46 protein-coding genes, 2 pseudogenes and 2 riboswitches (1 of these 50 running past the window's edge) are annotated in these 57671 nt (G+C 66.6%); of the genes and pseudogenes, 37 read left to right on the forward strand and 11 right to left on the reverse strand.

Annotated elements, in window-relative coordinates:
* The 10 genes and pseudogenes from AC3WON_RS18875 to AC3WON_RS18920 form a co-directional block, all read left to right on the forward strand.
* A pseudogene (locus AC3WON_RS18875) lies at nucleotides 1-96 on the forward strand (ABC transporter ATP-binding protein); the annotation flags it as partial.
* 74 nt (nucleotides 97-170) lie between these two features.
* Nucleotides 171-1379 (forward strand): ABC transporter substrate-binding protein, encoded by a 1209-nt coding sequence (locus AC3WON_RS18880; protein WP_492320132.1) that lies wholly within the window; start codon nucleotides 171-173, stop codon nucleotides 1377-1379.
* 151 nt (nucleotides 1380-1530) lie between these two features.
* On the forward strand, nucleotides 1531-2415 hold the full coding sequence (locus tag AC3WON_RS18885) for a branched-chain amino acid ABC transporter permease (protein WP_414224838.1): 885 nt from the start codon (nucleotides 1531-1533) through the stop codon (nucleotides 2413-2415).
* Nucleotides 2415-3470: a branched-chain amino acid ABC transporter permease gene (locus AC3WON_RS18890; protein WP_492320131.1), complete on the forward strand. Its 1056-nt coding sequence runs from the start codon at nucleotides 2415-2417 to the stop codon at nucleotides 3468-3470. Before AC3WON_RS18885 ends, AC3WON_RS18890 begins: the two co-directional genes overlap by 1 nt.
* 403 nt (nucleotides 3471-3873) lie before the next feature.
* The gene (locus AC3WON_RS18895) at nucleotides 3874-4338 is read left to right on the forward strand and encodes a hypothetical protein (RefSeq protein WP_492352481.1); all 465 of its coding nucleotides are present in this window, start codon (nucleotides 3874-3876) and stop codon (nucleotides 4336-4338) included.
* 81 nt (nucleotides 4339-4419) lie between these two features.
* Complete coding sequence (locus AC3WON_RS18900) at nucleotides 4420-5181, forward strand: sulfite exporter TauE/SafE family protein (protein WP_492320129.1); 762 nt, start codon at nucleotides 4420-4422, stop codon at nucleotides 5179-5181.
* Nucleotides 5182-5471: 290 nt separating this feature from the next.
* Nucleotides 5472-6623: an ABC transporter substrate-binding protein gene (locus tag AC3WON_RS18905; RefSeq protein ID WP_010811281.1), complete on the forward strand. Its 1152-nt coding sequence runs from the start codon at nucleotides 5472-5474 to the stop codon at nucleotides 6621-6623.
* 560 nt (nucleotides 6624-7183) lie between these two features.
* Nucleotides 7184-8236 (forward strand): branched-chain amino acid ABC transporter permease, encoded by a 1053-nt coding sequence (locus AC3WON_RS18910; RefSeq protein WP_058698082.1) that lies wholly within the window; start codon nucleotides 7184-7186, stop codon nucleotides 8234-8236.
* Nucleotides 8237-8239: 3 nt separating this feature from the next.
* Nucleotides 8240-10081, forward strand: a complete 1842-nt coding sequence (locus AC3WON_RS18915) for a branched-chain amino acid ABC transporter ATP-binding protein/permease (protein WP_492352482.1) — start codon at nucleotides 8240-8242, stop codon at nucleotides 10079-10081.
* 9 nt (nucleotides 10082-10090) lie between these two features.
* On the forward strand, nucleotides 10091-10834 hold the full coding sequence (locus tag AC3WON_RS18920; protein WP_492352483.1) for an ABC transporter ATP-binding protein: 744 nt from the start codon (nucleotides 10091-10093) through the stop codon (nucleotides 10832-10834).
* A 264-nt stretch (nucleotides 10835-11098) separates the two neighbouring features.
* Here the strand turns inward: AC3WON_RS18920 and AC3WON_RS18925 are convergent, their stop codons facing one another.
* Nucleotides 11099-12034: a LysR substrate-binding domain-containing protein gene (locus AC3WON_RS18925; RefSeq protein ID WP_492320126.1), complete on the reverse strand. Its 936-nt coding sequence runs from the start codon at nucleotides 12032-12034 to the stop codon at nucleotides 11099-11101.
* Between the two features lie 153 nt (nucleotides 12035-12187).
* Between AC3WON_RS18925 and AC3WON_RS18930 the strand changes: the two genes are divergently transcribed.
* The 24 genes from AC3WON_RS18930 (at nucleotide 12188) to AC3WON_RS19045 (ending at nucleotide 42834) form a co-directional block, all read left to right on the forward strand.
* Nucleotides 12188-13183, forward strand: a complete 996-nt coding sequence (locus AC3WON_RS18930) for a tripartite tricarboxylate transporter substrate binding protein BugE (RefSeq protein ID WP_492320125.1) — start codon at nucleotides 12188-12190, stop codon at nucleotides 13181-13183.
* Between the two features lie 3 nt (nucleotides 13184-13186).
* Nucleotides 13187-14059, forward strand: coding sequence for an N-formylglutamate amidohydrolase (locus AC3WON_RS18935; RefSeq protein WP_492320124.1), 873 nt, complete (start codon nucleotides 13187-13189; stop codon nucleotides 14057-14059).
* A 211-nt stretch (nucleotides 14060-14270) separates the two neighbouring features.
* The gene (gene mnmG, locus AC3WON_RS18940; protein ID WP_492352484.1) at nucleotides 14271-16229 is read left to right on the forward strand and encodes a tRNA uridine-5-carboxymethylaminomethyl(34) synthesis enzyme MnmG; all 1959 of its coding nucleotides are present in this window, start codon (nucleotides 14271-14273) and stop codon (nucleotides 16227-16229) included.
* 21 nt (nucleotides 16230-16250) lie between these two features.
* Nucleotides 16251-16952: a 16S rRNA (guanine(527)-N(7))-methyltransferase RsmG gene (gene rsmG, locus AC3WON_RS18945; RefSeq protein WP_492320122.1), complete on the forward strand. Its 702-nt coding sequence runs from the start codon at nucleotides 16251-16253 to the stop codon at nucleotides 16950-16952.
* 84 nt (nucleotides 16953-17036) lie between these two features.
* A complete protein-coding gene (locus tag AC3WON_RS18950) occupies nucleotides 17037-17810 on the forward strand; it encodes a ParA family protein (RefSeq protein WP_010811272.1) in 774 nt (257 codons plus the stop codon).
* Nucleotides 17811-17824: 14 nt separating this feature from the next.
* Nucleotides 17825-18727: a ParB/RepB/Spo0J family partition protein gene (locus AC3WON_RS18955; protein ID WP_492320121.1), complete on the forward strand. Its 903-nt coding sequence runs from the start codon at nucleotides 17825-17827 to the stop codon at nucleotides 18725-18727.
* 356 nt (nucleotides 18728-19083) lie between these two features.
* Complete coding sequence (locus tag AC3WON_RS18960; protein ID WP_492320120.1) at nucleotides 19084-19587, forward strand: ATP synthase subunit I; 504 nt, start codon at nucleotides 19084-19086, stop codon at nucleotides 19585-19587.
* A 231-nt stretch (nucleotides 19588-19818) separates the two neighbouring features.
* Entirely contained in the window at nucleotides 19819-20685 is an 867-nt protein-coding gene (gene atpB / locus AC3WON_RS18965) for a F0F1 ATP synthase subunit A (protein ID WP_492320119.1), read from the forward strand.
* Between the two features lie 61 nt (nucleotides 20686-20746).
* A complete protein-coding gene (atpE, locus tag AC3WON_RS18970) occupies nucleotides 20747-21013 on the forward strand; it encodes a F0F1 ATP synthase subunit C (RefSeq protein ID WP_010811268.1) in 267 nt (88 codons plus the stop codon).
* 99 nt (nucleotides 21014-21112) lie between these two features.
* A complete protein-coding gene (locus AC3WON_RS18975) occupies nucleotides 21113-21583 on the forward strand; it encodes a F0F1 ATP synthase subunit B (protein ID WP_010811267.1) in 471 nt (156 codons plus the stop codon).
* Between the two features lie 2 nt (nucleotides 21584-21585).
* Nucleotides 21586-22128, forward strand: a complete 543-nt coding sequence (locus AC3WON_RS18980) for a F0F1 ATP synthase subunit delta (protein WP_010811266.1) — start codon at nucleotides 21586-21588, stop codon at nucleotides 22126-22128.
* 39 nt (nucleotides 22129-22167) lie between these two features.
* The gene (gene atpA / locus AC3WON_RS18985) at nucleotides 22168-23709 is read left to right on the forward strand and encodes a F0F1 ATP synthase subunit alpha (protein ID WP_010811265.1); all 1542 of its coding nucleotides are present in this window, start codon (nucleotides 22168-22170) and stop codon (nucleotides 23707-23709) included.
* Between the two features lie 74 nt (nucleotides 23710-23783).
* Nucleotides 23784-24659 (forward strand): F0F1 ATP synthase subunit gamma, encoded by an 876-nt coding sequence (atpG, locus tag AC3WON_RS18990; protein ID WP_010811264.1) that lies wholly within the window; start codon nucleotides 23784-23786, stop codon nucleotides 24657-24659.
* A 33-nt stretch (nucleotides 24660-24692) separates the two neighbouring features.
* Nucleotides 24693-26096, forward strand: a complete 1404-nt coding sequence (gene atpD, locus AC3WON_RS18995) for a F0F1 ATP synthase subunit beta (protein ID WP_010811263.1) — start codon at nucleotides 24693-24695, stop codon at nucleotides 26094-26096.
* A 95-nt stretch (nucleotides 26097-26191) separates the two neighbouring features.
* Nucleotides 26192-26608 (forward strand): F0F1 ATP synthase subunit epsilon, encoded by a 417-nt coding sequence (locus AC3WON_RS19000; protein WP_010811262.1) that lies wholly within the window; start codon nucleotides 26192-26194, stop codon nucleotides 26606-26608.
* Nucleotides 26609-27308: 700 nt separating this feature from the next.
* Nucleotides 27309-27749, forward strand: a complete 441-nt coding sequence (locus AC3WON_RS19005; protein WP_492352485.1) for a CoA-binding protein — start codon at nucleotides 27309-27311, stop codon at nucleotides 27747-27749.
* A 50-nt stretch (nucleotides 27750-27799) separates the two neighbouring features.
* Entirely contained in the window at nucleotides 27800-28750 is a 951-nt protein-coding gene (locus AC3WON_RS19010; RefSeq protein WP_492352486.1) for an alpha/beta hydrolase, read from the forward strand.
* Nucleotides 28751-28802: 52 nt separating this feature from the next.
* Complete coding sequence (gene hemE / locus AC3WON_RS19015; RefSeq protein ID WP_492320115.1) at nucleotides 28803-29894, forward strand: uroporphyrinogen decarboxylase; 1092 nt, start codon at nucleotides 28803-28805, stop codon at nucleotides 29892-29894.
* 524 nt (nucleotides 29895-30418) lie between these two features.
* The gene (locus AC3WON_RS19020) at nucleotides 30419-32740 is read left to right on the forward strand and encodes a primosomal protein N' (RefSeq protein WP_492352487.1); all 2322 of its coding nucleotides are present in this window, start codon (nucleotides 30419-30421) and stop codon (nucleotides 32738-32740) included.
* 194 nt (nucleotides 32741-32934) lie between these two features.
* The gene (putA, locus tag AC3WON_RS19025; protein ID WP_492320113.1) at nucleotides 32935-36900 is read left to right on the forward strand and encodes a trifunctional transcriptional regulator/proline dehydrogenase/L-glutamate gamma-semialdehyde dehydrogenase; all 3966 of its coding nucleotides are present in this window, start codon (nucleotides 32935-32937) and stop codon (nucleotides 36898-36900) included.
* A 155-nt stretch (nucleotides 36901-37055) separates the two neighbouring features.
* Nucleotides 37056-38207 (forward strand): branched-chain amino acid ABC transporter substrate-binding protein, encoded by a 1152-nt coding sequence (locus tag AC3WON_RS19030; protein WP_010812179.1) that lies wholly within the window; start codon nucleotides 37056-37058, stop codon nucleotides 38205-38207.
* Between the two features lie 154 nt (nucleotides 38208-38361).
* Nucleotides 38362-40326 carry a hypothetical protein gene (locus AC3WON_RS19035; RefSeq protein WP_492352488.1) on the forward strand — a complete coding sequence of 655 codons (1965 nt, stop codon included), beginning with the start codon at nucleotides 38362-38364 and terminating at the stop codon, nucleotides 40324-40326.
* Nucleotides 40327-40492: 166 nt separating this feature from the next.
* Nucleotides 40493-41719, forward strand: coding sequence for a cation:proton antiporter (locus tag AC3WON_RS19040; RefSeq protein ID WP_492352489.1), 1227 nt, complete (start codon nucleotides 40493-40495; stop codon nucleotides 41717-41719).
* Nucleotides 41719-42834, forward strand: coding sequence for a YbdK family carboxylate-amine ligase (locus AC3WON_RS19045; protein WP_492320111.1), 1116 nt, complete (start codon nucleotides 41719-41721; stop codon nucleotides 42832-42834). The genes AC3WON_RS19040 and AC3WON_RS19045 overlap by 1 nt, the downstream gene beginning before the upstream one ends.
* Nucleotides 42835-42858: 24 nt before the next feature.
* On the opposite strand, the gene AC3WON_RS19050 is transcribed toward AC3WON_RS19045, so the two are convergent.
* The 9 genes from AC3WON_RS19050 to AC3WON_RS19090 all read right to left on the reverse strand — a co-directional run bounded on the left by AC3WON_RS19050 (nucleotide 42859) and on the right by AC3WON_RS19090 (nucleotide 52462).
* Nucleotides 42859-43362 carry a glycine zipper domain-containing protein gene (locus tag AC3WON_RS19050; protein ID WP_492320110.1) on the reverse strand — a complete coding sequence of 168 codons (504 nt, stop codon included), beginning with the start codon at nucleotides 43360-43362 and terminating at the stop codon, nucleotides 42859-42861.
* A 135-nt stretch (nucleotides 43363-43497) separates the two neighbouring features.
* The gene (locus AC3WON_RS19055; RefSeq protein WP_492352490.1) at nucleotides 43498-44361 is read right to left on the reverse strand and encodes an alpha/beta hydrolase; all 864 of its coding nucleotides are present in this window, start codon (nucleotides 44359-44361) and stop codon (nucleotides 43498-43500) included.
* A gap of 10 nt (nucleotides 44362-44371) precedes the next feature.
* Nucleotides 44372-44845 carry an OsmC family protein gene (locus AC3WON_RS19060; protein WP_492320108.1) on the reverse strand — a complete coding sequence of 158 codons (474 nt, stop codon included), beginning with the start codon at nucleotides 44843-44845 and terminating at the stop codon, nucleotides 44372-44374.
* Nucleotides 44846-44872: 27 nt separating this feature from the next.
* Nucleotides 44873-45610, reverse strand: coding sequence for an MBL fold metallo-hydrolase (locus tag AC3WON_RS19065; RefSeq protein WP_316151865.1), 738 nt, complete (start codon nucleotides 45608-45610; stop codon nucleotides 44873-44875).
* A gap of 64 nt (nucleotides 45611-45674) precedes the next feature.
* A complete protein-coding gene (locus AC3WON_RS19070; RefSeq protein WP_492320107.1) occupies nucleotides 45675-47051 on the reverse strand; it encodes an L-serine ammonia-lyase in 1377 nt (458 codons plus the stop codon).
* Nucleotides 47052-47195: 144 nt separating this feature from the next.
* The gene (gene gcvP, locus AC3WON_RS19075) at nucleotides 47196-50126 is read right to left on the reverse strand and encodes an aminomethyl-transferring glycine dehydrogenase (RefSeq protein WP_492320106.1); all 2931 of its coding nucleotides are present in this window, start codon (nucleotides 50124-50126) and stop codon (nucleotides 47196-47198) included.
* Between the two features lie 100 nt (nucleotides 50127-50226).
* Nucleotides 50227-50607, reverse strand: coding sequence for a glycine cleavage system protein GcvH (gene gcvH / locus AC3WON_RS19080; RefSeq protein WP_010812169.1), 381 nt, complete (start codon nucleotides 50605-50607; stop codon nucleotides 50227-50229).
* 89 nt (nucleotides 50608-50696) lie between these two features.
* Nucleotides 50697-51824, reverse strand: a complete 1128-nt coding sequence (gcvT, locus tag AC3WON_RS19085) for a glycine cleavage system aminomethyltransferase GcvT (protein WP_492352491.1) — start codon at nucleotides 51822-51824, stop codon at nucleotides 50697-50699.
* A gap of 98 nt (nucleotides 51825-51922) precedes the next feature.
* Nucleotides 51923-52048: riboswitch (glycine riboswitch) on the reverse strand.
* A gap of 21 nt (nucleotides 52049-52069) precedes the next feature.
* A riboswitch (glycine riboswitch) is annotated at nucleotides 52070-52157 on the reverse strand.
* A gap of 77 nt (nucleotides 52158-52234) precedes the next feature.
* Entirely contained in the window at nucleotides 52235-52462 is a 228-nt protein-coding gene (locus AC3WON_RS19090; RefSeq protein WP_010812167.1) for a YMGG-like glycine zipper-containing protein, read from the reverse strand.
* Nucleotides 52463-52744: 282 nt separating this feature from the next.
* Here AC3WON_RS19090 and AC3WON_RS19095 point away from each other — a divergent pair, with 282 nt between their 5' ends.
* Both AC3WON_RS19095 and AC3WON_RS19100 read left to right on the forward strand, forming a co-directional pair.
* Nucleotides 52745-54841 (forward strand): UvrD-helicase domain-containing protein, encoded by a 2097-nt coding sequence (locus AC3WON_RS19095; protein ID WP_492320104.1) that lies wholly within the window; start codon nucleotides 52745-52747, stop codon nucleotides 54839-54841.
* Nucleotides 54842-54921: 80 nt separating this feature from the next.
* Nucleotides 54922-55092, forward strand: a pseudogene (locus tag AC3WON_RS19100) (ATP-binding protein); the annotation flags it as partial.
* Here the strand turns inward: AC3WON_RS19100 and AC3WON_RS19105 are convergent.
* A complete protein-coding gene (locus AC3WON_RS19105; protein ID WP_492352492.1) occupies nucleotides 55078-56214 on the reverse strand; it encodes an ABC transporter substrate-binding protein in 1137 nt (378 codons plus the stop codon). The pseudogene AC3WON_RS19100 and the gene AC3WON_RS19105 sit on opposite strands and share 15 nt — an antisense overlap.
* Before the next feature lie 174 nt (nucleotides 56215-56388).
* Between AC3WON_RS19105 and hemN the strand changes: the two genes are divergently transcribed.
* On the forward strand, nucleotides 56389-57671 hold the 5' portion of the coding sequence (gene hemN / locus AC3WON_RS19110) for an oxygen-independent coproporphyrinogen III oxidase (protein WP_492352493.1). It continues 202 nt past the right edge of the window; the window shows 1283 of its 1485 coding nt (coding positions 1-1283); it begins with the start codon at nucleotides 56389-56391; its stop codon lies off the right edge, out of view.

Raw genomic sequence — 57671 nt, forward strand, 5'->3', positions numbered from 1 at the left:
TTCTACGTGATGGAGCATGGCAGCATCGTCGAACGCTTCGCAGCCAATGAGCTGGAGGCCAAGATGCCGGTGCTGCACGAACTGCTCGGGGTCTGATCCGCACGGATCATGGGTTGATGTTTGGCAGGAACGGGTGGCGCGCACGCCGCCGCAAATCAGGAGACATAGACATGAAAAAGACTCGGCTCGCGGCCGCGATGGCGGCCATTGCCATGGGTGCGGTTTCCTTCAGCGCCGTTGCCCAGGTGTCCGGCGACACTGTGAAGATCGGCTATATCACCGACATGTCGGGCCTGTACGCCGACATCGACGGCCCCGGCGGCCTGGAAGCCATCAAGATGGCGGTCGAGGACCGCGGCGGCAAGGTGCTGGGCAAGCCGATCGAGATCGTCTCCGCCGACCACCAGAACAAGGCCGACATCGCCGCCTCGAAGGCACGCGAATGGATGGACCAGCAGGGCCTGGACATGCTGCTGGGCGGCACCAACTCCGGCACCGCGCTGGCCATGAACAAGGTGGCCTCGGAGAAGAAGCGCGTCTACATCAACATCGGCGCCGGCACCGCGCGCCTGACCAACGAAGAGTGCTCGCCGTACACGGTGCACTACGCCTATGACACGGTGGCGCTGGCCAAGGGTACCGGCAGCGCGGTGGTCAAGCAGGGCGGCAAGTCGTGGTTCTTCCTGACCGCCGACTACGCCTTCGGCCATTCTCTGGAAAGCGACACCGCGGCCGTGGTCAAGGCCAACGGCGGCACGGTGGCGGGCCAGGTGCGCCATCCGCTGTCGGCATCGGACTTCTCGTCGTTCCTGCTGCAGGCGCAGTCGTCCAAGGCGCAGATCCTGGGCCTGGCCAACGCCGGCGGCGACACCATCAACTCGATCAAGGCGGCCAAGGAATTCGGCATCACCAAGTCGATGAAGATCGCCGGCCTGCTGATGTTCATCAACGATGTGCACAGCCTCGGGCTGAAGAACACCGAAGGCCTGCTGATGACCGACAGCTGGTACTGGGACATGAACGACGACACCCGCAAGTTCGCCAACCGCTTCTTCGGCAAGATGAAGAAGATGCCGAGCAGCCTGCAGGCGGCGGACTACTCGGCGGCCAGCACCTACCTGAAGGCGGTGGAAGCAGCGAAGACCGACGATCCGGACAAGGTCATGGCCGAGTTGAAGAAGATGAAGATCAACGACTTCTACACCAAGGGCTATATCCGCCAGGACGGTCGTGGCATCCACGACATGTACCTGATGCAGGTGAAGACCGCGGCAGAGTCGAAGAAGCCGTGGGACTACCTGAAGGTGGTCGCGACCATCCCGGGCGACCAGGCCTTCACCACGGTGGCCGAGTCGAAGTGCGCAATGCTGAAGAAGTAAGCTGATGTGAGATCCGCCGGCGGCGCGCCACCTGCGTGCCGCCGGCATCGGACGCGGTTCTTTGCTGCGGTGTTCGCCGCAGCGTTCGCATTACCTGGCACCAACCGCAGCAATCCCCGTCATACAACGGCGGTATCAACGGCACTCCGCGATGGACATCTTCGGAATCCCCTTGCCGGCCATGCTTTCCCAGCTATTGCTGGGGCTGGTCAACGGCGCCTTCTATGCGATGCTGAGCCTGGGCCTGGCGGTTATCTTCGGCCTGCTCAACGTCATCAATTTCGCGCACGGCGCGCTCTTTATGCTCGGTGCGGTGCTGGCCTGGATGGGCATGGAGTACGCCGGGCTGAACTACTGGATCATGCTGCTGCTGTCGCCGCTGGTCGTTGCCGCGCTGGGCGTGGTGATCGAGAAGACCATGCTGCGCTGGATCTACAAGCTTGACCATATCTACGGCCTGCTGCTGACGCTGGGCATCACGCTGGTGATCGAGGGCATCTTCCGCTCGATCTACGGCGTCTCCGGGCTGCCGTACTCGACGCCGGATGCGCTGCAGGGCGCGACCGACCTGGGCTTCATGATCCTGCCCAACTACCGCGCGTGGGTCGTGGTGGCGTCGCTGGTGGTGTGCTTTGCCACCTGGTACGTGATCGAGAAGACCAAGCTGGGCGCCTACCTGCGCGCCGGCACCGAGAACCCCAAGATGGTCGAGGCCTTCGGCGTCAACGTGCCGCTGATGGTGACGCTGACCTACGGCTTCGGCGTGGCGCTGGCCGCGTTTGCCGGGGTGCTGGCCGCGCCGGTGATCCAGATCTCGCCGCTGATGGGGCAGAACCTGATCATCATCGTGTTCGCGGTGGTGGTGATCGGCGGCATGGGTTCGATCATGGGTTCGATCCTGACCGGCCTGGGGCTGGGCGTGATCGAGGGCCTGACCAAGGTGTTCTATCCTGAAGCATCGTCGACCGTGGTGTTCTTCATCATGGTGATCGTGCTGTTGCTGCGCCCGGCCGGGCTGTTCGGGAAGGAGAAGTGATGAGCGTACCCTCCACATCATCGACGCCATCCACGGTGGCGGCCAACGCGGGCAACGCAGGAAAGGGACAAGGCGTGCAGAAGAAACTGTTGTACGGATTGCTGCTGCTGGCACTGGTGGCCGCGCCGCTGGCCGGCGCGTATCCGGTGTTCGTGCTCAAGGTGCTGTGCTTCGCGTTGTTTGCGTGCGCCTTCAACCTGCTGATCGGCTATACCGGGCTGCTGTCGTTCGGCCATGCGGCCTTCTTCGGCGGCGCTGGCTATGCCGCCGGCCATGCCATGAAGGTCTGGGGCGTGACCCCGGAAATCGGCCTGATCCTGGGCACCGGTGCGGGCGCGCTGATCGGCTACGTGGTGGGCTCGCTGGCCATCCGCCGGCAGGGCATCTACTTCTCGATGATCACGCTGGCGCTGGCGCAGATGCTGTTCTTTATCTGCCTGCAGGCGCCGTTCACCGGTGGCGAGGACGGCTTGCAGGGCATCCCGCGCGGCAAGCTGTTCGGGGTGCTGCCGCTGTCGGACGACCTGACGCTGTACTACGTGGCGCTGGCGATCATTGTGGCCGCCTTTGCGCTGATTGTGCGCACGGTGCATTCGCCGTTCGGCCAGATCCTGAAGGCGATCAAGGAGAACGAGCCGCGCGCGGTCTCGCTGGGCTATGACGTCGACCGCTTCAAGCTGACCGCCTTCGTGCTGTCGGCGGCGCTGTCGGGGCTGGCCGGCTCGATCAAGGCGCTGGTGCTGGGCTTCGGGACGCTGACCGACGTGCACTGGTCGATGTCGGGCTCGGTCATCCTGATGACGCTGGTCGGCGGCCTGGGCACATTGTCGGGCCCGATTGTCGGTGCCTTCGTGGTGGTCGCGCTGGAGAACAAGCTCGGCGACATCGGCAACTTCCTGGCGTCGGTCACCGGCATCTCCTGGTTCGGCACGCTGGGCGAGTCGGTGACGATGGTGACCGGCGTGATCTTCGTGATCTGCGTGCTGACTTTCCGCCGTGGCATCATGGGCGAGCTGCTGGCGCGCTTCGGGGGCCACTCGGGCAAGCGGGAGTAACCCGGCACGAGTGACCGCGGGTCGACATGCCCGATTCTGGGGCTAGGGTTTTTTCTAGCTTGTCCTCGATGCACCGCTTCGTTACATTCCATATACGGTTTTCGCAGGTTAAATGGAGGCGGAAGCGAGGAGACGACAGGCGCGCACCCGGTGTCGGGTAGCAGCGTTATAAATAAAGGGCGTTGCCGGGTGATCCTCGGCAACGCTTTTTTCATTTGGGCCTCCCAATCGCTCCTGTGGCGCTTTCGCCCCATCATGGGGCATCCAGGCTGCACCGGCATCACCTGGCTACCCGCCACATGCGACAATGCGGGCGCTCTCATTGCCCGCCATGCCTGCCGCACCTGATTCCCCCCACTCCCCAGCCGTTCCGGATCTTCCCGACACACCTGCGCCGCAGGGCTTGGTACGCCTCGGGCTGGGCGCCGATGCAGTGACGCTGGAAGCCTGGCTGGCTACGGTGCAGCCACTGCCGGTGCCCGCCGCGCGCGCGCGCCGGCTGATGCTGGACGAGCTGCTGGCCCAGTCCGGGCGCGGCATCTGCCTCCTGGTGAACGACGCGCAGGCACCGCACGATCTGCTGGCGTGCCTGCCGGTGGCGCTGCTCCCGAGCCTGGAGCTTGTCGGGCTGGCTGCCTGCGGCATCGAGTGGTGGGTACGGCCCGGGCTGGACGGCGGGGCCCGCCGCGCCTGCCTTGAGGCCTGCTGCGCCATGCTGGCCGACTGGGGCCGCGCGCACGGTATCCGCCATGCGCTGCTGGCGCCGGGGCTGGTGGCAGGGCAAGGCGGCGCGCCGCCGGGCTTCAGCCCGCATGGCAACGGCATGTGGCACCGCAGCCTGGTGCCTGCGGCCAAGGCGCTGGGCTGAACTGATACCGCCTGGCAGCGCGCCGGCCCGCCCGCACCGATCTCCTCCGATCCTTTCCTTTTCGCTTCCCTGCTTCCTGCAATGACGGAATTCGCATTCCTGGCGGTTGCCGCCTTTCTTGCCGGCCTGATCGACGCGGTCGCCGGCGGCGGCGGCCTGGTACAAATCCCGGCGATGTTCTCGGCCTATCCCAATGTCGCGCCGGCCACGCTGCTGGGTACCAACAAGATGGGCTCGATCGCGGGCACCGCCAACGCGGCGCTGCGCTACGGCCGCAGCGTGCGCATCTACTGGGGCGCGACCGCGCCCGCGGTGGTGGCGGCCCTTATCTTCTCGATGGCCGGTGCCTGGGCGCTGACCAAGATTCCGGCCGAGCCGCTGCGCAAGGCGCTGCCGTTCGTGCTGGTGGTGTTGCTGGTCTACACCGTGGCCAAGAAGGACCTGGGTACGGAACACGCGCCGACGCTGTCGGGGTCGCGCGAGCGCATCGCGGCGCTGCTGGCCGGCGCCGCCATCGGCTTCTATGACGGCGTGTTCGGTCCGGGCACCGGCAGCTTCCTGATGATCGCGTTCGTGCGGGTGTTCGGCTATGACTTCCTGCACGCGGCGGCCTCGACCAAGGTGGTCAACCTTGCCACCAACCTGGCGGCGCTGCTGTTGCTGGCCAGCAAGGGCCATATCTGGTGGCAGCTGGGCCTGGTGATGGCGGTGGCCAACATCGCCGGCAGCCAGGTAGGCAGCAAGCTGGCCCTGCGCCACGGCAGCGCCTTCGTGCGCAAGGTGTTTATCGTGGTGGTGAGCGCGCTGATCCTGAAGACCGCCTGGGACGCGTTCCTGCGCTGACGGCGAAGCCGGGCGGCGCTTGCGATGCGGGTTAATCCTCCCTTTTCGCGCCAAGTCGCTGTGCTAGACTCGATCCGAATTCCCGACCGCGCGGTCGGTGAATGGCCGGAGCGCGCCGATCCGGGGGAGTGGTGCGGACGGGGAAACTGGGGAGCGGCCTGGCGTCGTTCCTGGCTGTAGCGCAGGTGCCGGCGATGTGCCTGCGTCAGACCCGAGGGGTCGACAAAAACGGGCATCCGCCGGTGGACGCCGGACGGATGCCTTTCCGTTTCAGGAACCGAGGAGACAAGATGGATTTCAAGCGCGCCAGCCTGCTGGCAATCGCTGCGGCGAGCCTGGTTGCCGGTGCAGCCCAGGCACAGGTCAAGGTCGGGGTGACGGTGTCGGCCACGGGTCCGGCGGCATCGCTGGGTATTCCGGAGAAGAACACCTTCACGCTGATGCCCAAGGAAATCGCGGGCAAGAAGATCGAGTACATCGTGCTGGACGATGCCTCCGACACCACCACCGCGGTCAAGAACACCCGCAAGCTGATCAGCGAAGACAAGGTCGACGTGGTGGTGGGTTCCACCGTGACGCCGAACTCGCTGGCGATGGTAGACGTGGTGGCCGAGAACGATACGCCGATGATCACCATGGCCGCCTCGGCGCGCATCATCGAGCCGATGGATGCCAAGCGCGCCTGGGTCTTCAAGACGCCGCAGAATGACTCGCACATGGCGACCGCCATTGCCGAGCACATGACCAACAACAACGTGAAGACGGTGGCATTCATCGGCTTCGCGGATGCCTATGGCGACAGCTGGGCGCAGGAGTTCGCCAAGGTGGCGGAGCTGCGCAAGATCAAGGTGGTCGCCAACGAGCGCTTTGCCCGTACCGATACCTCGGTCACCGGCCAGGTGCTGAAGATGATGAGCGCCAATGCCGACGCCGTGCTGATCGCAGGCTCGGGTACGCCCGCGGCGCTGCCGGCCAAGACGCTCAAGGAGCGTGGTTTCAAGGGCAAGATCTACCAGACCCACGGCGTGGCCAATGCCGACTTCCTGCGCGTGTGCGGCAAGGATTGCGAAGGCACGTTCCTGCCGGCCGGGCCGCTGCTGGTGGCTGAGCAATTGCCGGACAGCAATCCGGTGAAGAAGCCGGCCATGTCCTACAAGACTTCTTACGAGAAGGCCTTCGGCGGCCAGGTCTCGACCTTCGGCGGTCATGCCTGGGATGCGGGGCTGATCCTGCAGCATGCCATCCCTGAGGCGCTGAAGAAGGGCCAGCCGGGTACCAAGGAATTTCGCAAGGCGCTGCGGGATGCGATGGAGCAGACCAAGAACCTGCCGGTTTCGCATGGGATCATGAACATGAGCGCTACCGACCACCTTGGCTTTGATCAGCGGGCGCGGGTGATGGTGCAGATTGTTGATGGGAAGTGGAAGTTGCTGACTAAGTGAAGGTTGGGGGCGGCGTGGCGCCATGCGGTTGGGTGTCGCGCTTGCCAAGCGCTGCTGTTTCGCCGGCGTAGCCGGCGAGGCACTTTTTGTCCGAGCGACAAAAAGTAACCAAAAAGCGCGTCGCCTATGCGGCTTGCAATCAATTCCACGGCGTTGGTGGTTCGAGCGGTGGTGCTTGCCGTTTGGGCGTGGGTGCCCGTTCGACCCTGCTACGCCACGTGAGTGTGTGCCAGTGCCTGCGTTAGCCCACTATTGAACGATCCCCATGCAGGGCGTAGGCCGCCTGCTGCCGACAGCATCGCGGGGACGCCTACGGCTGCTACGCAGGCCCAAAATGCGCTGACGGTCATTGGGCGCTGCGCGAAGCGCCACGCCTGCCAAGAGAGCGACATCCAACCGCATAGCAACAATGCGAAACGCCTCCATACAGACCACTCGTTAGGGCTTGCCTGTATTTCTACATTAGGCAATCCGTTTACTATTGCGTAAATCCCAAAGCGCACAGCACCCTGTCGGCCCCCATATGATGCAGGCAGGTATTTCCAAAAGACGGGGAGACAATGGACTTATCAATCGCTGCCATCCTGGCCCAGGACGGCATCACCTCGGGCGCGATCTACGCGCTGCTGGCACTGGCCCTGGTGCTGGTGTTCTCGGTGACCCGGGTCATCTTCATCCCGCAAGGGGAGTTTGTTGCCTACGGCGCGCTGACGCTGGCGGCGATGCAGGCCGGTCACGCGCCGCAGACCAGCTGGCTGCTGCTGGCGATGGGGGCGCTGACCTTCGTCTATGAAACCGTCACGGTGCTGCGCAGCGCCGAGTTGCGCCGCACGCTGGGCCAGCGGCTGGCGGTGCTGGCCGGCAAATACCTGGTGTTCCCGCTCGCGGTGCACTGGCTGGCGCAGCAGTATGGCGCGCAGCCGCTGCCGATGCTGGCGCAGATCGCGCTGACGCTGCTGATCATCATCCCGCTGGGGCCGATGCTGTACCGGCTGGCCTACCAGCCGCTGGCCGAGGCCAGCACGCTGGTGCTGCTGATCGTCTCGGTCGGCGTGCACTTTGCGCTGGTGGGGCTGGGCCTGGTGATGTTCGGCGCGGAGGGCTCGCGCACCAATGCGTTCTCGGATGCGCGCTTCGACGTGGGCGCGCTCAGCATCTCGGGCCAGAGCCTGTGGATCGTGGGCGTGTCGGCGCTGCTGATCGGGGCGCTGTACTTCTATTTCGAGCGCACGCTGCAGGGCAAGGCGCTGCGCGCGACCGCGGTGAACCGGCTGGGCGCGCGCCTGGTCGGCATCGGCACCACGCAGGCGGGGCGCCTGTCGTTCACGCTGGCCGCGGCGATGGGCGCGCTGTGCGGCATCCTGATCGCGCCGCTGACCACCGTGTACTACGAGTCGGGCTTCCTGGTGGGCCTGAAGGGCTTTGTCGGCGCCATCGTCGGCGGGCTGGTGAGCTACCCCGTGGCGGCGCTCGGTGCGCTGCTGGTGGGCCTGCTTGAATCCTATTCGTCCTTCTGGGCCAGCGCGTTCAAGGAGGTCATCGTCTTCACACTGATCATTCCGGTGCTGCTGTGGCGCTCGCTGACGAGCAAGCATGTCGAGGAGGAGGAATAAGCCATGACCATGCTGACCGACAAGCAGGCGCGGGTGGCCAGTGCCGAGGCAGGCAGCCGTGCGCGGCTGAACCGCAACCGGGTCCTGGTGCTGGCTTTCATTGTGGTGCTGGTGTTGCTGCCGGCGCTGCCGACGCCGGAGTTCTGGATCACGCTGGGCAACTACATCGGCCTGTACAGCATCGTGGCGATCGGGCTGGTGCTGCTGACCGGGGTGGGCGGCATGACCTCGTTCGGCCAGGCCGCGTTCGTGGGGCTGGGCGCGTACAGCACGGCCTACCTGACCACGCAGTTCGGGCTGTCGCCCTGGTTCGGGCTGATGGTGGGGCTGGTGATCACGATGGCATCGGCCTATGTGATCGGGCTGATCACGATGCGCATGTCCGGTCACTACCTGCCGCTGGCGACCATTGCCTGGGGCCTGTCGCTGTTCTTCCTGTTCGGCAACCTGGAGTTCCTGGGCAAGTATGACGGCCTGAACGGGATCCCGGTGCTGTCGTTCTTCGGCATCGAGCTGCAGTCGGGCCGCTCGATGTTCTACCTGATCTGGGCGGTGGTGCTGCTGGCCGTGCTGGCGATGCAGAACCTGCTGAACTCGCGCCCGGGCCGCGCCATCCGCGCGCTCAAGGGCGGCGGCGTGATGGCCGAGGCCATGGGCGTGAACACCGCGTGGATGAAGGTGGTGATCTTCGTGGTGGCGGCGGTCCTGGCGTGCGTGTCGGGCTTCCTGTACGCGCACCTGCAGCGCGCGGTGAACCCGACGCCGTTCGGCCTGAACTACGGCATCGAGTACCTGTTCATGGCCGTGGTCGGCGGCGTGGGCCATGTGTGGGGCGCGGTGCTGGGCGCGGGCATCCTGACCATCCTGAAGGATGTGCTGCAGGGCGTGCTGCCCAAGCTGCTCGGTGCCAACGGCAACTTCGAGATCATCGTCTTCGGCGTGCTGCTGGTATTGCTGCTGCAATACGCGCGCGATGGCATCTGGCCGTTCCTGCGGCGTCTGGTGCCTTCGGGGCCGCCGGTGCTGGCGCCGGCGCAGGCCGAGGCCCTGGCCGTGCGCCAGAAGCCTGAGGCCGGCGACCTGATCCTGGATGTGCGCGCTGCGCGCAAGGAGTTCGGCGGGCTGGTGGCGGTGAACGATGTCAGCTTCCACGTGCGCGCGGGCGAGATCATCGGGCTGATCGGTCCCAATGGCGCGGGCAAGTCCACCACCTTCAACCTGGTGACGGGCGTGCTGCCGGTCACGCGCGGGGAGGTGCGTTACCGCGGTGAAGTGATCTCGGGCCTGCCGTCGCGCGAGATCGTCAAGCGCGGCATCGGCCGCACCTTCCAGCACGTGCACCTGCTGCCGACCATGACGGTGCTGGAGAACGTGGCCATCGGCGCGCACCTGCGCGGTGATTTCCGCGCCCAGGGCGGCGTCTCTGCCGCGATCCTGCGCATGAACAAGGCCGAGGAAGAGAAGCTGCTGTTCGAAGCGAAGCGCCAGCTTGAACGCGTGGGCCTGGCCGATTGCATGTACATGGAAGCCGGCAGCCTCGCGCTGGGCCAGCAGCGGATTCTTGAAATCGCGCGTGCGCTTTGCTGCGACCCCGCGCTGCTGTTGCTCGACGAGCCGGCAGCGGGCCTGCGCTACAAGGAGAAGCAGGCCCTGGCCGAACTGCTACGCAAGCTCAAGGGTGAGGGCATGAGCGTGCTGCTGGTCGAGCACGACATGGATTTCGTGATGAACCTGACCGACCGGCTGGTGGTGATGGAATTCGGCACGCGCATTGCCGAGGGCGTGCCCGAGGAAGTGCAGAAGAACCCCGCGGTGCTGGAAGCCTATCTGGGTGGCGTGGAGTAAGGACCGGACATGAGCCTGATTCTCGAAGTGAAGGACCTCCACGTCCGCTACGGCAAGGTGGAAGCGGTGCACGGCGCCAACCTGAAGGTGGAGGCCGGCAAGATCGTCACGGTGATCGGCCCCAACGGTGCCGGCAAGTCGACCATGCTCAATGCGATCATGGGTGCGCTGCCGGTGACGGGGTCGTCGAGCGGCTCGGTCAGCTACCTCGGCCACGACATGGCCGGCATCCCGGTGGAGGGGCGCGTTGCGCGCGGCATGTGCCTGGTGCCGGAGAAGCGCGAGCTGTTTGCGTCGATGACGGTGGAGGACAACCTGCAGCTGGGCGCCTTCCGCCGCAAGCGCGCCGGCGAGAAGAACTACCTGGACCAGATGGACGTGGTCTATGACCTGTTCCCGCGCCTGCGCGAGCGCGCACGCCAGGACGCCGGCACGCTCTCCGGGGGCGAGCGCCAGATGCTGGCGGTGGGGCGCGCGCTGATGGCCAAGCCGCAGTTGCTGATGCTGGACGAGCCCAGCCTTGGCCTGGCGCCGCTGATCGTAAAGGAGATCTTCCACATCATCAGCAACCTGCGCCAGACCGGCGTGGCTACGCTGCTGATCGAGCAGAACGCGCGCGCCGCGTTGCAGGTGGCGGACTACGGCTATGTGATCGAAACCGGCGATATGGCGATGGAAGGGCTGGCCGACGAGCTGGCTGCGAACCCGAAGGTGATCGAAACCTATCTTGGATTGGCAAAAAAGGCGGCTTGATCTGCCCGGTTTTCGCCAGAGGAATGAGGGCCTGCGGAAGCAGGCCCGCCCCTTCTCTATTGGTGGTGTGAATAACTTTGGGGATAACCCAATTCAGAGGCGCTTCGGACTGATGTCGCTACCGGCGCGCTGATGTAGGCACGCCAATATCCATTGGAACGATTTCTGGTAATCAAATTTACCAAATACTATCTATCTAGATAATAATTTGAGGAAATTTATCTGCAGGATGAATGCATTTCTACAGGATTTTTGTTCTGTAATTCATCCAGTGAATAAAGTGTCGATGCCGCTGCCTGTATCCTTCGCTGCGGTCTCCAGCAGCCAATCACGGAAGCATGTCAGCGCCGGATGATCGCGCCGTTCCTTCGGCGCACACAGGAAATAGCCCCGTTGCAGCGTAATTGGCAGGTCAAACGGCGCCGTTACGCGTCCGGCGGCAATTTCGTCGCGCACCAGGCAGCGCTGCAGCACGGCGACGCCAATGTCGGCGCGCACCGCCTGGATCAGGATCGAGACCTGGTCGAACGCTGTGGATAACCTTGGCGCAGCGTTGGGTACGCCGGCGGCCTGCAGCCAGTTTTGCCAGTTCGCCGGCGCGGTGGTGTGGTAGAGCAGAGGCTCGTCCAGCAGCTCCGCGGGAGACTGCCAGTGGCCGGCCTCGCGCCGTGCCCGGGCGCGGTCCGGATGGCAGACCGGCACCATTTCACGTCCCACCACATAGTCGGCCTGCAGGCCGGGCCACTTGCCGGCTTCACCCGCCAGGATGGCGGCGTCGGGGGAGGGGCCGGAGAGATCCTCGTCGCGCTGGTACGGGACGAAGTCCAGCCGGATTTCCGGATGGCGGCGATGGAAGTCCGGCAGGCGCGGCACCAGCCAGACGCTGGCCAGCGTGGGCACGACGGACAGCGTCAGGTGGTGCCGGCGGTCACCGGCGCGCAGGGCGGCGCTGGCATGCTCGATCGTGGCCAGCGGCTCGGCCACGGCCTCAAGCAATTTCCGGCCGGCATCGGTCAGTACCAGCCGGTGGGCATTGCGCTGTAGCAGCGGCTGCCCGAAATGCGCTTCCAGCCGCGCGATGGCACGGCTGATGGCACCCTGGGTCACGCACAGTTCGTCCGCCGCACGCGTAAAGCTGCCCAGCCGTGCCGCGGTGGCAAAGGCGTGCAACTCGGACATCGATGGGGAATGCAGCCGCATGGCGGGGGAGGGGAGTAAGGGCGGGACGGCTGCCGGAGCGACCGCTGCAGGATGATCTTTGGTAATGCAAACGTGCAATATAGTCGTTTGTGCCCGCCCGGTAAACGGCTGACACTCGTCCGGTTCATGCACAAAACCAACAGGAGAAACCCCATGATCCGAGCCAGGATGTCCCGCCGCCAGCTGCTGCTGTCCGGTACCGCCGCCGCTGCCACGCTGGCCTTTGCCGGCAACGCGTTCGCGCAAGCCAATTACCCGACGCGCCCGATCCGCCTGATCGTGCCGTTCGCTGCGGGCGGCTCCACCGACCTGTCGGCGCGCCTGGTGGCAGAGTTTGCCGGCCGCGAGCTGGGCCAGTCGATCGTGGTCGAGAACAAGGGCGGCGCCGGCGGCTCGCTGGGCATGGAGCAGGTGGCCAACGCCGCGCCCGATGGCTACACCATCGGCATGGCCACGGTCAGCACGCACGGCTCCAACCCCGCCGTATTCCCGAAACTCAAGTACGACCCGATCAAGGACTTTGCCCCGATCACCAACGTGGTGTCGATGCCGAGCGTATTCACGGTGCATCCGAGCGTGCCGGCGAAAACCATGCAGGAATTCATTGCCTTAGCCAAGGCCAATCCGGGCAAGTATTCGGTTGCCTCGCCGGGCACAGGGACCCTCGGCCACGTAAATCTTGAGAACTTCCAGATGCTGGCGAAGATCGAGTTGCTGCACGTGCCGTACAAGGGTGCCGGCCTTGGGCTCAATGATGCGGTGGCAGGGCAGGTCAATGCGATCTCGGACAACCTGGCCTCGGCGCTGCCTCATGTGAAGTCGGGCCGCCTGCGCGCGCTGGCGGTGCTGGGCGCCACGCGCTCGCCGCAGTTGCCAAACGTGCCCACCTATGCGGAATTGGGCTACAAGGAGATGGGCGACGGCGGCTGGTTCGGCATCGTCGCGCCCGCGGGCACGCCGCCCGCCATCGTGGCAAGGCTGAACCAGGCCATCCTCAAGGCCATGCAGAACCCTGAATTCAAGCGCAAGGTGGAGGAGTCCGGCGGCACGTTGGTGCCGACCACGCCGGAGCAGTTCAAGGCCCAGATCCAGCAGGCCATTGCGCGCTATGCCCGCGTCGCCAAGGCCGCCAACATCCAACTGGACTGACGCATGGCTGAAGCGAATCACCTGGCCGCCGCACTGCCGCCGGTCATCGTGCGCTTGCCGGAAGGGGAGGCGCTACCGCTGGTGTGTGACTCGCCGCACAGCGGCACCGCGTACCCGGCCGACTTCGGCGCGGCGATTCCTGCCGCGCGTCTGCGCGGGGGGGAGGACACGCACGTCGATGCCCTGTGGGAGGCCGTGCCCGCAGCAGGCGGTACGCTGCTGGCGGCCACCTTCCCGCGGGTCTATATCGACCCGAACCGGATGCCCGACGACATCGATCCGGCCCAGCTCGACGGCACTTGGCCGACGGCACTGGCCCCGGGGCCGAAGACGCAGCTGGGCTACGGCCTGATCTGGAGCCGGGTCGACGCCAGCACGCCGATCTATGACCGCCGCCTGTCCGTGGCGGAAGTGCAGGCCCGTATCGACCGCTACTACCGGCCGTACCATGCGGCGTTGGCCGAGGCCGTGGAGGGTGCTCACCAGCGCTTTGGCGCGCTCTGGCACCTGAACCTGCACTCCATGCCCAATAACGCCTACGAGCGGCTCAAGATCGCTAGCCCGCACCCGCTGGCGGACTTTGTGCTCGGCGACCGGGACGGCACCACCTGCGAGCCGGGGCTGGTCGACCTGGTCGCAAGGGAACTGCGCGGCATGGGTTACACGGTGGCGCGCAACGACCCGTACAAGGGCGTGCAGCTGATCGCGCAGATCGGCCGGCCGGCCGAGCGGCGCAATAGCCTGCAGATCGAGATCCGGCGGCCGCTGTATATGGACGAGGTGAGCCGCGAGCGCAATGCCGGGTTCGCCACCTTGCAGCGCAATCTTGGCAAGCTGACCGGGCAGGTTGCGGGGTATATCCGCGCGCAGCTCTGAGACGCTTGTTCCACGTGAAACATCCGGCCGGGCCATGTGCTCGGCCTTTTTGTTTCACGTGGAACATAACGTCGCTTTCGAGCGACTCGCCGGGTATCGCCAACGCCATGTTTCACGTGAAACATGGTTACCGCCGGAAAGCGGCTAGTCGATTGCCGCTATAATTTCGCATTCCCGTATTTTCCCGCCAGCCTCCCGGAGGAGGTGTACCATGCTTTACCCAAAAGAATTCGATGTCATCGTCGTCGGCGGTGGTCATGCCGGCACTGAAGCTGCACTCGCCGCGGCCCGTATGGGCTGCCAGACGCTGCTGCTGACTCACAACATCGAGACGCTGGGTCAGATGAGCTGCAACCCGTCCATCGGGGGCATCGGCAAGGGGCACCTGGTCAAGGAAGTGGACGCCATGGGTGGTGCCATGGCCGCCGCCACGGACGAGTCCGGCATCCAGTTCCGCATCCTCAACTCCAGCAAGGGCCCGGCGGTGCGCGCAACGCGCGCCCAGGCGGACCGCGTGCTGTACCGTAAGGCCATCCGTACAAGACTGGAGAACCAGCCGAACCTGATGCTGTTCCAGCAGGCCGTAGACGACCTGATGGTGGAGGGCGACCGCGTCGTCGGCGCCATGACGCAGGTGGGCATCGCCTTCCGCGCCCGCGCGGTGGTGCTGACTGCCGGCACCTTCCTGGACGGCAAGATCCACGTCGGGCTGGACAACTACACCGGCGGCCGCGCCGGCGACCCGGCAGCGGTGTCGCTGTCGGCGCGCCTGAAGGACCTGAAGCTGCCGCAAGGCCGCCTGAAGACCGGCACGCCGCCACGCATCGACGGCCGCACCATCGACTTCTCGGTGATGGAGGAGCAGCCCGGCGACCTGGACCCGGTACCGGTGTTCTCCTTCCTGGGCCGTCCGGAGCAGCACCCGCAACAGCTGCCGTGCTGGATCACCCATACCAACAGCCGCACCCACGACATCATCCGTGGCGGGCTGGACCGCTCGCCGATGTACACCGGCGTGATCGAAGGGGTAGGGCCGCGCTACTGCCCCAGCATCGAGGACAAGATCCATCGCTTTGCCAGCAAGGAAAGCCACCAGATCTTCCTGGAGCCCGAAGGCCTGACCACCAACGAGTTCTATCCCAACGGGATCTCGACCAGCCTGCCATTCGACGTGCAGCTGGAGCTGGTGCATTCGATCCGCGGCATGGAGAACGCGCATATCCTGCGCCCCGGCTATGCGATCGAGTATGACTACTTCGATCCGCGCGGGCTGAAGGCATCGCTGGAGAGCAAGGCCATCTGCGGCCTGTTCTTTGCGGGCCAGATCAACGGCACCACCGGCTATGAAGAGGCTGCCGCGCAGGGCCTGCTGGCCGGCATCAACGCTGGCTGCTATGTGCGCGAACGCGATGCGTGGACGCCGCGCCGAGACCAGGCCTACCTCGGTGTGCTGGTCGACGACCTGATTACCCGCGGTGTGACCGAGCCGTACCGCATGTTCACCAGCCGCGCGGAATTCCGCCTGAGCCTGCGGGAAGACAACGCCGATATGCGCCTGACCGAGGTCGGCCGTGAACTGGGCGTGGTCGACGATGCACGCTGGGATGCCTTCAACCGCAAGCGCGACGCTGTTTCACGTGAAACAGAGCGCCTGAAGAGCACATGGGTGAACCCGGCCATGCTTCCGGTCGAAGACGCCGTGCCGCTGCTGGGCAAGCCGATCGAGCGCGAATACAGCCTGGCCGACCTGCTGCGCCGGCCAGAAGTCCGCTATGAAGCACTGATGGCGCTGCAGGGTGGCCGCCATGCCCCGGAAACGCCGTTGGACGCCGAGCCGATGCTGGCAGAGCAGATCCGCGAGCAGATCGAGATCGGCATCAAGTACCACGGCTATATCGCCCGCCAGGCGGCGGAGGTCGACAAGCTGGAAGCCAACGAGTCGACGCGCCTGCCGGAAGGGCTGGACTACACCGAAGTGCGTGGCCTGGGCTTCGAGGTCAGCCAGAAGCTGAACCAGCATCGTCCGGAAACGCTGGGCCAGGCCTCGCGCATTTCCGGCGTGACGCCGGCCGCGATCTCGCTGCTGCTGGTGCACCTGAAGAAGAAGGGGCTGGGGCGCACGCGCGCTGAGTCGGCCGCGCCTTCCGGCAACTCTGAAGAGGCTGCCTGAGTGCCCGGTCCGCGACACACCATGACCGACGACGCCACGCAGCGTCGTCGCCTTGAAGCCGGTCTGGCCGAGATCGGGCTGGCGCTGGCGCCGGCCCGGATCGACACCTTGTTTGCCTACCTGGCGCTGCTGCGCAAGTGGAACGGCGTCTACAACCTGACCGCAATCCGCCACCCCGATGAGATGCTTACGCATCACATGCTGGACTCGCTCGCCGCTGTGCCGGCACTGGCCAAAGCCGCGCGCGCCGCAGAGGTAGGCACGCCGGCGCGGGGCAGGGTATTGGACGTGGGCTCGGGCGGCGGCATGCCCGGCCTGCCGCTGGCCATCGCCTGTCCCGACGTGTCGGTGCTGATGGTGGACATCGTGCAGAAGAAGACCGCCTTCCTGACCCAGTGCCGTGCGCAACTCGGGCTTTCCAATGCCGCGGCGCATTGGGGGCCGGTGGAGAAGCTCGACGATGCCAGCGGCTTTGCTGTGATCACCTCGCGCGCGTTTGCGGAACTGACTGATTTCGTGAACCTGTCGGGCCAGCTCCTTGCACCGCACGGCAAGCTGATCGCCATGAAGGGGCTTTATCCACAGGCCGAGCTGGACCGCATGGAAGCTGCCGGGCTGATGGCGCAATGGCAGGTCGATGCGGTGCCCCGCATCACCGTGCCCGGGCTGGATGCCGAGCGCCACCTGGTGGTGCTGTCGCGGCGCGCAAGCGCCCACGCATGACGTACGCCGCGGCGCTGCGTGCAGCGCCGCGAACTGCCAGCCCCGCGCTGGCCGGATGAATTGAAGCAGGAGCCTCAGTAGCTTATGGCCAAGGTATTCGTGATCGCAAACCAGAAGGGCGGGGTAGGCAAGACCACCACCACGGTGAACCTCGCCGCCGGCCTGGCCGCGCAGGACCAGCGCGTGCTGCTGGTCGACCTGGACCCGCAGGGCAATGCCTCGATGGGTTCGGGCATTGACAAGCAGGCGCTGGAGCACAGCGTGTACCAGGTGCTGGTCGGCCTGGCCAGCATCAAGCAGGCGCGCCAGCGTTCCGAGACCGGCAGGTACGATGTGCTGCCCGCCAACCGCGAACTGGCCGGCGCGGAAGTGGAACTGGTCGAGCTGGACCAGCGCGAGCGCCGCCTCAGGCAGGCCATCGCAGAGGTCAATGACGAATATGACTTCGTGCTGATCGACTGCCCGCCGTCGCTGTCGCTGCTGACGCTGAACGGCCTGTGCGCCGCGCATGGCGTGATCGTGCCGATGCAGTGCGAGTATTTCGCGCTGGAAGGGCTGTCGGACCTGGTCAACACCATCAAGCAGGTGCATGCCAACCTGAACCGCGACCTGCAGGTGATCGGCCTGCTGCGCGTCATGTTCGATCCGCGCGTCACGCTGCAGCAGCAGGTGTCGGCGCAGCTGGAATCGCACTTCGGTGAAAAGGTCTTCAAGACCCTGATCCCGCGCAATGTGCGGCTGGCCGAGGCACCGTCCTATGGCATGCCGGGCGTCGCGTTCGATCCGTCATCGAAGGGCGCCAAGGCGTACCTGGATTTCGGCGCCGAGATGATCGCGCGCGTCAGGCAGCTGGGCTGAAGGAGAGGGCAAGCATGAGCACTGCAAAGAAAAAGGGCCTGGGCCGCGGCCTTGAAGCGTTGCTGGGCGGGCCGGCCGAAATCGTTGAATCGGTGAAGCAGGAGGGTGCGCCCACCGTGCTGCGCCTGAACCAGTTGCAGCCGGGCAAGTACCAGCCGCGCACGCGCATGGATGAAGGCGCGCTGCAGGAACTGGCCGCCAGCATCCGCGCGCAGGGCCTGATGCAGCCGATCCTGGTGCGCCGCGTGGCCGAGCCGGACCGCTATGAAATCATCGCGGGCGAGCGGCGCTTCCGCGCATCCAAGCTCGCGGGCCTGGACAAGGTGCCGGTGCTGGTGAAGGACGTGGCCGATGAAGCCGCGGCCGCGATGGCGCTGATCGAGAACATCCAGCGCGAAGACCTGAATCCGCTGGAAGAAGCGCAGGGCATCATGCGGCTGATCCGCGAGTTCAGTTTCACGCATGAGCAGGCGGCCGAGTCGGTCGGCCGTTCGCGCAGCGCGGTGTCGAACCTGCTGCGCCTGCTGAACCTGGCCGCGCCGGTGCAGACCATGCTGATGGCGGGCGACCTCGACATGGGCCACGCGCGCGCGCTGCTGGCGGTGGACGGCGCCAACCAGATCACGCTGGCCAACCAGATCGTGAACAAGCGGCTGTCGGTGCGCGAGACCGAAAAGCTGGTGGCGTCCACGCTCAAGCCGTTCGACCTGAAGTCGCTCAAGCAGAAGGGCGCCAACAACGTGCGCGACGTGGCACGGCTGGAAGAAGAACTGTCCGATGCGCTGGGCCTCGATGTGCAGATCAAGCTGGGCGCGCGCGGCAAGGGCCAGCTCACCATCCACTTCAGCGACAACGACGCGCTTGAAGGCGTGCTCGTGCGGCTGCGCGAATCGACTGAAAAGCAGAAGGTCGCCTGAGGCAGGATGCCAAGGCGCGCGTAACTTCGCGTGCGCAATTCGGTGCGATTAACGGCCATTGCGGCGATGACTGTTGCGTGTACGCTGCAGTGTCCGCTCCCGGGACCGGTATACGTACGGCGTACCCGGTAATCCCTCATCATGCGCAGGGTTCGCTGCGCAATCCAATTACGTCAAACATTATTGCTGCGCAATTTTTGTGAAGCCATCATGGCTTCGTGATGGCAACCGTTGTGCGCAACGCGCTGCAAGCTAAATGTAAGCAGATTGACGCGAATCAGTAGTTCCCCTTAAAATCGTGCGGTTTGAATTCTGGTCGGGCCGAAAAGTTCCGGCCTGGAATAAGGCGAGCAGTAGTGGTTCAAGACCGTCAGCAGCGAGGCGCCGGGTCCCGTCAGGAAGATGACTGGGACGACTGGAAAGAAGGCGCAGACCGTGAGGAAGAGGCTGTCGATCCGCTGTCGCACGCCGAGGCGGTGACGCTGTTTGGTGAGCGCGCGTTGCGCCCTTCGCGCATGACCCCGGGCAAGGTTGTCCTGGCGCAGGTGATGGTCACCCTGCTGTCGGCGCTGTGCTGGGCGCTGTTCGCGAACGAGGCCGGCCCGTATGGCTGGTCGGCGCTGTTCGGCGGCATGGTGTGCTTCGTGCCGAGCGGGTTCTTCGCGTTCCGCCTGTGGCTGGCGCGCGACCGGGCTTCGGTCGGCGGACTGGTCCTGGGCGAGGCGATCAAGGTCTTTGGCACGGCAGCTCTGCTGGTGCTGGTGGTGGTGCTGTACCGGGATCTGCGTTGGGTGCCGATGCTGGTCACGTTCCTGCTGGCGCTAAAGACATATTTGGTGGTGGCTCTGGTGATCCGCTAGGCCAGCCGCTCGAAGACGGTGCTTCATCCGGAAGTGGGGCACCAAGACGGAATATCAAGATTTGCCGTGCCGGTTTCACAGTGGTGACACCGGACACGGCCAAGGTTGGACCCCGCTTGCATTGCGGTGACCGGCGAATCTGCCGAAGGCAATGCAAGTTGCGTACCGGGCGTTGGCCAGACAGTGGCGGCGCGCGGCCCGAAGATTTCGCAATATACCGTTCGTATCGACATGTCTGATGCTACCCAAGGCGCCGAACACGCGCTGACACCCTCCGGCTATATCGCCGAACACTTGCAGAACTTGAACTCGGTCGGCGGCAAGCAAGCGTCGGTGGTCGATTTCTCCGTGCTCAACTACGACACGGTGTTCTGGTCCGTGCTGTGCGGCGCCATCGCCGTGCTGTTCCTGTACGCTGCCGCGCGCCGCGTCACCGCCGGCGTGCCGGGCCGCTTCCAGGCCTTCGTCGAGATGATCGTCGAGATGGTCGACGACCAGGCCAAGGGCATCATCCACGGCGACCGTTCGTGGATCGCGCCGCTGGCGCTGATGGTGTTCTGCTGGATCACCATGATGAACGCGATCGACCTGATCCCGGTGGACTGGGTCAATGGCCTGAATCAAGTCCTCGGCATCTTCCACCTGCACATCCCCCACCACCGCGCAGTGGCCACGGCCGACCTGAACGGCACGCTGGGCATGTCGTGCTCGGTGCTGGTGCTGATGATCTACTACAGCTTCAAGATCAAGGGCACGGGCGGCTTCATGCACGAACTGTTCTCGGCCCCGTTCGGCGCCAAGTGGTACCTGGCCCCGTTCAACCTGGTCCTGAACCTGATCGAATTCCTGGCCAAGGCCGTTTCGCTCGGCATGCGATTGTTCGGCAACATGTACGCCGGCGAACTCGTGTTCCTGCTGATCGCGCTGCTGGGTTCGATCTGGACGTTCGGCGCCGACCTGTCCGCGCTGGGCTTTGTCGGCCACGTGCTGGCCGGCGCGGTATGGGCGATCTTCCACATCCTGATCGTCCTGCTCCAGGCCTTCATCTTCATGATGCTGACGCTGGTGTACATCGGCCAGGCTCACGATCACCACTGATTTTCGGTTTTTGGTTTTTTGGTTTTTTGGTTCTAAGTCTCTCTAAATTAAAGGAGTCGTCATGCAAGAATTTCTCGCCAACATCCAGGGTCTGACCGCCATCGGTATCGGCATCATCATCGGCCTGGGCGCTATCGGCGCCTGCCTGGGTATCGCCCTGATGGGTGGCAAGTACATCGAAGCCTGCGCACGTCAGCCCGAGCTGATGAACCCGCTGCAAACCAAGATGTTCCTGCTGGCTGGCCTGATCGACGCGGCATTCCTGATCGGCGTGGGCGTTGCAATGCTGTTCGCCTTCGCCAACCCGCTGCTGGCTGTCATCAAGTAATTCTTTTCGGTCTGCATGATGCTGACGGGCGGCGCGGGCCACCAGCCTGGCCGCCTTTTGTGCATTTATCTGTAGTTTGATTACCGAAAGGAACACACCATGAATCTGAACGCAACGTTTTTTGCGCAGATGGTCGTGTTCTTCATCCTGTGGTGGGTTGTTGCCAAATTCATTTGGCCGCCGCTGGTGAAGGCGCTCGACGAACGCGCAAAGAAGATCGCCGATGGCCTCGCCGCTGCCGAGAAGGGCAAGGCCGAGCTCGAACTCGCCAACAAGCGTGTGGACCAGGCTATGGCCGAAGCCCGCACCGAGGGTGCACAACGCGTCGCTGACGCCGAGAAGCGCGCCCAGCTGACGGCAGACGAGATCAAGCAAAACGCCCAGGCAGAAGCCGCACGCATCATTGCCCAGGCCAAGGCCGAAGCAGAACAGCAGGTTACCCGCGCACGCGAAGCACTGCGTGACCAGGTTGCCGTGCTGGCCGTCAAGGGTGCCGAGCAGATCCTCAAGCGTGAAGTGAACGCGCAGGTCCACACCGACCTGCTCAATCAACTCAAGGCTGAGCTCTAATCATGGCTGAAACCGCAACCATTGCCCGTCCCTACGCTGAGGCGCTGTTCCGCGTCGCCAGTGAATCGAGCGCAGGCAACCTGGGTGCATGGTCCGAGCTGGTGTCGGAGATGGGGCAGGTTGCTGCCAATCCCGACATGAAGGCGGTAGCCGGCGATCCGAACGTTCCCGGCGACAAGCTGGCCGAACTGTTCCTGTCGGTGCTGAAGTCCCCGCTGAATGACGAGGCTCGCCGCTTCGTCAAGCTGCTGGTGGATAACGGCCGCCTGACGGTGATGCCGGAAATCGCCGAGCAGTTCCATGTGCTCAAGAACGCCCGCGAAGGGTCGTCGGATGTCGAGATCACCAGCGCATTCCCGCTGGAAGGTTCGCAGTTGAACGACCTGGTCGCTGCACTCGAACGCAAGTTCGGCCGCAAGCTGTACGCGCAGGTGGCGGTGGACCCGTCCCTGATCGGCGGCGTGAGCGTCAAGGTCGGCGACGAAGTGCTCGACACCTCCGTGCGTTCGCGCCTGGCTGCCATGCAAGCCACGCTGACCGCCTGACCGCACCGGCCGACGGATTGAAGAATTAGGAGCATTGTGATGCAACTGAACCCCTCAGAAATCAGCGAGCTGATCAAGTCCCGCATCTCGGGCCTTGGCGCTGAAGCTGAAGTGCGCAATACCGGCACGGTGATCTCCGTGACCGATGGCATCTGCCGCGTGCATGGCCTGTCCGGCGTGATGCAGGGCGAGATGCTGGAATTTCCCGGCAACACCTTCGGCCTCGCGCTGAACCTCGAGCGCGACTCGGTCGGCGCCGTGGTGCTGGGTGAGTACGAACATATTTCCGAAGGCGACACGGTGAAGTGCACCGGCCGCATTCTGGAAGTGCCGGTGGGCAAGGAACTGCTGGGCCGCGTGGTCAACACGCTGGGCCAGCCGATCGACGGCAAGGGCCCGATCAACGCCAAGGAAACGGACGTGATCGAGAAGGTCGCCCCGGGCGTGATCGCGCGTCAGTCGGTGAGCCAGCCGGTGCAGACCGGCCTGAAGTCGATCGACGCGATGGTGCCGATCGGCCGTGGCCAGCGTGAGCTGATCATTGGCGACCGCCAGACCGGCAAGACCGCTGTCGCTGTCGACGCCATCATCAACCAGAAGGGCAAGGGCGTCTTCTGCGTGTACGTGGCAGTCGGCCAGAAGGCTTCGACGATCGCCAACGTGGTGCGCAAGCTGGAAGAGCACGGCGCGATGGAATACACCGTCGTCGTGGCCGCCGCCGCTTCGGACTCGGCCGCCATGCAGTACCTGGCACCGTACGCCGGCTGCACCATGGGCGAGTACTTCCGCGACCGCGGCGAAGACGCGCTGATCGTCTATGACGACCTGACCAAGCAAGCCTGGGCCTACCGCCAGGTGTCGCTGCTGCTGCGCCGCCCGCCGGGCCGCGAAGCCTACCCGGGCGACGTGTTCTACCTGCACTCGCGCCTGCTGGAGCGTGCTGCCCGCGTGAACGCCGACTACGTCGAGAAGTTCACCAACGGCGCCGTCAAGGGCAAGACCGGTTCGCTGACCGCGCTGCCGGTGATCGAAACGCAGGCCGGCGACGTGTCCGCGTTCGTGCCGACCAACGTGATCTCGATCACGGACGGCCAGATCTTCCTGGAAACCGACCTGTTCAACGCTGGTATCCGCCCCGCTATCAATGCCGGTATCTCGGTGTCGCGTGTCGGTGGTGCAGCCCAGACCAAGGTGGTGAAGAACCTGTCCGGCGGTATCCGTACCGACCTGGCCCAGTATCGTGAGCTGGCTGCGTTCGCGCAGTTCGCCTCGGACCTGGACGATGCCACCCGCAAGCAGCTCGAGCGCGGCCGCCGCGTGACCGAACTGCTCAAGCAGCCGCAATACCAGCCGCTGCAAGTGTGGCAGCTGGCCGCGTCGCTGTTCGCCGCCAACAACGGCTTCCTCGACAACGTGGAAGTGAAGGACATTCTGCCGTTCGAGAAGGGCCTGCACGACCATCTGAAGACCAAGTACGCAGATCTCATCAACCGCATCGAAGAGACCAAGCAGCTCTCGAAGGAAGATGAAGCCGCCCTGCGTGCCGCTGTCGAGGATTTCAAGAAGTCCGCCGCGTTCTAACCGCGTGATTCCACGACACCGCCGCCGCGCCTGGCTCACGCCGGCGCGGCGCTGGTTCGGATGGAGAGGAAGATATGGCCGGAACGAAAGAGATTCGAACCAAGATCAAGAGCGTGCAGAACACGCGCAAGATCACCAAGGCGATGGAGATGGTCGCCGCGTCCAAGATGCGCAAGGCGCAGGAGCGGATGCGCAGTGCCCGTCCCTACGCCGAGAAGGTGCGCAACATTGCCGCGCACCTGGCTACGGCCAACCCCGAGTTCAAGCACCCGTTCATGCAGGAACGCGAAGTCAAGCGCGTCGGCATGATCGTGGTCACGACCGACAAGGGGCTGTGCGGCGGCCTGAACACGAACGTGTTGCGTGCCGTCACCAATGAACTGAAGACCCTGCAGGGCCGCGGCGTGGACGTGCAAGCCACCGCCATCGGCACCAAGGGCATGCAGTTCCTGGGCCGCGTCGGTGCCAAGGTGATCTCGCACGTGGTGCACCTCGGTGACACCCCGCATCTGGAAAAGCTGATCGGCGCGATCAAGGTCCAGCTCGATGCCTTCACCAATGGTGAGGTCGACGCGGTGTACCTGGCGTACACCAAGTTCATCAATACGATGAAGCAGGAACCGATGGTCGAGCAGCTGCTGCCGCTCGCCGCCGACAAGCTGGTTCAGACCGAAGAAGAGAAGCGCGCCTACTCGTGGGATTACATCTACGAGCCCGACGCCCAGACCGTAGTGGAAGAGCTGCTCGTCCGCTACGTCGAGGCGCTGGTGTACCAGGCCGTGGCCGAGAACATGGCGTCCGAGCAATCGGCGCGCATGGTGGCCATGAAGGCTGCGTCCGACAACGCCAAGAACGTGATCGGCGAACTGCAACTGGTCTACAACAAGACCCGTCAGGCCGCGATTACCAAGGAACTGTCGGAAATCGTCAGCGGCGCAGCTGCGGTCTAAGGCGTCACGAATTCAAGCTATCGGAGATACGAAATGAGTATCGGAAATATTGTGCAGTGTATTGGCGCCGTGGTGGACATCGAGTTCCCCCGTGACGCAATGCCGAAGGTGTACGACGCGCTCGTGCTGGAAGACTCCGGCGACGCCTCGTTCGCCGAAAAGGGCCTGACCTTCGAAGTCCAGCAACAGCTCGGTGACGGCGTGGTGCGTACCATCGCCCTGGGCTCGTCGGACGGTCTGCGCCGCGGCATGGAAGTGAAGAGCACCGGCGCCCCGATTTCGGTGCCGGTCGGTCACGGCACGCTGGGCCGCATCATGGACGTGCTGGGTCGCCCGATCGACGAAGCCGGCCCGATCGCTTCGGACGAGCTGCGCGCGATTCACCAGAAGGCCCCGAAGTTCGACGAACTGTCGCCGTCGGTTGACCTGCTGGAAACCGGCATCAAGGTGATTGACCTGGTCTGCCCGTTCGCAAAGGGCGGCAAGGTGGGCCTGTTCGGTGGCGCCGGCGTGGGCAAGACCGTCAACATGATGGAGCTCATCAACAACATCGCCAAGCAGCACAGCGGTCTGTCGGTGTTCGCCGGCGTGGGCGAGCGTACCCGTGAAGGGAACGACTTCTACCACGAAATGAAGGACTCGAACGTGCTCGACAAGGTGGCCATGGTGTTCGGCCAGATGAACGAGCCGCCGGGCAACCGTCTGCGCGTGGCGCTGACCGGCCTGACCATGGCCGAGCGCTTCCGTGACGAAGGCCGTGACATCCTGTTCTTCGTGGACAACATCTACCGCTACACGCTGGCCGGTACCGAAGTGTCCGCACTGCTGGGCCGTATGCCTTCGGCCGTGGGCTACCAGCCGACGCTGGCTGAAGAAATGGGCAAGCTGCAGGAACGTATCACGTCGACCAAGACCGGCTCGATCACGTCGATCCAGGCCGTGTACGTGCCTGCGGATGACTTGACCGACCCGTCGCCGGCAACCACCTTCCTGCACCTGGACTCGACCGTGGTGCTGTCGCGTGACATCGCTGCGCTGGGTATCTACCCGGCAGTGGATCCGCTGGATTCGACCTCGCGCCAGCTCGACCCGCAGGTCGTCGGCACGGAACACTACGAAGTGGCCCGCCGTGTTCAGCAGACCCTGCAGCGCTACAAGGAACTGCGCGACATCATCGCGATTCTGGGCATGGACGAACTGTCGCCGGAAGACAAGCTGGCCGTGAACCGCGCCCGTAAGATCCAGCGTTTCCTGTCGCAGCCGTTCCACGTGGCGGAAGTGTTCACGGGTTCGCCGGGCAAGTACGTGCCGCTGAAGGAAACCATCCGCGGCTTCAAGATGCTGGTGGACGGCGAGTGCGATCACCTGCCCGAGCAGGCGTTCTACATGGTCGGCTCGATCGACGAAGCCTTCGAAAAGGCCAAGAAGCTCCAGTAAGCCTTGCTCGTCACTCCCGCCTGGCGGTGGGAGTGATGGCCGGCCGCCTTGCGCGTCCGGCCGTCTGAGCGAAGCGATTGGAGAAAGGATCTGATATGGCAACCATTCTTGTAGACGTCGTCAGCGCGGAAGCGTCGATCTTCTCCGGCCAGGCGAAGTTCGTTGCGCTGCCGGGCGAGTCGGGTGAGCTGGGCATTCTGCCGGGCCACACGCCGCTGATCACGCGCATCCAGCCGGGTGCGGTGCGGATCGAGAAGGAAGACGGCAGCGAAGAGTTCGTGTTCGTTGCCGGCGGCATTCTCGAAGTCCAGCCCAAGCACGTCACGGTGCTGGCCGACACCGCTATCCGCGGTGGCGACCTGGACGAAGCCAAGGCGCAGGAAGCCAAGCGTGCTGCCGAAGAGCTGATGCAGAACCAGAGCAGCGATCTGGATCTGGCACGCGCTCAGAGCGAGCTCGCCGTGGCGGCTGCCCAACTGGCTGCCATCGCCCGCCTGCGTCGTAAGAAGTAAGCAATTAGTGGCTTGTCGCGCTGTTGTTTTTCTGGCGCGACAATGAAAAAAGGCAGCCATGCGGCTGCCTTTTTCTTTGGCGTGGCGATATGCTTTTATCCCGCCTGGACAAAAAAAAGCGCGCGGGCCGGGGAGGCTCCGCGCGGACGGGAAAATCCCTTCGAGGGGTCAATTCGAAGGAACGGGTTCGGTCCAGGTCGACAATCAAGGCGCAACGGATATCCAATATCCGACCAGAGGCCGCAAAGGCCACGCGCTGCAAAGGTCTGCCTGGTGCTCCGGTCCAGCGGCGATCTGCTGGATCGGAAAATCGGGTTACTGCCAGAAACGCTTTAAAAAGGCTTTCTTCACCACACCCCTTTAAGTCTGCACAGCCTTATTTACCGGGGCGCCACACGCCGGACACCGGGTGTGTCAATGTATTGTGGGGGAAACTCCCCGGCATGGCAGTAACAAAATGTATCGTTTTGCAAGAAGTTGAAAGCTTGACGCATCAGGATCTGGCGTGTTCGGCATATTTTCACGCGTTCACGTCACGTTAGCCGATAAAACATGCCGTTGTCTTATCTTTAACGCCACGATTTCCGTGTTCGTTCCCCCACCAATCTCTGCGTGACAATTCCGGTTACGATTCAGGACGCCTGTGGCCTTCGCGTTGCGTTTTTGCATGTCCGCGGGCCCTTGTCCACCCGGAGATGCAATGCGTCCTGAAATGCAGCAAGCCATACAAGCCATGCTGGCGAGGAAGACCGTGGCCGTGGTCGGCCTGTCCGACCGCCCGGAGCGTCCAAGCCATGAGGTTGCAGAATTCCTGCAGGACCACGGCTTCCGGATCGTGCCGGTCAATCCGCGCCACGCCGGCGAGCGCATTCTGGGCGAGACCTGCCACGCCACGCTGCGCGAAGCCGCCGACGCGGCCACGGCGGCAGGCAGCCCCATCGCGTGGGTCGACATCTTCCGCCGTGCCGAGGAAACGCCGGGCGTGGTCGATGAGGCCATCGCCATTGGCGCGCAGGGGGTCTGGCTGCAGTTGGGCATCGTCAACGACCAGGCCGTGCGCCGTGCTTCTGATGCCGGCCTGCTGGCGGTGCAGGATTGCTGCAGCAAGGTCGAGCTGACGCGCCAGCTCGGGCTGGACTGATTCCCGTCAGGCGCCGCTTCTACTTTTCGCTTTCCCTTCAGCCGCCAATCATGGCCATCGATCCGCAACTGCTTGCCTATTACCGCCGCCTGGCGGGGCGCTACGCCAATGCGCCCGCGCCGGCCGACATTCCCGCGCAGCGGGCCCGTTTTGCCGAGATCGCGGCGGCGTCGCTGTTGCCGGATCCGCCAGGCATCACAGTGCAGGACCTGGAGCTTGCACTCCCCGGCCGCTCGCTGGACGCCAGGCTGTTCCGCCCGGCCGGCGAGACCGCGCCGCGGCTGGTGGTCTACTTCCACGGTGGCGGCTGGGTGATTGGCTCGCCGCAGACGCACCATACGGTTGCAGCGTTGCTCGCGGCCGACACGGGCTGCGCGGTGGCCAGCGTCGACTACCGCCTCGCTCCCGAGCACGCGTTCCCGGCTCCCTGCGACGATGCTGCCGAGGCGGTGCAGTGGTTCGCCGGCCAACGCCAGGCACTCGGGCTGGCGACCGATTTCCTGGCCGTGGCGGGCGACAGCGCCGGCGGCCACCTGGCGGCGCAGGCAGCGCAGCAGCTCAACGGCGGCGGCGCGGTGCAGGTCGATGCGCAGCTGCTGGTCTATCCGGTGACGGCACCAGTGCTCAGCACCGAAAGCTACCGCGCCTTTGCCGACGGTCCCGGCCTGACGCGTGATGAGATGGCCTGGTTCTGGACCCAGTTCATCGGCGCCGAGGCCCTGGCGCAGGGCGCCGCCCACCCCGACCCCCGCGTGCACCTGATGGCCGCGCCGCCGGTGCGCCCGCCCGCTACCGTGCTGATGGTGGCCGCGCACGACGTGCTGCGCGACGACGGCCTGGCCTATGCCGACTTCCTGGTGCGCCACGACGCCCCGGTGGTCACCATCGAGGCCAGTGGCATGACCCACGGCTTCGCACGGTTGCAGCCCGATGCCGAACGCGCGCGCGAATGGATGCGGCGTGCCGCAGCGGCCTTCGCCGGGATGATCGACGACGTCTGAGCGGCATCCAGCCGCAGCCATCCCTTAGAATGGCGGTCTTACGAGGATGACCATGACCGCACTGCAGAACGATACCTTCCTGCGCGCGCTGCGCCGCCAGCCGACCGACTACACGCCGCTGTGGCTGATGCGCCAGGCGGGCCGCTACCTGCCCGAGTACAACGCCACGCGCGCCCGCGCCGGCAGCTTCCTCGGGCTGGCCAAGAACCCGGCCTACGCCACGGAAGTGACACTGCAGCCGCTGGACCGCTATCCGCTGGACGCGGCGATTCTCTTTTCCGACATCCTGACCGTGCCCGACGCGATGGGCCTGGGCCTGTCGTTCGCGCAGGGCGAGGGCCCGCGCTTTGCCCATCCGCTGCGCACCGAAGCCGACGTGCAGAAACTGGCCGTGCCGGACATGGCGTCGCTGCAGTATGTCTTTGACGCGGTAAGCGAGATCCGCCGCGCACTGGTCCAGGACGGCCGCCAGCGCGTGCCGCTGATCGGCTTCTCCGGCAGCCCCTGGACGCTGGCCTGCTACATGGTCGAAGGCGGCGGCTCGGACGACTTCCGCACGGTCAAGGCGATGATGTACGGCCGCCCGGACCTGATGCACCGCATTCTCGAGATCAACGCCCAGGCGGTGACGGCATACCTGAATGCCCAGATCGAAGCCGGCGCGCAGGCCGTGATGATTTTCGACACCTGGGGCGGGGCGCTTGCCGACGGCATGTACCAGGCATTCTCGCTGGCCTATATGCGCCGGGTGCTGGCCGGCCTGAAGCGCGAGCACGATGGGCAGCAGGTGCCCGCGATCGTCTTTACCAAGGGCGGCGGCCTGTGGCTCGAGGCGCTGGCTGACACCGGCGCCGACGCGATCGGGCTGGACTGGACCGTCAACCTGGCCGAAGCGCGCCGTCGCACCGGCGGGCGCGTGGCGCTGCAGGGCAATATCGACCCGACCGTGCTGTTCGCCCCTGAGGCCGCGATCCGCGAGCAGGTGCGCGGCGTGCTGGACAGCTATGCCGCCGCCGGGGGCAGTGATGGCCACGTGTTCAACCTGGGCCACGGCATCTCGCAGTTCACGCCGCCGGAGAACGTCTCGGTGCTGGTGGAGGAAGTGCATCGCCACAGCCGCAAGCTGCGCGCCGAGCAGAAGTGACGATGACAGTATGCGGCCGGTCTGGCTGCTGCTGCGGTGCCCTGCGCTGCAGCGCACCGGCGCGCCGCCGTACCCAGTGCTGCGGGAGCCGCGCCGCCGGACCCTGTCAAGTTAACTTTTTCGCCAGCATTCGCCAAAAAGGTGCTCGGACTTGACTGGCGGTACTTGACTTATGCACACCGATAGGTTTGCCGCAGTGCGGGACAGGGTTATTCCCTAACCTATCCGGGGGATGTTTGCAAGCCCTTGATTTTTAAGGATTTGGAAGAATTGCAAAGGAAGGCCCGATGCCGGTGGATCCCTTGTTTCGCGGGGCTTCCCGGCCAGCCAGTGCGACTTTTCAACAAAGTTATCCACAGGGGCGGTGGAATTAGTGGAAAACCAGTCATCTATCATCGACTTAGGGCCACATTTGAAGTTTTACTTTAAGTTGATGTTGCGCCGCACACTAGATTTCCACTCTTATTGCGCCAGGCGCCCGTTGCACAAAGGTTGCGCAAAGGCGGTGCACCAGGAAGGGCCGCATGGCGCCAGCTAGCGGCGCGCTTCCGCTGGTCGGGGGCAGCACGGCGATGGGCGCCGTGATGCCGTCAGCCGCCGCGCAGCCAGTCATAAGGGTCGCGCTGGACACCCCCGCCGACGACTGCTTCGACTATCTCGCCAGGCCAGAGGTCGCCCCGGGTGACCTGGTGGTGGTGCCGTTCGGCCGCCGCAGCATGGTCGGCGTGGCGGTGGCGTACGCCGACAGCTCCGATGTGCCCGCCGACCGGCTGCGCCCGGTGGCGCAGCGCCTGGACTGGCTGCCGCCGCTGCAGCCCGACTGGATCGGGTTGGCCGCCTTTGCCGCGCGCTACTACCAGCGCCGCCTGGGCGAAGTGATGCTGCCGGCCTTGCCGCCGGCCTTGCGCGAGCCCGAGGGCTGGCCAGGCCTGGCCCAGCGTGCCCGCACCGACGAATACCGCCTGCTGCCCGGGCATGCAGAGGCCTTGCTGGCTGCCGTGCCGCCACGCGCACGCAGCGTGCGCGCGCTGGTGCAGGCGCTGGCCGAGCGCGCCGCCGCGGCCGAGCCGCTGACGCTGGCCGACGCCCGCGTGCTGTGCGCGGCGGCACCTGCCCGGCTGGCCGAATGGCAGGCCGCCGGCTGGGTCGAGGCCAGCCGCACCGCGCGCCCCCTGCTGCCGACCGACCCCGCACAGCCGCCATCGGCCGCGCCGCCGCTCCACGACGAGCAGCGCGCCGCGGTGCAGGCGATTGCCGAGGCCGAGGGCTTCGCGCCGTTCCTGCTGCACGGGGTGACCGGCAGCGGCAAGACCGAGGTCTACCTGCATGCGATGCAGGCGCTGCTCGAACGCGATCCCCAGGCCCAGGTGCTGATGCTTGTGCCTGAAATCAACCTGACCCCGCAACTGCAGGCCCGCATCGCCGCACGCTTCCCGCACCTGCCGCTGGCGGTGCTGCACAGCGGCCTGGCTGACCAGGAGCGCAGCCTGCAGTGGCTGGCCGCGCACCGCGGCGAGGCCCGCATCGTGCTGGGCACGCGCATGGCGGTGATGGCCTCGCTGCCGGCGCTGGCGCTGATCGTGGTCGACGAGGAACACGACACTTCCTACAAGCAGCAGGAAGGGCTGCGCTACTCCGCGCGCGACCTGGCGGTGTGGCGCGCCAAGCAGCGCGGCATTGCCGTGGTGCTGGGTTCGGCCACGCCGTCGATGGAGACCTGGTGGCGGGCCGGGCAGGGCACTTACCGCAAGCTGGTGCTGCGCGAGCGCGCCCAGGCCGAAGCGACCCTGCCGACGGTGCGCCTGGTCGACCTGAACCACGAGCGCCAGCGCCAGCGCGCGCTGTTCGAAGGCTTGTCGGTGCCGCTGCTGGAAGCCATCGACGCGCGCCTGGCGCGCGGCGAGCAGAGCCTGCTGTTCCTGAACCGCCGCGGCTACGCGCCGGTGGTTGCCTGTGACAGCTGCGGCTGGCTGTCGGGCTGCGCGCGCTGCTCGGCCTACCTGGTGCTGCACCGCCCCGAGCGGCGCCTGCGCTGCCACCACTGTGGCCTGGAGGCGCCGGTGCCGCACCACTGCCCGGACTGCGGCAACGTCGACATCGCGCCGCTGGGGCGCGGCACGCAGCGTATCGAAGAGGCATTGGCGACCCGCTTCCCGCAGGCCCGCATCGCCCGCATCGACGCAGATTCCACGCGCCGCAAGGGCAGCGCGCAGGCCATGTTCGACGAGGTCCATGCCGGTGAAGTCGACATCCTGGTGGGCACGCAGATGGTGGCCAAGGGGCACGACTTCCAGCGCGTGACCCTGGTCGGCATCGTCCATCCGGACGCGGCCATGTTCAGCCACGACTTCCGCGCCGCCGAGCACCTGTTCGCCTCGCTGATGCAGGTCGCCGGCCGGGCAGGGCGGGCCGGCCTGCCCGGCGAGGTGCTGATCCAGACGCGCTACCCGGACACCCCGGCATTGCAGGCGCTGACGCGCCACGACTATGATGGATTCGCGGCCAGCCAGTTGCGCGAGCGGCGCCAGGCCGGGTTGCCCCCGTTCTGCTACCAGGTGCTGGTAACTGCCGACCACGGCCAACTGGAGCGCGCGCTGCGGTTCCTGGAAGTGGCGCGCCGGCATGCTAAAACCTGCGAGCTGGCGGCCGAGGTGCAACTGCACGATCCGGTGCCGATGTCGATGGTGCGCATCTTCAACCGGGAGCGTGCGCAGATGCTGGTTGAGGCCACCTCGCGGCCGGTGCTGCAACGCTTTGTGGCTGAGTGGGTGCAGACTTTCGCAGATGTGGGGACGGAGGCAAAAGGGGTGCGCTGGCAGCTTGAGATCGATCCGTTGCGGATCTGAGCCAGCTGGCGTGGCAGTGAAAGGTGCAACCCTGATATTAGGGTTTTCGATAGGGTTGCACTTGGTTGCACCTTGGTGATTTTCGGGAGTAAGATCGCGCCAGCTCACAGGCTGCGGCCGGTCGCGCGCCCGTGCCTGCCGGCATGGACGAGGTAGCACCGGCGGCGGCTCCAGTCTTTCGGAGAAATGCCCGCATGGCCACCACCACTCTCGGCGTCAAGCTCGACGACGCCTCGCGCGACCGCCTCAAGCGCGTTGCCCAATCCATCGACCGCACGCCGCACTGGCTGATCAAGCAGGCTATCTTCACCTACCTCGAGCAGATCGAGCGCGGCCACCTGCCGCACGAGACCGGCGCCGCCGGTAGCGCCGACGCGGATGGCGCCGACGGAGCCGAGCTGGTCCATGGCGATGCGCCGCAGCCATTCCTGGAGTTCGCCCAAAGCATCCAGCCGCAATCGGTGCTGCGTGCTGCCATTACCTCTGCCTATCGCCGCCCGGAAGCCGATTGCGTACCGGTGCTGCTGGAGCAGGCGCGCCTGCCGCAGCAGCAAGGCGAGGCCGCCATCAAGATGGCCAAGACCCTGGCCACGCGGCTGCGCGAGCAGAAGGTCGGCAGCGGCCGCGAGGGCCTGGTGCAGGGCCTGATCCAGGAATTCTCGCTGTCGTCGCAGGAGGGCGTGGCGCTGATGTGCCTGGCCGAGGCCCTGCTGCGCATCCCCGACAAGGCCACCCGCGACGCGCTGATCCGCGACAAGATCAGCGGCGCCAACTGGCAGTCGCACCTGGGCCAGAGCCCGTCGCTGTTCGTCAACGCCGCCACCTGGGGCCTGCTGCTGACCGGCAAGCTGGTCGCCACCCATACTGAATCGGGCCTGACCAAGGCGCTCACGCGCATCATCGGCAAGGGCGGTGAGCCGCTGATCCGCAAAGGCGTGGACATGGCGATGCGCCTGATGGGCGAGCAGTTCGTCACCGGCGAGACCATTTCCGAGGCGCTGGCCAACGCGCGCAAGTACGAGGCCGAAGGCTTCCGCTACTCCTACGACATGCTGGGCGAGGCCGCCATGACCGAGGCCGACGCGCAGCGCTACCTGGCCTCGTACGAGCAGGCCATCCATGCCATCGGCCAGGCCTCGCGCGGGCGCGGCATCTATGAGGGCCCGGGCATCTCGATCAAGCTGTCGGCGCTGCACCCGCGCTACAGCCGCGCGCAGCATGAGCGCGTGGTGGGCGAGCTGTACGAGCGCCTGAAGTCGCTGACGCTGCTGGCACGCCAGTACGACATCGGCATCAATATCGACGCCGAGGAAGCCGACCGCCTGGAGATCTCGCTGGACCTGCTGGAGCGTCTGTGCTTCGAGCCCGAGCTGGCCGGCTGGAACGGCATCGGCTTCGTGGTGCAGGGCTACCAGAAGCGCTGCCCGTTCGTGATCGACTACCTGATCGACCTGGCCCGCCGCAGCCGCCACCGCCTGATGATCCGCCTGGTCAAGGGCGCCTACTGGGACAGCGAGATCAAGCGCGCCCAGGTCGACGGGCTGGAGGGCTACCCGGTCTACACGCGCAAGGTCTACACCGACGTGTCGTACATCGCCTGCGCGCGCAAGCTGCTGTCGGTGCCGGACGCGATCTACCCGCAGTTCGCCACGCACAATGCGCATACGCTGTCGGCCATCTACCAGATCGCCGGCCACAGCTACTATCCCGGCCAGTATGAGTTCCAGTGCCTGCACGGCATGGGCGAGCCGCTGTACGACCAGGTGGTTGGCGCCACCGCGGACGGCAAGTTCAACCGCCCGTGCCGCATCTACGCGCCGGTCGGCACGCATGAAACGCTGCTGGCCTACCTGGTGCGCCGCCTGCTGGAGAACGGCGCCAATACCTCGTTCGTGAACCGCATCGCCGACGACACCATCTCGCTGGACGAGCTGGTGGCCGACCCGGTCGCCGTGGTCGAGGCCATGCACCGCGAAGAAGGCGTGCTGGGCCTGCCGCACCCGCGCATCCCGTCGCCGCGCACGCTGTACGGCAAGAGCCGCCCCAATTCGGCCGGCATCGATCTCGCGAACGAGCATCGCCTGGCGTCGCTGTCGTCGGCGCTGCTGGCAGGCACCAGCGAGCGCTTCGTGGCCGAGCCGCTGCTCGGCGCCGAGGTACCGCGCGCAGCCGACGCCATCACCACGCCGGTGCTGAACCCGGCCGACCACCGCGATGTGGTGGGCCATGTCACCGAGGCCGGCCAGGCCGAGGTCGACGCCGCGCTGCAGGCCGCCATCAACGCTGCGCCGATCTGGCAGGCGACGCCGCCGGACGTGCGCGCGGCCGCGCTGGAGCGCGCCGCCGACCTGATGGAAGCCCAGATGCAGTCGCTGATGGGCATCATCATGCGCGAGGCCGGCAAGACTTTCTCCAACGCCATCGCCGAAGTGCGCGAAGCCGTGGACTTCCTGCGCTACTACGCCGCCGAGGTGCGCCGCAGCTTCGACAACGAGACCCACCGCCCGCTGGGCCCGGTGGTCTGCATCAGCCCGTGGAACTTCCCGCTGGCGATCTTCACCGGCCAGGTGGCCGCGGCGCTGGCCGCCGGCAACCCGGTGCTGGCCAAGCCCGCCGAGCAGACCCCGCTGATCGCCGCCGCCGCCGTGCGCCTGCTGCGCGAAGCCGGCGTTCCGGCCGGCGCGGTGCAGCTGCTGCCGGGCCGCGGCGAGACCGTGGGCGCCGCGCTGGTCGGCGATGCCCGCGTCAAGGGGGTGATGTTCACCGGCTCGACCGAAGTCGCGCGCATCCTGCAGCGCAACGTCGCCGGCCGCCTCGACGCCGCCGGCCGCCCGATCCCGCTGATCGCGGAGACCGGCGGACAGAACGCGATGATCGTCGACTCGTCGGCGCTGGCTGAACAGGTGGTGGGCGATGTCCTCAGCTCCGCTTTCGATTCGGCCGGCCAGCGCTGCTCGGCGCTGCGCGTGCTGTGCCTGCAGGAAGACGTCGCCGACCGCGTGCTGGAAATGCTCAAGGGCGCCATGCAGGAACTGAACATGGCCAACCCGGACCGGCTCTCGACCGACGTCGGCCCGGTGATCGACGACGAAGCGCGCGGCAATATCGTGCGCCATGTCGATGCCATGCGCGCCAAGGGCCGCCGTGTCCACCAGGCCGACCCCAACGCCGCGCAGGGCGCCAGCTGCCGCAACGGCACCTTCGTGCCGCCGACGCTGATCGAACTGGACAGCATCGAGGAACTCAAGCGCGAGGTGTTCGGCCCGGTGCTGCACGTGGTGCGCTTCCCGCGCGCGGCGCTGGACACCATGGTCAGCCAGATCAACGCCACCGGCTATGGCCTGACGCTGGGCATCCATACCCGCATCGACGAGACCATCTCGCACATTGTCAGCCGTGCCCATGTGGGCAACCTGTATGTCAACCGCAATATCGTCGGCGCCGTGGTGGGCGTGCAGCCCTTTGGCGGCGAAGGCCTGTCGGGCACCGGCCCGAAGGCGGGCGGCCCGCTGTACCTGCACCGCCTGCTGTCGGTCTGCCCGCAGGATGCGGTGGTACGCAGCGTGCGCGCATCGGAAGCAGGCGGCGGCGCCGAGGCGGCCACGCTGCGCGACGAGGCCGCAGCGGCCTTCCAGGCCTGGGCCAGTGCCGAGCTGCCGGCGGCAGCCGCCGCCTGCGAGCGCCTGGCCGAGGCCTCGCCCTCGGGCCTGACCGTGACGCTGCCCGGCCCCACCGGCGAGCGCAACACTTACACCCTGCTGCCGCGCGAGCACGTGTTGTGCCTGGCCACGCAGGAGGCCGACCTGGCGCTGCAGCTGGGCGCCGTGCTGACCGTCGGCGCAGACGCCGTATGGCCGGAAAACCCTGTCAGCCGGGGGCTGTTTGCGCGCCTGCCTAAGGGCGTACAATCGCGCGTCCGCATGGTGGCCGACTGGACCGCGGCGGACATCGCTATCGATGCGGTGCTGCACCACGGAGATTCCGACCAGCTGCGCACGGTGTGCGAGCAGGTGGCGGTGCGCCCCGGTCCGATCATCGGCGTGCAGGGCCTGGCGCAAGGTGAACCGAATATCGCGCTCGACCGTCTGTTGATCGAGCGCTCGCTTTCGGTCAACACTGCAGCCGCGGGCGGCAATGCCAGTTTGATGACGATCGGCTGAGGCAACCCTCGGACCTCGTCATGTCGAAGCACGCAGCGGTGGCGGCGATCCCGCCCCGTTGCGTATTGAAGCAAGGTGCGGCACTGCCAGGCTGCACCGCTATAACTGCCGGCAACGGCACCACATCGGCACCATTTGGGACCCAAGGAGATCTGATGAGCTCGACATTCCACAAGACGGCAATGACCGTTGCCCTGACCCTGGCTGGCCTGACCGCCGCCTCCGCCGCGTTCGCGCAGGCCCAGGAAATCAAGCTGGGCTTTGCCGGCCCGATGACCGGCGGCCAGGCGCAGTACGGCAAGGACATGCAGAACGGCATCGTCCTCGCGATCGAGGACATGAACGCCACCAAGCCCAAGATCGGCGGCAAGGAAGTCAAGTTCGTGCTGGTCTCCGAAGACGACCAGGCCGATCCGAAGACTGGCTCGGTGGTGGCGCAGAAGCTGGTGGATAACGGCATCCAGGGCATGCTTGGCCACTTCAACTCGGGCACCACCATCCCGGCGTCGATGGTCTACAACCGCGCCGGCATTCCGCAGATCGCCATGGCGACCGCGCCGGAATACACCAAGCAAGGCTTCAAGACCACCTTCCGCATGATGACCTCCGACACCCAGCAGGGTTCGGTGATCGGCGCCTTCGTGGTGAAGAAGCTGGGCGCGAAGAACATCGCCATCGTCGATGACCGCACCGCCTACGGCCAGGGCCTGGCCGACGAGTTCGAGAAGGCCGCCAAGGCTGCCGGCGGCAAGATCGTGCGCCGCGAGTTCACCAACGACAAGGCGGTGGACTTCAAGGCCGTGCTGACCAACATCAAGCGCAGCAACCCGGACATCATCTTCTACGGCGGCGCCGAGACCCAGTCCGCGCCGATGGCCAAGCAGGTCAAGGAACTTGGCATGAAGGCCCCGCTGGTGTCGGGCGAAATGTCCAAGACCGACAACTTCCTGAAGCTCGCCGGCCCGGCCGCCGAAGGCACCGTGGTGTCGCTGGCCGGCCTGCCGCTGGACCAGATGCCTGGCGGCTCCACGTATGAGAAGAAGTACGAGAAGCGCTTTGGCTCGAAGGTGCAGACCTACTCGCCGTACGCCTACGATGGCGCCACCGCGATGATGTCGGCCATGGTCAAGGCCGGCTCGACCGACCCGGCGCGCTACCTGCCGGTGCTGGCTGCTACCAATATGCAGGGCGTGACCACCAAGACGCTGGCGTATGACGCGCGCGGCGACCTGAAGGATGGTGGTATCACTGTCTATAAGGTGGTTGGCGGCAAGTGGACGGTGCTGGAGACGGTTGGCGGGAAGTAAGCTGCTGGCTGGTTTTGGCTATGGGAGAACGCTGCCTTTGGGTGGCGTTTTTTCTTTTGGGCGCTTGGCGGCAAGCCTCCCAAACAATTCCGTATCTCCCCCATTGGCGCATAATCCCGCACTCGCACATTTTTTCAATCCATAGGAGCAGTACGTGTCCGAGCAGGAAGCCAGCTACGACCACGCCATCGGGCTAGCCAACCAGGGGCGCTTCACCGAAGCCCTGCAGATTGCCGACCAGCTGTCGCAGGCCCGCCCCGAGGTGGTTGATTTCGTCACGCTGCGGGCGCGGCTGCACTTTGACAACGGTGACGCCAACGCCGCGCTGGCGGTGCTGGACGAGGCGCTGGCGCGGCTTGACACGCTGCCGCTGCAGCCGCCGCACCGCCGGGCCTCGCGCGGGGTGATCGCGCACCGCTACGGCGCCATGCTCATGAGCCTGGGCCGCGATGCCGAGGCGCGCCCGTGGCTGCATGAGGCCGCGCAGCGCAGCGGCCTGCTGACGGGCGAATGGGCCGCGCATTTCCACGCCGGCCTGGCCGCCCTGCGCATGGGCGACATGGCCGCCGCGGCACGCTACTGGCATGACCTGATGGTCCGCAATCCCGACCTGGGCGCAGATGACATCGCACCGCTGGTGACGGACTACATCGCCCGGGCCGAGGCCGCTGGCGTGCCGGTGGAGCCCCTGATGCGCGTCTGCCTGGGCCGCGTGGCCCTGGACAACCCGCATCTGCTGGAGCTCGATCCCGCAGCCGGTGACGCCGTGGCCGCCGACCAGGCCGCCCGTGTGCTGGCCGAGCACCCTGACCACCCCGAGGCGCGCCGCCTGCGTGCACCGCTGCGCCACGGCGTGGGCGACGTCCAGGGGGCACTGGACGACCTGGCGGTCTACCTGCGCCAGGTGCCCGACCCGCAGAGCCAGGTACGCGAACTGGCCTGGCGCCACCAGCTGGCGCAGCGCGCCGACAGCACCCAGCCGGCCGATCGCGAGCCGTGGCTGCGCTTCACGCTGACCGACCAGTCCGACGACGGTGCCGGCTACTACCGCGCCGCCATGGCGCTGGGCGAGTTCATCGACGAGGTGCCGGCCGCCGAGGCCGCGCTGCGGCCGGTGCTGGTGCAGGCCGGCCGTGCCGGCGTGGCGCGCTTCGACCAGTATTTCGCCACCGGCCAGGGCGATGCCGCGGCGCACGGCGGCAATGCCGACCCGCATGTCTATTCGCTGCTGTGCCGGCTGCTGTCGCGCAGCCTGCCGGCCGACGCCGCGCACGTGGACGCGCGCATCGCGCTGCACCAGCAGGGCATGGCCGCCAGCGAGTTCATCGATCACTGGATCGACCTGCTCGACTGCCACGCCGACGCCGGCCAGCACCAGAAAGTGGCCGAGCTGGCCGGCGAGGTGCTCAACCGCTACCCGCTGGAGCGCAACCCGGCCGACGTGACCTGGGCCTTCAGCCGCATGATCGCGGCCTGGAAGGCCATGGGCGGCGCCGAGCCGACCGAGGCCGCCCGTGCAGCGATGATGCATATGGATGCCCGGCTGGACGCGCTGCCGGTGGAAGCCCGCAGCGAGGCCGCGCACCCGATGGCGCATGCGCGCGCGCACTTTGCCGCGCTGCTGCAGGCGCAGGTGGCCGGCATGGACGAGCACGACCGCACCGATGCCCTGGCCGAGATCGAGGCCCAGCAGCGCCGCGCGCTGCTGGTCGAGGACGCCTGGCTGTACAGCCGCTTCGGCCAGGTCTGGCGCGACGCGGGCGAGCCCGAGCGCGCGCTGCCGCTGTTCGAACAGGCCGTGGCGCTGACCGAGGGCGATCCGCTGGACCAGGCCGGCCCGCGCGTGCAGCGCGGGCTGGTCCACCACGCAGCGCGGCGCCACGATGCCGCGCTGGCTGACTTTGTCGCCGCCTTCGCCGTGCGTGACGACTGGGATGCAGAGGTGTACCTGCGCGCGGTGCAGTCGGCGCTTGGCCTGGACCAGCGTGAAACCGCGCTGGGGTATTTCGAAAAGGCCCGTGCCCGCGGGGCCGCGCAGGGCTCGACGCGCACTTTGTGCGCGCAGGTGGAGGCCGCGCTCAAGGCAACCCGGCCGATGTGGAAAGTCTGGGGCGTCTGAAACGTCGCTCCGGTCCGGCGAACGGTCTGAACATGTAAGGGATGTAAAAAACGCCATCTGGAGATGGCGTTTTTTACGAGCAGATGACAGAAGTTGTGCGCGTGTTTTGTGCGGTGTCGGACAATCACTGACATGGATTGTGAAGTGCTTACATTACCATGTCGCCATGAATGGACTGAGCCAACTTTTTCCAAGCCTCCCGCTCGCGCCCGGCGGCCTGTTCTGGGTCGGGCTGGCGCTGGTCGGCGCCGGCCTGGCCGGTGAACTGAGCCGGCGCTGGCTGCGCTGCCCGCGCATCGTCGGGTATGCCGCGGCGGGGCTTTGCGCCGGCATGCTGGGGCGCGGCATCGTCGACGAGAACATGATCAACCAGACCCGTATCCTGATCGATATGGCGCTGGCGCTGGCCTTGTTCGAACTCGGGCATCGCCTCTCGCTGACCTGGCTGCGTGCCAACCGCTGGCTGCTGCTGACCAGTGCCTTTGAAAGCCTGCTGACCTGGGGCCTGGTGGCGGCGGTGCTGCAATGGATCGGCGCCTCGCCCGGCGTGGCGATCCTGGCCGGCGGCATCGCGGTCAGCACCTCGCCCACCATCGTGCTGCAGCTCAAGAATGAGTTGCGCGCCGACGGCCAGGTCACCGAGCGCCTGATGGCGATGGCCGCGCTCAACAGCATCTACGCCGCCGCCATCGTGCAGGTCGCCACCGGCTGGCTGCATTCGGAATACGGCAACCTGGGCGCGGCGCTGCTGCATCCGCTGTACCTGCTGGTGGGCTCGTGCCTGCTGGCGTGGGTGGTGGGCAAGCTCGGCCATGCCATCTATGACCGCATGTCGGCCGACGACCACTACAGCTTCCTGGTGCTGGTGGGCCTGGTGCTGTTCACGCTGGCGCTGACGCGGGTACTAAAATTGTCGATGCCGCTGACGCTGATGCTGGCCGGTGTCGTGTTCAAGCACCAGGACAACCAGCCGCATGTGTGGCCGCCGCATTTCGGCAGCGCCGGCAGCCTGCTGATCATCGTGATGGTGGTGTCGCTGGGCCTGCCGCTGACGGCACAGGACTGGGCCGTGGGCGGCGTCTACGCCATCGCGCTGGTGGCGCTGCGCCATGTGGCCAAGCTGGCCGGCGTGGTGTCGCTGGGCTCGTTCTCGGGCCTGAGCCTGCGCCAGTGCATGGCGCTGGGGCTGGCGCTGGCGCCGATGTCGGGCCTGGCCTACCTGCTGATGCATGACGTGGCGCGGCTCTACCCCGGTACCGGCCAGCCGCTGGCGGCCATCATCCTGTGTGCGCTGGCCATCGAACAACTTTTCGGTCCGGTGATCGCGGCCTGGGCGCTGCGCTACGCAGGCGAAGTCCGCGTCGACATCCGGGCCAATGGAGGAGGGCGCTGATGTCGCTCGAAACGTTCAAGCACTCAGAGGCGCTGACCTTCGGCGTGGAGCTGGAGCTGCAGCTGGTCAACCGGCATGACTATGACCTGGCCCCGTTCGCGCCCGACCTGCTGCGCGCGCTCAAGGGCGCCGAGCATGCCGGCGACATCAAGCCGGAGATCAGCCCGTCGATGATCGAGATCAGCACCGGGATCTGCCACAGCTACCAGCAGGCGCTGGAAGAGCTGACCGTGATGCGCGACCTGATGGTGGCGGCCTCGCGCTCGCTGAACCTGGGCATTGCCGGCGGCGGCACCCACCCGTTCCAGCAGTGGGCCGACCGCACCATCTCGGATTCGCCGCGCTACCAGTACATCTCAGAGCTGTACGGCTACCTGGCCAAGCAGTTCACCGTGTTCGGCCAGCACGTGCATATCGGCTGCCCCAGCGCCGACGAATCGCTGTTCCTGCTGCATGCCATCGGCCGCTATGTGCCGCACTTTGTGGCGCTGGCGGCATCCTCGCCCTATGTGCAGGGCGTGGATACCGGCTTTGCCTCGGCGCGGCTGAATTCGGTCGCGGCCTTCCCGATGAGCGGGCGGGCGCCGTTCCTGCTGACGTGGGACGCCTTCACCGCGTATTTCGAGAAGATGCGCAATACCGGCGTGATCGAGAGCATGAAGGACTTCTACTGGGATATCCGGCCCAAGCCGGAGTTCGGCACCATCGAGGTCCGCGTGATGGACACGCCGCTGACGGTGCAGCGCGCCTGCGATATCGCCGCCTATATCCAGATGCTGGCGCGCTACCTGCTGCTGTCGCGCCCCTTCATGCCGCAGGAAGACGATTACCTGGTGTACACCTTCAACCGCTTCCAGGCCTGCCGTTTCGGGCTGGAGGGGGAGTACGTGCATCCCAACGAACTGACGCGCATGCCGATCGCCGACCACATCCTGTCGATCTGCGACGCGCTGGTGCCGCACGCCGAGGCACTCGGCTCGCTGGAGGCGCTGGCCAATATCCGCGCGCTGGCCGAGCGCCGCGACGGCGACGCCGAGTGGCTGCGCCAGGTCGATGCCGATGCGCGCAGCCAGCGTGAAACGGTGCGCAAGGCGTGTGACCGGTGGGCTGCCTGAGCCTGCGCCAGGCTGCCCCTTGTCTTATTTGACGCTGTAGCCGCGCCCCTGCATGCAGGCGCCCCAGGCCTGGTAGTACGAGCCCATCGCCTGGCTGGTATTGGCCGCCGCCTGCTGGTTGGCCGCGTTCGCCTGGCGGCGCGACTGCCGGTGCGCCACGCCGCCCCCCACCGTACCCGCTGCAGCGCCGACCGCCGCACCCTTGCCGGCATCGCCTGCCATCGCGCCCACCACGGCACCGGCCGCGGCGCCGCCCGCGGCACCCCGCACGCGCTGGCCGCTCTGCGCCTGGGCCGGCGGCGGGGCGTTGGCGGCCTGTGCCGGATCCACGCCGGTCTGCTGCTTGGCCCAGCTGTAGCACGCGCCGTCGTCGCTGGCCTGCTGTTGCTGGCTCTGGCCCTTGGCCGGATAGGCCATGGGCTTGTTCTGCGCCATGGCCTGGGCAGGGATCAGCGCCGGGGTCAGCGCGATCGCCGCGGCCAATACGCCGAGGCCACGGTACAGCTTGCGATGCTGGCATTGCTTCATGATGATGTTCCCCCACGGATGTCGGCTACGCAACGCTGGACGCACCGACCGGTGCGCAAGTGGCGAGCCGTTCTGTGAAGGCCAGTATTTGCGGCACGCAGGGGTAAGTCAAATCAGCGTTTTGACGGCCCGATGTTATTTGTTTGTAGTCGGTGGCGGGGACAGCAGGAACGCGACCGCTTCCTGCCACCAGGCCGCATCGACATGCCCGGCCCAGTCGTTATGCCCGGCGCCGCCGATCACCGCGAGCCGCCGCGGTTCGCCCAGCGACGCATAGAGCGCCCGGCCGAAGCGTGCCGGCACGATGGTGTCGCGTTCGGCGACCGCGACCATCACCGGGCGGCCGAAGCCTTCCAGGTTGGCCGCACTTTCGTAGCGGTCGCGCAGCACCCAGCCGGCCGGCAGCCAGGGATAGTGATGCGAGGCAATATGCGCAAGCTTGTCCCACGGCGTGATCAGCAGCACGCCGGCGACGCTCTCGCGCTGGCGCGCCGCGGCCGCTGCGGCCACGCCCGCTCCCAGCGACTCGCCGACCAGCAGCAGCGGGCCGCCGAACTGGCGCCGGGCCAGCGCAATCGATTGTTCCGCGTCTGCCACGAAGCTGCGCTCGCCGAGTGCGCCGGTGCGCGGGCCGTAGGCCGGGTACTCGGCCAGGATCACGCGAATGCCCAGCTTCGTCAGCGCGCTGGCGTAGTAGCCGCGATGCCCGGCGTGCCCGGCATTGCCGTGAAAGACCATGGCGGTGGCGCGCGCCGGTCCGGCCGGTTCGGCGACAAGGCCGCGAAAGTCCTGCGGCCCCGGCCAGGCGCGCAACCCGGGCGAGACCATGTCGTCGACCGAGGCCTTGTCGGGGAAGTAGAGGAAGTGATCCTGCATCATGCTGATTCCGGCAAGCAGGACCAGTCCCGCACCGAGCCAGCGCAGCACCCTGCGGCGAACCGATTCAGTCCGCGGCGGCACCAGCTGCGCTGGCGCCGGTGCCGGGACGATGGCAGGCATGGCAACGCGCTCAGGCGCCGGCGAACACCGGTTCGCAGCGCACCTCGGTCCTGACCGAGTTGGCGATAAAGCAGGCGCCATGCGCGGCGTGGTGCAGGGCATCGAGTTCTTCGCGCGTGGGCTCGCGCTCGCCGCCAAACGTCACCTGAGGGCGTAGCGTCACCACGGTCATCGCCATCTGCCCGTCCGCGTTCCTTGCCATCACACCAGTGGCCGCATCCAGGTAGCGGTCGACGACAAAGCGTTGCTTCGCCGCCAGCGACAGGAACCACAGCATGTGGCAGCTGGACAGCGAGGCGATGAACATCTCCTCGGGATCGACCGCGCTCGCATCCGACATCGGCAGCGGCACCACATGGGGCGACGACGATCCCGGAATTTCTGCGCCGCCGTCAAAGCGCAGCACATGCCTGCGGCTGTAGCGGTTGCCGGCGAAATCCTGCCCGTCGCGTTGCCACAGGACTTCAGCGGTGTATGTGGACATGCAAAGACTCCTAACGTTAGGAAAACCTCAGGCGCCGTGCGGCACGCTTTCACCGTCGCGCAGGCCCAGGCGCTGGTTGGCCGGCACGGCGACATCGATCAGCTTCGGGCGCGGCAGGTTCAGGTTGCGCATCATCTCGATGAACTCTTCGCGCGTGCGACCGGCGACGCGGCTGTTGTGGGCGCGCTCCTGGCCGATGGTGGACGAGGTGCGGCCCTTGTAGTCGTGGGCCGGATAGACCTGCGTGTCGTCGGGCAGCGCAAACAGCTTCCTGGTCAGGCTGTCGTAGAGCGTGCCGGCGTCGCCCGACTGGAAGTCGGTGCGGCCGCAGCCGTCGATCAGCAGGGCATCGCCGGTGAAGACGCGGCGCACGATGCCGTCGGGCGTGGGCTCTTCCCACAGGTAGCTCATGCTGCCGGCGGTGTGCCCGGGCGTATGGATGGCGCGCAGCACCTGCTTGCCGAAGGCGACAGTGTCGCCGTCGATCAGCTGCTTCTGCGCGGGCTTGATATCGCAGCCGGACGGCGCCGCAGTGTGCGCGCCGGTCTGCAGCGCAAGGTGGCCGGCCGAGGTGATGTGGTCGGCATGGGCATGGGTCTCGATGACCCACGCCAGCCGCGCGCCGGTTGACTTCAGCAGCGCCAGGTCGCGTTCCAGCTGGTGGTCGACCGGGTCGATCAGCAGCGCGTCCCCGGTGGCGGCGTCGATCAGCAGGTAGGTGAAGGTGGACGAGGTTTCGTCGAACAGCTGGTGGAAGGTCTGCATGGCTGCCCTCTTGTTTTTCGTTCGGGGAACGCCGCCATGATACGCCGCGCTGCGCGCGCGGACATTAGCATTCCACGATATTCACCGCCAGCCCGCCGCGCGCCGTCTCCTTGTACTTGGTCTTCATGTCGGCACCGGTCTCGCGCATGGTCTTGATCACCGAATCGAGCGATACGTAGTGCGTGCCGTCGCCGCGCAAGGCCATGCGCGCCGCGTTGACCGCCTTGACCGAGGCCATTGCGTTGCGCTCGATACACGGGATCTGCACCAGTCCGCCAACCGGGTCGCAGGTCAGCCCGAGGTTGTGCTCCATGCCGATCTCGGCCGCGTTCTCGACCTGCGCCGGGCTGCCGCCCTGCACCGCCGCGAGCGCGCCGGCGGCCATCGAGCAGGCCACGCCGACTTCGCCCTGGCAACCGACCTCGGCGCCGGAAATCGACGCATTGAGCTTGTACAGCAGCCCGATCGCGCCCGCGGTCAGCAGGAAGTCGACCACGCCTTGCTTGCTGGCACCCGGCACGAAGCGGTCGTAGTAGTGCAGCACCGCCGGGATAATGCCCGCGGCGCCGTTGGTCGGCGCGGTGACCACGCGCCCGCCGGCGGCATTCTCTTCATTGACGGCAATGGCGTACAGGTTGACCCAGTCCATCACCGAGAGCGGGTCCGACAGCGTGCGCTCGGCGCGCTCGGTCAGGCTGCGGAACAGTTCCGGCGCACGGCGCTTGACCCTGAACGGCCCCGGCAGCTCGCCGTCGGTGCGGCAGCCGCGCGCCACGCACGCCTGCATCACATCCCAGATATGCAGCAGGCCGCTGGTGACTTCCGCCTCGCTGCGCCAGGTCAGCTCGTTTTCCATCATCAGCCGCGCAATGCTCTTGCCGCTGGCGGTGGCCATCTCCAGCATGTCCTTGCCGCTGCGGAACGGGTGCGGAAGTTGCTGCGCGGCATTGAGCACCTGCGTATTGGGTGCGCCCGCGGTCACGACGAAGCCGCCGCCGACCGACAGGTAGCGCGCCTCGCGCAGCGATGCGCCGCTGGCGTCGAAGGCATGGAACTTCATGCCGTTGGGATGCTCGGCCATCGCTTCGCGCCGGTAGAAGGCGATGTGCTCCTTCTCGACAAAGGGCACGACATGCTGGCCCAGCAGCGACAGCTCGCGGCCCGCGCGCAGCGCGGCCAGGCGCGTGTCGATCGAATCGGGATCGATGGTGTCGGGGGCTTCCCCCATCAGGCCGAGGATCACGCCCTTGTCGGTGCCGTGGCCCTTGCCGGTGGCGCCCAGCGAGCCATAGAGCTCGGCACGCACACTCGCCACCTGCGGCAGCAGGCCGTCGCGCTCAAGCCCCTGCGCGAACATCAGCGCAGCGCGCATCGGGCCTACGGTATGCGAGCTCGACGGGCCGATGCCCACCTTGAACAGATCAAAGACGCTGACTGCCACGGAATGTCTCCAGCAATGGGATGGCCCTGAAGAGGCTCTTCTTGGTCGGTTGGCGTGGCTGCGGCGGGCACCGCGACACCGCGATGCCCGTCATCTCGAGCATAGTTCGTTGGCGAGCCGCCGCGGCTGCGGCGGCGCTACGCCTCAGTCCACCACGTAGTCGCTGACCGGCACGCAGGCGCAGAACAGGTTGCGGTCACCATACACGTTGTCGGCACGGCCGACCGGCGGCCAGTACTTCTGCGTGCGCAGCGATGCCACCGGGTACGCGGCTTCCTCGCGCGTGTACTTGTGGGTCCACTCGTCGGCGGTCACCACCGCGGCCGTGTGCGGCGCGTGCTTGAGCGGGTTGTCGTCGCGGTCGAAGGTGCCGTCGGCGACGCGGCCGATTTCCTGGCGGATCGCGATCATCGCGTCGATAAAGCGGTCCAGCTCGTGCAGCGCCTCGCTCTCGGTCGGCTCGATCATCAGCGTGCCCGGCACCGGGAAGCTCATGGTCGGGGCGTGGAAGCCGTAGTCCATCAGGCGCTTGGCCACGTCTTCATTGCTGATGCCGGTGTCCTTCTGCAGCGGGCGCAGGTCCAGGATGCACTCGTGCGCAACCAGGTCGTGCTGGCCGGTGTACAGCACCGGGTAGTACGGCGCCAGGCGCTTGGCGACATAGTTGGCGGCCAGGATCGCATTCTCGGTGGCGGCGGTCAGGCCGGCCGAACCCATCATCGCGATATACATCCACGAGATCGGCAGGATGCTGGCCGAGCCGAACGGCGCCGCCGAAACGCCGCCGATGCCGCGGTCGTCGCGGCGATAGCCGACGCTGTCCTGGTTGGGCAGGAAGTCAGCCAGGTGCGCGCCGACCGCGACCGGGCCCACGCCCGGGCCGCCGCCGCCGTGCGGGATGCAGAAGGTCTTGTGCAGGTTCAGGTGCGACACGTCGCCGCCGAACTGGCCCGGCGCGGCGGTGCCGACCATCGCGTTCATGTTGGCGCCGTCCACGTACACCTGGCCGCCGTGCTGGTGCACGATCTCGCAGATCTGCTGCACGCCCTGCTCGAACACGCCGTGCGTGGACGGGTAGGTGATCATGATCGCCGCCAGGTTCTTGCTGTGCTGCTCGGCCTTCTTCGCCAGGTCTTGCAGGTCGACGTTGCCGTCCTCGTCGCAGGCCACCACCACCACCTTCATGCCGGCCATCTGCGCCGAAGCCGGGTTGGTGCCGTGTGCGGACGACGGGATCAGGCAGATGTCGCGATGGCTTTCGCCGCGGCTGGCGTGGTAGGCATGGATGATCAGCAGGCCCGCGTACTCGCCCTGCGAGCCGGCGTTGGGCTGCAGGCTGACCGCGGCGTAGCCGGTGGCGGCGCACAGCATGGCCTCGAGCTGGTCGATCATCTCGCGGTAGCCCACGGTCTGGTCCAGCGGCGCGAACGGGTGGATCTGGCTGAATTCGGGCCAGGTCACCGGGATCATCTCGCTGGTGGCGTTCAGCTTCATCGTGCACGAGCCCAGCGGGATCATGGTGCGGTCCAGCGCCAGGTCCTTGTCGGCCAGCATGCGCAGGTAGCGCAGCATCTCGTGTTCGGCGTGGTGCGTGTTGAACACCGGGTGGGTCAGGTATTCGCTGGTGCGTGCCAGTTCCGCCGGGAACGCGTCCTGCACGACAGCTTCGAGCTTGTCGAAGTCCACTTCCGCGGGCAGCGGCTTGCCTTGCGTGAAGACTTCCCACAGCGCGACCACGTCGGCACGGGTGGCAGTCTCGTCCAGCGAGATGCCGACGCGCGTGGCGCTGATATGGCGCAGGTTGATGCCGCGCGCGGTGGCCGCGGCATGGATGGCATCGGTGTTGAAGCCGGTTTCCAGCGTCAGCGTATCGAAGAAGCTGGCGTTGGTGCGCGCGAAGCCGAGCTTTTCCAGGCCGGCGGCCAGCGTCGCGGTCAGGCGATGCACGCGCTGCGCGATGCGCTTCAGGCCCTGCGGGCCATGGTAGACCGCATACATCGACGCCATCACGGCCAGCAGCACCTGCGCGGTACAGATATTCGAGGTGGCCTTCTCGCGGCGGATATGCTGCTCGCGCGTCTGCAGGGCCAGGCGGTAGGCCTTGTTGCCCTGCGCATCGATGGTCACGCCCACCAGCCGGCCCGGCATCGAGCGCTTGAACGCGTCCTTCACCGCCATATAGCCGGCGTGCGGGCCGCCGAAGCCCAGCGGCACGCCGAAGCGCTGCGAGTTGCCCACGGCCACATCGGCGCCCCATTCGCCCGGCGCGGCGATCAGCGTCAGCGCCAGCAGGTCGGCGGCAGCCACCACCAGGCCGCCGGCGGCGTGCACGGCGTCGGCGATGGCGCGGTAGTCGTTGACGTCGCCGTTCACGCCCGGGTACTGCAGCAGCACGCCGAAGGCGTTGGCCGCGGCGGCATCGGCGGCGGGGCCGACCTTGACCTCGATGCCCATCGGCAGCGCGCGCGTACGTACCACTTCCAGCGTCTGCGGCAGCACGTCGTCGGCCACGTAGAAGGTGTTCGAATCGTGCTTGTTCACGCGCTGCAGCAGCGTCATGGCTTCGGCCGCGGCAGTGCCTTCATCCAGCATCGACGCATTGGCGATATCCAGCCCGGTCAGGTCGGTGACCATCTGCTGGAAGTTCAGCATCGCCTCCAGGCGGCCCTGCGAGATCTCCGGCTGGTAGGGCGTGTAGGCGGTGTACCAGGCCGGGTTCTCGAAGATATTGCGCAGGATGACGCCGGGCGTGACGGTGTTGTAGTAGCCCTGGCCGATAAAGCTCTTCAGCACCCTGTTCTTGCCAGCCAGCCCGCGCAGCCTTGACAGCGCGGCTTCCTCGCTCAGCGGCTCGGTGAACTCGCCCATCGGCATGCCGTCGCGGCGGCGGATGGCGGCGGGGATGACGGCGTCGATCAGCGCGGCGCGGCTGTCATAGCCCAGCACCTTCAGCATGTGTTGCTGTTCGGGGGTATCGGGGCCGATATGGCGGGCGGCGAAGGCGTCGCGCGCCTCCAGTTCGGCCAGCGTGGGCCGGTTCACTTGGGCGGCGTTCATGGGAAGCGGGGCGTTCATTGGCAAGAACCTCGTGAGGTGCGCGCCGGCCGGTGGTCAGCCGGGACGGCGCGCGTCAGTCTGCAGTGGCCGGTCCAACCATGGACCGGCGCGGCCGGCGTCAGGCGCCGACGCTGGCCTTGTAGGCGTCGGCCGACATCAGGCCGTTGACGTCGTCGCCGTTGGCCGGCTTGAGCTTGAACAGCCACGCGTCGAAGGCGTCGGCGTTGACGCTCTCCGGGGCAGCCGTGGCGGCCTCGTTGACGGCGATCACTTCGCCGGCCACGGGGGCGTAGATGTCGGAAGCGGCCTTTACCGATTCCACCACTGCCAGCGCATCGCCGGCACCGACCGACTTGCCCACTTCGGGCAGTTCCAGGAAGACGATGTCGCCCAGCGCGTCCTGCGCGTGGTCGGTGATGCCGATGGTGAGCGTGCCGTCGGCTTCGACGCGTACCCACTCATGCGACTCGGTGTACTTGAGGTCAGCGGGGAAATTCATGAAGGTTCTCCGGATACAGATTTGTTTCTTGTTGGGTGATGCCTGCCCGGCGAAGCTGCCGGCAGGCGAGGGCGACCGTTGGGTGAGCCTCAGCTCACGAGTGCCTTGCCATTACGCACAAACGGCAGTTTAACCACAGTCGCGTTGAGTTTGCGGTCGCGGATCTCCACCTGCACGGTATCGCCCACGGCGACATCCTTGGGCAGGCGGGCAAAGGCGATGGACTGGGACAGCGACGGGCTGAAGGTGCCGCTGGTGATTTCACCGTCACCGGCCGGCGTGATCACTTTCTGGTGGGCGCGCAGGACGCCGCCCTTGTCACGCAGGATCAGGCCGAGGAATTGCTGGCGCGAACCGGCCGCGGCCAGTGCCGCCTTGCCGGTGAAGTCACGCTCGCTCTGCAGGTCCACCGTCCAGGCCAAGCCCGCATCCAGCGGCGAGGTGTTGATATCCATATCCTGGCCGTACAGGTTCATGCCGGCTTCCAGGCGCAGCGTGTCGCGCGCGCCCAGGCCTGCGGGGCGCACGCCGGCGGCGTTCAGCTTTTCCCAGACGGCGGCGACGTTCTCGGCCGGCACCACCAGTTCGAAGCCGTCTTCGCCCGTGTAGCCGGTGCGCGCCACCATGATCTCGCCGATGGCCGGGTCCTGGACCACGGCGGCGTTGAAGGGCTTGAGCGTGTCCGAAGGCTGGGTCGAGGGGAAGGTGCTCCACACCCTGGCGCGGGCGTTGGGCCCCTGCACGGCGACGATGGCCAGAGGCTGCGCGCCTGCAGGCGCAACATCGTCGCGGCGCGGCGTGATGGTCACATCGCTGCCGGTGGCGGCATTGCGCGCGCGGATCCATTCGATGTCGCCCAGCGCGGTGCTGGCGTTGACGACCAGGCGGAAGCGGTCCTCGGCAAAGAAGTAGACGATCAGGTCGTCGATCACGCCGCCTTTCTCATCCAGCATGCAGGAGTAGAGCGCCTTGCCCGGGGTCTGCAGCTTGTCGACATTGTTGGCCAGCAGGCCGCGCAGGAAGCTGCGGGTATTGGCGCCGGCGAGGTCGACCACGCACATGTGCGACACGTCGAACATGCCGGCGTCGGTGCGCACGGCATTGTGTTCTTCGATCTGGGAGCCGTAGTTGACCGGCATGTCCCAGCCGCCGAAATCAACCATGCGGGCGCCGAGGGCGCGGTGGATGGCGTTGAGGGGCGTGGCCTGGAGCGTCATGGAATCCTCTGGGGCAGTCTCGGTTGGCGAAAACAAAAAAGGGCCATCCGCCGCAACGCTCGCCGCGCCTGAATGTGGCGTGGCAATCCGCTGCGGCGGATGACCCCTCTGTCCTCGATACCTGAGAGATTACAAGGCGGATCCTGCCGGACCCCTTCCTCGTGCGCCCCTTCGGTGGGCACGCTCGCCACGAATGGCGGGTGCCGCTCTCCAGAGTTCGGCATGCATTGTGTGCATATTGCATGCCGATCCGATCGGTCCGTGGTGCCTGAGAGTTTTCGGGTGATACCCCTTCGGCGGCGCAGGCGATGCGCGCTCTCCCGGTCGGATGCGCGCAATGTACGGGAGGCCCCGGCCTTTGTCAAACCGGCCAGGGGAGCCTGCCGTACCTGTCGCTGCGGTGGTCTGGCTTACTTCTTCTTGTCGTCGGTGACAACGTTACCGATCACGCCGCCCACGGCCGCGCCACCCAGCGTACCCAGCGCGCTACCGTCGGTGAGGATGGCGCCGCCCACGGCGCCCGCGCCCGCGCCAATGGCGGTATTACGCTGCTTCGGGGTCATATCCGCGCAACCGGCAAAGGCCGCGACGGTCACGCCGATCAGGGTCACCTTGGTCAAAGTCTGCAGGGTTTTCATTATTGGCTCCGATGTGATGATTCAAGCATGTCAACCCCGCCGCGCAGGCCAGGGGACATACTAGTTAGAGCGTTTGGTTGCGCGATTGGCTCCGGCCTTTACGAAGTGTTACGCCGGTGACACAACCGGCCGTGTCAACGCGGTTTGCGCTGACTGACCTGCCGCGGCCAGCGTGTTAACATCGGCAGCTTTGCTGCCATGCCCGTTTTTTGGGTGCTGGCGTGTCCCGCCTGGCCTGCCGCTGTTCCTGCCGATTTCCCTGCCTCCAACCGCATCCCACGCATGACCCATGGCCTGAACTCCGCCCAATCCGAAGCCGTCCGCTACCTGGACGGCCCTTGCCTGGTGCTGGCCGGGGCGGGCTCCGGCAAGACCCGGGTGATCACGCAGAAGATCGCGCATCTGATCGAGGACAAGGGCTTCGAGCCGCGCCATATCGCCGCCGTCACCTTTACCAACAAGGCCGCCAAGGAGATGCAGGAGCGCATCGGCAAGCTGATGGAGGGCAAGACCACACGCGAGGGCAAGCGCATTCCGCTCAAACAGCTGACGGTCTGTACCTTCCACTCGCTCGGGGTGCAGATCCTGCGCATGGAGGCCGAGCACGTGGGCCTGAAGCCGCAGTTTTCGATCATGGATTCGGACGACTGCTTCGGCCTGATCCAGGAGCAGCTGGGCACCACCGACAAGAAGCTGATCCGCGGCGTGCAGGGCACGATCTCGCTATGGAAGAACGGCATGGTCGATCCGGAGGCAGCGATCGCGCAGGCCGCCAATGCCGACGAGCACCAGGCCGCGCTGGTCTACCGCAACTACGTGGCCACGCTGCACGCCTACCAGGCGGTGGATTTCGACGACCTGATCCGCCTGCCCGCCGAGCTGTTCGCGCGCAATGAAACGGTGCAACTCAAGTGGCAGAACCGCCTGCGCTACTTCCTGGTCGACGAATACCAGGACACCAACGCCTGCCAGTACCAGTTGCTGAAGCTGCTGGCAGGCGGCTCGCACCTGCGCGCGCCGGCCTTCACCGCGGTCGGCGACGACGACCAGGCCATCTATGGCTGGCGCGGCGCCACGCTGGACAACCTGCGCGGGTTGCAGACCGACTTCCCGGACCTGAAGGTGATCAAGCTGGAGCAGAACTACCGCTCCACGGTGCGCATCCTGGAAGCCGCCAACGCGGTCATCGCCAACAACCCCAAGCTGTTCGACAAGAAGCTGTGGAGCGAGCACGGCATGGGCGACCCCATCGCCATCCACCCGATGAACGACGAGGAGCACGAGGCCGAGTCGGTGGTGTTCCGCCTGTCCGCGCACAAGTTCGAGCGCCGCGCGCAGTTCCGCGACTACGCCATTCTGTATCGCGGCAACCACCAGGCGCGGCTGTTTGAGCAGATCCTGCGGCGCGAACGGATTCCCTATGTGCTGTCGGGCGGCCAGAGCTTCTTCGACAAGGCCGAGATCAAGGACATCTGCGCCTATCTGCGCCTGATTGCCAACCCCGACGACGATCCCGCCTTTATCCGCGCCATCACCACGCCGCGCCGCGGCGTGGGCAACACCACGCTGGAAGCGCTGGGCACCTTTGCCGGACAGGCCAAGGTGTCGCTGTTCGAGGCCGCGATGATGGGCGGCATCGAAGGCAAGCTGCAGCCGCGCCAGCTGGAGCCGCTGCGCGTGTTCTGCGAATCGATGGTACGGCTGGCCGACCGCGCGGCCAAGGATCCCGCCACCGTGGTGCTGGACGACCTGATGGAAGGGATCCACTACGAGGCCTACCTGTACGACAGCTTCGACGAACGGCAGGCGCAGTCGCGCTGGACCAATACGCTGGAATTCCTCGACTGGCTCAAGCGCAAGGGCACCAAGCCCGAAGGCGCCGAGGGCGAGGAAGCCACCGGCTTCGACAATGCCGACGGCCTCGGCAGCGAAGGCAAGAACCTGCTGGAGCTGACCCAGACCGTGGCGCTGATGAGCATGCTGGAAGGCCGCGAGGAAGATCCCGACGCGGTGCGGCTGTCCACGCTGCATGCGTCCAAGGGGCTGGAGTATCCGCACGTGTTCCTGGTCGGCGTGGAGGAGGGCATCCTGCCGCACTGCCGCGAAGACGAGGACATGAGCGACGAGAAGATCGAGGAAGAGCGGCGATTGATGTATGTCGGCATCACCCGCGCCCAGCGCAGCCTGCATGTCAGCTGGTGCAAGAAGCGCAAGCGCGCGCGAGAGACCTACTCGTGCCAGCCTTCGCGCTTTATCGGCGAGATGAAGCTGGAGGAGGCGCCTGCGCCGGTGGATGAAACCCCGGCGATGAGCCCCAAGGACCGGCTCGGCGCGCTCAAGGCACTGCTGGGAAACGGCGGCAAGACAGCCCCGGGCTGAACGGGCGCTACAGTCCCGATACAAAGGCCTACCAGGCTGACAAGACGCGGGGTGCAGGCATGCCTAGTATGGCGGCTGTGCTGCTCGCGCCGTTCGACCGCGTCGAATCCTCGCGCAGCCGCGCCACCGGCGGGGTCGGCATGGGGTTGTCGATCGCGGTCGACATTGCCGCGCGCTATGGCGGCGAGCTGACCCTGAGCAACCGCCCCGAAGGCGGCCTGCGCGCGCGCCTGTCCCTACCGCGCGGCTGACGCCGCCAGCGTGACGTACTGCGAGCCGCGCTGCCCGTGCGTGAAGTCGAGCGGGAAATCGCCCACGTCCACGCGCCCCTGCAGTGCCCGCCGCATCTCGGCCGCGCCGCTGCCGCGCAGGCCGGCCAGCGCGCGCGCCAGCCATGCCGCGCCGATATAGCCAGCCAGCGTGGCCGGCGACGGCGGCTCATCCAGGTATTGCTTCATGCGCGCCACGTGTTCCTTCACCACCCGCAGCGTTGCCTGTTGCGGCCCGGGCGCGACCTGGGTCAGCACCATGCCGCCGTTGTAGCCAGCGCCCAGGATCTCGCGCGCGGCGGTGGCGCTGACCGACGACAGCCCGACCAGGAAACCGTACCAGCCCTGCACCGCCAGCGCGCGGCCCAGCCCGGCGTAGGCAAGGGTATCGCCCGCCACGATCACCGCGCCCGGGCGGGTGGCGGCGATGCGCCGGGCGGCGGCCTCGGGATTGGCGTCGAGCGGCACCGCGCGCGTCCCGGTCTGCGCCTCCAGCCGGGCCAGCGACGGGGCGGCGAAGTCCGGCGCCAGGGCCAGCGCGATGCTGGTCAGGCCGTAGCTGCGCAGCTGGCGTACCGCCGCGTCCAGTTCGGCCTGGTAGTCGGCACGGGTGAACCAGACGTTGTCGGCCGCCAGCGCAAGCCCCGACAGCGGCGCCACGATCTGCACGCCGCGCCGGCCCAGCTCGGCCGATGCCGCCAGCGCCGGCAACAGCCGGTCGCCCGGGCCGAACAGCAGCTCGGCGCGTTCGGTATCGGCCAGCGACACCGCCTGCGCCAGCGCGCGGCGCGGGTCGGGATCGGCGTCACGGACCACGTGCGCGATGCGCACCGGGCCGTTGCCGGCGTTGACAGCATCGAACATGACCTTGGCCCCGGCCAGGTAGTCGCGCGCAAGGTCGGCTTGCGCGCCGCCGCGGTCGAGCAGGTGGCCGACCACGACCGTGCGGCGCGCCTGCGCCTGCGACAGCGCTGGCCAGGCGGGCAGGGCCAGGGCCGCGCCGGCGGCGGCAAGCAGGCGGCGCCGGTGCCGGGCCGGTGCTGCTAGGTGGCTGCGCAGCGGTGGGTACGGCGGATGCGTTGATGTCTGGTCGGGAGTTGGCATTGCAGGGGCAGGTGACGCGCGGGCCGGCGGTGGCGCGCAGCGTATCCGCCACACATGACACCAATGTGACGCCCGCCGCCCGCAGGTCCAATGCCCGCGCTTGACGGCGGTCAACGCGCCAGCGGCGGTGCGGCCCTACGATGGGCCGTCATACACCCATACCCCCGCGCCCCCATGATCCCGTCTGCCATGACTTCCCCTGCGCCCGACCGCCGCGCACTGTCCGACTTCCGCGCGCTGGCCGGCCGCATCGACGGCAACGGCCCGCGCTATACCTCGTACCCGACGGCCGACCGCTTCCGCAACGGGCCCGACCTGTCGCTGTACCACGACGCACTCGCCGCCTGCCGCGCCGACGCGCCGGCGCCGCTGTCGCTGTACCTGCATATCCCGTTCTGCGAGAACATCTGCTACTACTGCGGCTGCAACAAGATCATCACGCGCGACCATGGCCGCAGCGCCCGCTACGTCAACTACCTGGGCCGCGAGATGGCGCTGGTGGCAGACCGGCTCGGGCCGCGCCGCCAGGTGCTGCAGTCGCACTGGGGCGGGGGCACGCCGACCTTCCTCGACCCCGGCGAGATGCGCCGCGTGATGGCGCTGCTGCATGAGCATTTCGAGCTGGCGGCCGAGGGCGAGCATTCGATCGAGATCGATCCGCGCCGCGTCGACCACGCCCGCATTGCGCTGCTGGCCGAGCTGGGCTTCAACCGCGTCAGCCTGGGCGTGCAGGATTTCGATCCCGAGGTCCAGCAGGCCATCCATCGCATCCAGCCGTTCGAAGAGACCCGCGCCGTGGTGGATGCCGCACGCACGCTGGGTTTCCGCTCGGTCAGCCTGGACCTGATCTACGGCCTGCCGCACCAGACCGCGGCGCGCTTTGGCCGCACCATCGAGCAGGTGCTGGCGCTGCGTCCCGACCGGCTCTCGGTCTATAGCTACGCGCACCTGCCGCATGTGTTCAAGCCGCAACGCCGCATCGACGAAAACGCCTTGCCGCCCGCCGGCGAGAAGCTCGACATCCTGGTCTCCACCATCGAGCGGCTGACCGCCGAGGGCTACGTTTATATCGGCATGGACCATTTCGCGCTGCCCGACGACGACCTCGCCGTGGCCCAGCGCGAAGGGCGGCTGCAGCGCAACTTCCAGGGTTACTCAACGCACGCCGGCTACGACCAGGTCGGGCTCGGCATTTCCGCGATCGGCGCGATCGCGGGGCGCTACGTGCAAAATGCGCGCACGCTGGACGAGTACTACGGCGCGCTCGACCACGGCCGCCTGCCGCTGGCGCGCGGCGTGGCGATGAGCGTCGACGACCACCTGCGGCGCGAGATCATCGGCGACCTGATGTGCAATGGGGTGCTCGATATCCCGGCGCTGGAAGCGCGCCACGGCATCCGCTTCGGCACGGCCTTTGCGCCGGAACTGGCCGACCTTGCTGCACTGGGCGCTGACGG

The sequence above is a fragment of the Cupriavidus sp. FW305-46 genome (genome assembly GCF_058787075.1).

Coding starts and splice junctions, on each gene's coding strand:
- AC3WON_RS18890 (WP_492320131.1), top strand. CDS start 2,415: ATGAGCGTACCCTCCACATCATCGACGCCATCCACGGTGGCGGCCAAC.
- AC3WON_RS19020 (WP_492352487.1), top strand. CDS start 30,419: ATGGCGCCAGCTAGCGGCGCGCTTCCGCTGGTCGGGGGCAGCACGGCG.
- AC3WON_RS18975 (WP_010811267.1), top strand. CDS start 21,113: ATGAATCTGAACGCAACGTTTTTTGCGCAGATGGTCGTGTTCTTCATC.
- atpE (WP_010811268.1), top strand. CDS start 20,747: ATGCAAGAATTTCTCGCCAACATCCAGGGTCTGACCGCCATCGGTATC.
- AC3WON_RS19000 (WP_010811262.1), top strand. CDS start 26,192: ATGGCAACCATTCTTGTAGACGTCGTCAGCGCGGAAGCGTCGATCTTC.
- AC3WON_RS18920 (WP_492352483.1), top strand. CDS start 10,091: ATGAGCCTGATTCTCGAAGTGAAGGACCTCCACGTCCGCTACGGCAAG.
- AC3WON_RS18930 (WP_492320125.1), top strand. CDS start 12,188: ATGATCCGAGCCAGGATGTCCCGCCGCCAGCTGCTGCTGTCCGGTACC.
- AC3WON_RS18980 (WP_010811266.1), top strand. CDS start 21,586: ATGGCTGAAACCGCAACCATTGCCCGTCCCTACGCTGAGGCGCTGTTC.
- hemE (WP_492320115.1), top strand. CDS start 28,803: ATGACCGCACTGCAGAACGATACCTTCCTGCGCGCGCTGCGCCGCCAG.
- atpG (WP_010811264.1), top strand. CDS start 23,784: ATGGCCGGAACGAAAGAGATTCGAACCAAGATCAAGAGCGTGCAGAAC.
- atpA (WP_010811265.1), top strand. CDS start 22,168: ATGCAACTGAACCCCTCAGAAATCAGCGAGCTGATCAAGTCCCGCATC.
- gcvH (WP_010812169.1), bottom strand. CDS start 50,607: ATGAATTTCCCCGCTGACCTCAAGTACACCGAGTCGCATGAGTGGGTA.
- AC3WON_RS19105 (WP_492352492.1), bottom strand. CDS start 56,214: ATGCCAACTCCCGACCAGACATCAACGCATCCGCCGTACCCACCGCTG.
- AC3WON_RS19005 (WP_492352485.1), top strand. CDS start 27,309: ATGCGTCCTGAAATGCAGCAAGCCATACAAGCCATGCTGGCGAGGAAG.
- AC3WON_RS19095 (WP_492320104.1), top strand. CDS start 52,745: ATGACCCATGGCCTGAACTCCGCCCAATCCGAAGCCGTCCGCTACCTG.
- AC3WON_RS18900 (WP_492320129.1), top strand. CDS start 4,420: ATGACGGAATTCGCATTCCTGGCGGTTGCCGCCTTTCTTGCCGGCCTG.
- AC3WON_RS19045 (WP_492320111.1), top strand. CDS start 41,719: ATGTCGCTCGAAACGTTCAAGCACTCAGAGGCGCTGACCTTCGGCGTG.
- mnmG (WP_492352484.1), top strand. CDS start 14,271: ATGCTTTACCCAAAAGAATTCGATGTCATCGTCGTCGGCGGTGGTCAT.
- putA (WP_492320113.1), top strand. CDS start 32,935: ATGGCCACCACCACTCTCGGCGTCAAGCTCGACGACGCCTCGCGCGAC.
- AC3WON_RS18880 (WP_492320132.1), top strand. CDS start 171: ATGAAAAAGACTCGGCTCGCGGCCGCGATGGCGGCCATTGCCATGGGT.
- AC3WON_RS18955 (WP_492320121.1), top strand. CDS start 17,825: ATGAGCACTGCAAAGAAAAAGGGCCTGGGCCGCGGCCTTGAAGCGTTG.
- AC3WON_RS19010 (WP_492352486.1), top strand. CDS start 27,800: ATGGCCATCGATCCGCAACTGCTTGCCTATTACCGCCGCCTGGCGGGG.
- AC3WON_RS19060 (WP_492320108.1), bottom strand. CDS start 44,845: ATGTCCACATACACCGCTGAAGTCCTGTGGCAACGCGACGGGCAGGAT.
- gcvP (WP_492320106.1), bottom strand. CDS start 50,126: ATGAACGCCCCGCTTCCCATGAACGCCGCCCAAGTGAACCGGCCCACG.
- AC3WON_RS19055 (WP_492352490.1), bottom strand. CDS start 44,361: ATGCCTGCCATCGTCCCGGCACCGGCGCCAGCGCAGCTGGTGCCGCCG.
- AC3WON_RS19030 (WP_010812179.1), top strand. CDS start 37,056: ATGAGCTCGACATTCCACAAGACGGCAATGACCGTTGCCCTGACCCTG.
- atpB (WP_492320119.1), top strand. CDS start 19,819: ATGTCTGATGCTACCCAAGGCGCCGAACACGCGCTGACACCCTCCGGC.
- gcvT (WP_492352491.1), bottom strand. CDS start 51,824: ATGACGCTCCAGGCCACGCCCCTCAACGCCATCCACCGCGCCCTCGGC.
- AC3WON_RS19090 (WP_010812167.1), bottom strand. CDS start 52,462: ATGAAAACCCTGCAGACTTTGACCAAGGTGACCCTGATCGGCGTGACC.
- rsmG (WP_492320122.1), top strand. CDS start 16,251: ATGACCGACGACGCCACGCAGCGTCGTCGCCTTGAAGCCGGTCTGGCC.
- atpD (WP_010811263.1), top strand. CDS start 24,693: ATGAGTATCGGAAATATTGTGCAGTGTATTGGCGCCGTGGTGGACATC.
- AC3WON_RS18950 (WP_010811272.1), top strand. CDS start 17,037: ATGGCCAAGGTATTCGTGATCGCAAACCAGAAGGGCGGGGTAGGCAAG.
- AC3WON_RS19065 (WP_316151865.1), bottom strand. CDS start 45,610: ATGCAGACCTTCCACCAGCTGTTCGACGAAACCTCGTCCACCTTCACC.
- AC3WON_RS19050 (WP_492320110.1), bottom strand. CDS start 43,362: ATGAAGCAATGCCAGCATCGCAAGCTGTACCGTGGCCTCGGCGTATTG.
- AC3WON_RS18905 (WP_010811281.1), top strand. CDS start 5,472: ATGGATTTCAAGCGCGCCAGCCTGCTGGCAATCGCTGCGGCGAGCCTG.
- AC3WON_RS18910 (WP_058698082.1), top strand. CDS start 7,184: ATGGACTTATCAATCGCTGCCATCCTGGCCCAGGACGGCATCACCTCG.
- AC3WON_RS18935 (WP_492320124.1), top strand. CDS start 13,187: ATGGCTGAAGCGAATCACCTGGCCGCCGCACTGCCGCCGGTCATCGTG.
- AC3WON_RS18885 (WP_414224838.1), top strand. CDS start 1,531: ATGGACATCTTCGGAATCCCCTTGCCGGCCATGCTTTCCCAGCTATTG.
- AC3WON_RS19040 (WP_492352489.1), top strand. CDS start 40,493: ATGAATGGACTGAGCCAACTTTTTCCAAGCCTCCCGCTCGCGCCCGGC.
- AC3WON_RS18925 (WP_492320126.1), bottom strand. CDS start 12,034: ATGCGGCTGCATTCCCCATCGATGTCCGAGTTGCACGCCTTTGCCACC.
- AC3WON_RS18915 (WP_492352482.1), top strand. CDS start 8,240: ATGACCATGCTGACCGACAAGCAGGCGCGGGTGGCCAGTGCCGAGGCA.